Annotated in this window: 52 protein-coding genes and 1 tRNA gene (2 of these 53 only partly in view); 20 read left to right on the top strand and 33 right to left on the bottom strand. The window is 36.8% G+C overall.

Features of this window, described 5'->3' with window-relative positions; all coding sequences use genetic code 11:
* The 3 genes from LB452_RS02310 to LB452_RS02320 all read right to left on the bottom strand — a co-directional run.
* On the bottom strand, positions 1 to 324 hold the 5' end (the start) of the coding sequence (locus LB452_RS02310; protein ID WP_224460105.1) for a TonB-dependent receptor. 2,475 nt of this gene lie to the left of the window's left edge; only the first 324 of its 2,799 coding nucleotides appear in the window; it begins with the start codon at positions 322 to 324; its stop codon lies beyond the left edge, outside the window.
* A 472-nt stretch (positions 325 to 796) separates the two neighbouring features.
* Entirely contained in the window at positions 797 to 1,564 is a 768-nt protein-coding gene (locus LB452_RS02315) for an alpha/beta fold hydrolase (protein WP_224460106.1), read from the bottom strand.
* The gene (locus tag LB452_RS02320) at positions 1,565 to 2,278 is read right to left on the bottom strand and encodes a pyridoxine 5'-phosphate synthase (RefSeq protein WP_224460107.1); all 714 of its coding nucleotides are present in this window, start codon (positions 2,276 to 2,278) and stop codon (positions 1,565 to 1,567) included.
* Between the two features lie 79 nt (positions 2,279 to 2,357).
* Between LB452_RS02320 and LB452_RS02325 the strand changes: the two genes are divergently transcribed.
* The 8 genes from LB452_RS02325 to murI all read left to right on the top strand — a co-directional run bounded on the left by LB452_RS02325 (position 2,358) and on the right by murI (position 10,277).
* Entirely contained in the window at positions 2,358 to 3,014 is a 657-nt protein-coding gene (locus LB452_RS02325; protein WP_224460108.1) for a CBS domain-containing protein, read from the top strand.
* A gap of 3 nt (positions 3,015 to 3,017) precedes the next feature.
* Positions 3,018 to 3,905: an NAD kinase gene (locus LB452_RS02330; RefSeq protein WP_224460109.1), complete on the top strand. Its 888-nt coding sequence runs from the start codon at positions 3,018 to 3,020 to the stop codon at positions 3,903 to 3,905.
* Positions 3,906 to 4,003: 98 nt separating this feature from the next.
* Positions 4,004 to 4,720 (top strand): type IX secretion system protein PorG, encoded by a 717-nt coding sequence (porG, locus tag LB452_RS02335; RefSeq protein WP_224460110.1) that lies wholly within the window; start codon positions 4,004 to 4,006, stop codon positions 4,718 to 4,720.
* Between the two features lie 3 nt (positions 4,721 to 4,723).
* Entirely contained in the window at positions 4,724 to 5,461 is a 738-nt protein-coding gene (locus tag LB452_RS02340; protein WP_224460111.1) for an isoprenyl transferase, read from the top strand.
* Positions 5,397 to 8,054: a BamA/OMP85 family outer membrane protein gene (locus LB452_RS02345; protein ID WP_224460112.1), complete on the top strand. Its 2,658-nt coding sequence runs from the start codon at positions 5,397 to 5,399 to the stop codon at positions 8,052 to 8,054. Before LB452_RS02340 ends, LB452_RS02345 begins: the two co-directional genes overlap by 65 nt.
* 31 nt (positions 8,055 to 8,085) lie before the next feature.
* The gene (locus LB452_RS02350; protein ID WP_224460113.1) at positions 8,086 to 8,889 is read left to right on the top strand and encodes an OmpH family outer membrane protein; all 804 of its coding nucleotides are present in this window, start codon (positions 8,086 to 8,088) and stop codon (positions 8,887 to 8,889) included.
* A gap of 28 nt (positions 8,890 to 8,917) precedes the next feature.
* Complete coding sequence (locus tag LB452_RS02355; protein ID WP_224460114.1) at positions 8,918 to 9,427, top strand: OmpH family outer membrane protein; 510 nt, start codon at positions 8,918 to 8,920, stop codon at positions 9,425 to 9,427.
* Positions 9,428 to 9,488: 61 nt separating this feature from the next.
* Positions 9,489 to 10,277 (top strand): glutamate racemase, encoded by a 789-nt coding sequence (murI, locus tag LB452_RS02360; RefSeq protein ID WP_224460115.1) that lies wholly within the window; start codon positions 9,489 to 9,491, stop codon positions 10,275 to 10,277.
* On the opposite strand, the gene LB452_RS02365 is transcribed toward murI, so the two are convergent.
* The gene (locus LB452_RS02365) at positions 10,274 to 11,269 is read right to left on the bottom strand and encodes a PorP/SprF family type IX secretion system membrane protein (protein WP_323670374.1); all 996 of its coding nucleotides are present in this window, start codon (positions 11,267 to 11,269) and stop codon (positions 10,274 to 10,276) included. The genes murI and LB452_RS02365 overlap by 4 nt on opposite strands.
* Before the next feature lie 230 nt (positions 11,270 to 11,499).
* Here LB452_RS02365 and LB452_RS02370 point away from each other — a divergent pair, with 230 nt between their 5' ends.
* The gene (locus LB452_RS02370; protein WP_224460116.1) at positions 11,500 to 12,411 is read left to right on the top strand and encodes a NifU family protein; all 912 of its coding nucleotides are present in this window, start codon (positions 11,500 to 11,502) and stop codon (positions 12,409 to 12,411) included.
* Here LB452_RS02370 and lpxB read toward each other — a convergent pair.
* Positions 12,408 to 13,520, bottom strand: a complete 1,113-nt coding sequence (lpxB, locus tag LB452_RS02375; RefSeq protein ID WP_224460117.1) for a lipid-A-disaccharide synthase — start codon at positions 13,518 to 13,520, stop codon at positions 12,408 to 12,410. The genes LB452_RS02370 and lpxB overlap by 4 nt on opposite strands.
* A 133-nt stretch (positions 13,521 to 13,653) precedes the next feature.
* Between lpxB and LB452_RS02380 the strand changes: the two genes are divergently transcribed.
* From LB452_RS02380 to LB452_RS02400, 5 genes are all read left to right on the top strand, one after another.
* On the top strand, positions 13,654 to 14,520 hold the full coding sequence (locus LB452_RS02380) for a YicC/YloC family endoribonuclease (protein WP_224460118.1): 867 nt from the start codon (positions 13,654 to 13,656) through the stop codon (positions 14,518 to 14,520).
* Between the two features lie 2 nt (positions 14,521 to 14,522).
* Positions 14,523 to 15,101, top strand: coding sequence for a guanylate kinase (gmk, locus tag LB452_RS02385; RefSeq protein WP_224460119.1), 579 nt, complete (start codon positions 14,523 to 14,525; stop codon positions 15,099 to 15,101).
* On the top strand, positions 15,098 to 15,679 hold the full coding sequence (gene nadD / locus LB452_RS02390) for a nicotinate (nicotinamide) nucleotide adenylyltransferase (RefSeq protein ID WP_224460120.1): 582 nt from the start codon (positions 15,098 to 15,100) through the stop codon (positions 15,677 to 15,679). Before gmk ends, nadD begins: the two co-directional genes overlap by 4 nt.
* 123 nt (positions 15,680 to 15,802) lie before the next feature.
* Positions 15,803 to 16,810, top strand: coding sequence for an NAD(P)H-dependent glycerol-3-phosphate dehydrogenase (locus LB452_RS02395; RefSeq protein WP_224460121.1), 1,008 nt, complete (start codon positions 15,803 to 15,805; stop codon positions 16,808 to 16,810).
* Between the two features lie 12 nt (positions 16,811 to 16,822).
* A complete protein-coding gene (locus LB452_RS02400) occupies positions 16,823 to 17,722 on the top strand; it encodes an EamA family transporter (protein WP_224460122.1) in 900 nt (299 codons plus the stop codon).
* Positions 17,723 to 17,731: 9 nt separating this feature from the next.
* On the opposite strand, the gene LB452_RS02405 is transcribed toward LB452_RS02400, so the two are convergent.
* From LB452_RS02405 to LB452_RS02415, 3 genes are all read right to left on the bottom strand, one after another.
* Complete coding sequence (locus LB452_RS02405; protein ID WP_224460123.1) at positions 17,732 to 18,133, bottom strand: hypothetical protein; 402 nt, start codon at positions 18,131 to 18,133, stop codon at positions 17,732 to 17,734.
* A gap of 6 nt (positions 18,134 to 18,139) precedes the next feature.
* On the bottom strand, positions 18,140 to 19,162 hold the full coding sequence (gene pheS / locus LB452_RS02410) for a phenylalanine--tRNA ligase subunit alpha (RefSeq protein WP_224460124.1): 1,023 nt from the start codon (positions 19,160 to 19,162) through the stop codon (positions 18,140 to 18,142).
* 81 nt (positions 19,163 to 19,243) lie between these two features.
* Positions 19,244 to 19,597 carry a hypothetical protein gene (locus LB452_RS02415; protein ID WP_224460125.1) on the bottom strand — a complete coding sequence of 118 codons (354 nt, stop codon included), beginning with the start codon at positions 19,595 to 19,597 and terminating at the stop codon, positions 19,244 to 19,246.
* A 45-nt stretch (positions 19,598 to 19,642) separates the two neighbouring features.
* On the opposite strand from LB452_RS02415, the gene LB452_RS02420 reads away from it, so the two are divergent.
* The gene (locus LB452_RS02420; protein WP_224460126.1) at positions 19,643 to 20,164 is read left to right on the top strand and encodes a CvpA family protein; all 522 of its coding nucleotides are present in this window, start codon (positions 19,643 to 19,645) and stop codon (positions 20,162 to 20,164) included.
* A gap of 49 nt (positions 20,165 to 20,213) precedes the next feature.
* Here the strand turns inward: LB452_RS02420 and LB452_RS02425 are convergent, their stop codons facing one another.
* The 18 genes from LB452_RS02425 to LB452_RS02510 form a co-directional block, all read right to left on the bottom strand.
* Entirely contained in the window at positions 20,214 to 20,843 is a 630-nt protein-coding gene (locus LB452_RS02425) for a carbonic anhydrase family protein (RefSeq protein ID WP_224460127.1), read from the bottom strand.
* Between the two features lie 2 nt (positions 20,844 to 20,845).
* Positions 20,846 to 22,411 (bottom strand): SulP family inorganic anion transporter, encoded by a 1,566-nt coding sequence (locus LB452_RS02430; protein ID WP_224460128.1) that lies wholly within the window; start codon positions 22,409 to 22,411, stop codon positions 20,846 to 20,848.
* 62 nt (positions 22,412 to 22,473) lie between these two features.
* A complete protein-coding gene (locus LB452_RS02435; protein WP_224460129.1) occupies positions 22,474 to 22,716 on the bottom strand; it encodes a hypothetical protein in 243 nt (80 codons plus the stop codon).
* 108 nt (positions 22,717 to 22,824) lie between these two features.
* Positions 22,825 to 23,574 carry a tetratricopeptide repeat protein gene (locus tag LB452_RS02440; protein WP_224460130.1) on the bottom strand — a complete coding sequence of 250 codons (750 nt, stop codon included), beginning with the start codon at positions 23,572 to 23,574 and terminating at the stop codon, positions 22,825 to 22,827.
* A 1-nt stretch (position 23,575) separates the two neighbouring features.
* On the bottom strand, positions 23,576 to 25,333 hold the full coding sequence (locus LB452_RS02445) for a BatD family protein (protein WP_224460131.1): 1,758 nt from the start codon (positions 25,331 to 25,333) through the stop codon (positions 23,576 to 23,578).
* Position 25,334: 1 nt separating this feature from the next.
* Positions 25,335 to 26,204 (bottom strand): tetratricopeptide repeat protein, encoded by an 870-nt coding sequence (locus tag LB452_RS02450; protein ID WP_224460132.1) that lies wholly within the window; start codon positions 26,202 to 26,204, stop codon positions 25,335 to 25,337.
* A complete protein-coding gene (locus LB452_RS02455; protein WP_224460133.1) occupies positions 26,179 to 27,228 on the bottom strand; it encodes a vWA domain-containing protein in 1,050 nt (349 codons plus the stop codon). Before LB452_RS02455 ends, LB452_RS02450 begins: the two co-directional genes overlap by 26 nt.
* Positions 27,229 to 28,227 (bottom strand): vWA domain-containing protein, encoded by a 999-nt coding sequence (locus tag LB452_RS02460; RefSeq protein ID WP_407692600.1) that lies wholly within the window; start codon positions 28,225 to 28,227, stop codon positions 27,229 to 27,231. It abuts the gene before it with no gap.
* Positions 28,227 to 29,816, bottom strand: coding sequence for a hypothetical protein (locus LB452_RS02465; RefSeq protein ID WP_407692601.1), 1,590 nt, complete (start codon positions 29,814 to 29,816; stop codon positions 28,227 to 28,229). Before LB452_RS02465 ends, LB452_RS02460 begins: the two co-directional genes overlap by 1 nt.
* A 57-nt stretch (positions 29,817 to 29,873) precedes the next feature.
* Complete coding sequence (locus LB452_RS02470; protein WP_224460136.1) at positions 29,874 to 30,737, bottom strand: DUF58 domain-containing protein; 864 nt, start codon at positions 30,735 to 30,737, stop codon at positions 29,874 to 29,876.
* Between the two features lie 97 nt (positions 30,738 to 30,834).
* Positions 30,835 to 31,839 (bottom strand): AAA family ATPase, encoded by a 1,005-nt coding sequence (locus LB452_RS02475; RefSeq protein WP_224453206.1) that lies wholly within the window; start codon positions 31,837 to 31,839, stop codon positions 30,835 to 30,837.
* A 146-nt stretch (positions 31,840 to 31,985) separates the two neighbouring features.
* A complete protein-coding gene (locus tag LB452_RS02480) occupies positions 31,986 to 33,194 on the bottom strand; it encodes a murein hydrolase activator EnvC family protein (protein ID WP_224460137.1) in 1,209 nt (402 codons plus the stop codon).
* Entirely contained in the window at positions 33,194 to 33,964 is a 771-nt protein-coding gene (locus LB452_RS02485; protein WP_224460138.1) for a DUF4292 domain-containing protein, read from the bottom strand. The genes LB452_RS02480 and LB452_RS02485 overlap by 1 nt, the downstream gene beginning before the upstream one ends.
* Positions 33,964 to 35,328, bottom strand: coding sequence for a tetratricopeptide repeat protein (locus LB452_RS02490; protein WP_224460139.1), 1,365 nt, complete (start codon positions 35,326 to 35,328; stop codon positions 33,964 to 33,966). The genes LB452_RS02485 and LB452_RS02490 overlap by 1 nt, the downstream gene beginning before the upstream one ends.
* A gap of 6 nt (positions 35,329 to 35,334) precedes the next feature.
* Positions 35,335 to 36,348, bottom strand: coding sequence for a sugar phosphate nucleotidyltransferase (locus LB452_RS02495; RefSeq protein ID WP_224460140.1), 1,014 nt, complete (start codon positions 36,346 to 36,348; stop codon positions 35,335 to 35,337).
* A gap of 79 nt (positions 36,349 to 36,427) precedes the next feature.
* Positions 36,428 to 37,072 (bottom strand): hypothetical protein, encoded by a 645-nt coding sequence (locus LB452_RS02500; RefSeq protein ID WP_224460141.1) that lies wholly within the window; start codon positions 37,070 to 37,072, stop codon positions 36,428 to 36,430.
* 10 nt (positions 37,073 to 37,082) lie between these two features.
* The gene (gene dut / locus LB452_RS02505; protein WP_224460142.1) at positions 37,083 to 37,517 is read right to left on the bottom strand and encodes a dUTP diphosphatase; all 435 of its coding nucleotides are present in this window, start codon (positions 37,515 to 37,517) and stop codon (positions 37,083 to 37,085) included.
* 3 nt (positions 37,518 to 37,520) lie between these two features.
* Positions 37,521 to 38,975 carry a lipopolysaccharide biosynthesis protein gene (locus LB452_RS02510; RefSeq protein WP_224460143.1) on the bottom strand — a complete coding sequence of 485 codons (1,455 nt, stop codon included), beginning with the start codon at positions 38,973 to 38,975 and terminating at the stop codon, positions 37,521 to 37,523.
* Between the two features lie 255 nt (positions 38,976 to 39,230).
* On the opposite strand from LB452_RS02510, the gene LB452_RS02515 reads away from it, so the two are divergent.
* Positions 39,231 to 43,733 carry an AAA family ATPase gene (locus LB452_RS02515; RefSeq protein ID WP_224460144.1) on the top strand — a complete coding sequence of 1,501 codons (4,503 nt, stop codon included), beginning with the start codon at positions 39,231 to 39,233 and terminating at the stop codon, positions 43,731 to 43,733.
* A 227-nt stretch (positions 43,734 to 43,960) separates the two neighbouring features.
* Here the strand turns inward: LB452_RS02515 and LB452_RS02520 are convergent, their stop codons facing one another.
* Complete coding sequence (locus LB452_RS02520; protein WP_224460145.1) at positions 43,961 to 45,385, bottom strand: DUF5689 domain-containing protein; 1,425 nt, start codon at positions 45,383 to 45,385, stop codon at positions 43,961 to 43,963.
* Between the two features lie 18 nt (positions 45,386 to 45,403).
* Positions 45,404 to 48,277 (bottom strand): TonB-dependent receptor, encoded by a 2,874-nt coding sequence (locus LB452_RS02525; RefSeq protein WP_224460146.1) that lies wholly within the window; start codon positions 48,275 to 48,277, stop codon positions 45,404 to 45,406.
* 124 nt (positions 48,278 to 48,401) lie between these two features.
* On the opposite strand from LB452_RS02525, the gene LB452_RS02530 reads away from it, so the two are divergent.
* From LB452_RS02530 to LB452_RS02540, 3 genes are all read left to right on the top strand, one after another.
* Complete coding sequence (locus LB452_RS02530) at positions 48,402 to 49,523, top strand: endonuclease/exonuclease/phosphatase family protein (protein WP_224460147.1); 1,122 nt, start codon at positions 48,402 to 48,404, stop codon at positions 49,521 to 49,523.
* 63 nt (positions 49,524 to 49,586) lie between these two features.
* The gene (locus LB452_RS02535) at positions 49,587 to 49,811 is read left to right on the top strand and encodes a hypothetical protein (RefSeq protein WP_224460148.1); all 225 of its coding nucleotides are present in this window, start codon (positions 49,587 to 49,589) and stop codon (positions 49,809 to 49,811) included.
* A gap of 2 nt (positions 49,812 to 49,813) precedes the next feature.
* Positions 49,814 to 49,885: transfer RNA gene (locus LB452_RS02540), tRNA-Arg, on the top strand.
* A 21-nt stretch (positions 49,886 to 49,906) separates the two neighbouring features.
* Here the strand turns inward: LB452_RS02540 and LB452_RS02545 are convergent.
* From LB452_RS02545 to LB452_RS02555, 3 genes are all read right to left on the bottom strand, one after another.
* Complete coding sequence (locus LB452_RS02545; protein WP_224460149.1) at positions 49,907 to 52,540, bottom strand: carboxypeptidase-like regulatory domain-containing protein; 2,634 nt, start codon at positions 52,538 to 52,540, stop codon at positions 49,907 to 49,909.
* A gap of 35 nt (positions 52,541 to 52,575) precedes the next feature.
* Positions 52,576 to 53,364, bottom strand: coding sequence for a GLPGLI family protein (locus tag LB452_RS02550; RefSeq protein WP_224460150.1), 789 nt, complete (start codon positions 53,362 to 53,364; stop codon positions 52,576 to 52,578).
* A 70-nt stretch (positions 53,365 to 53,434) separates the two neighbouring features.
* Positions 53,435 to 53,884: a nucleoside deaminase gene (locus LB452_RS02555; RefSeq protein WP_224460151.1), complete on the bottom strand. Its 450-nt coding sequence runs from the start codon at positions 53,882 to 53,884 to the stop codon at positions 53,435 to 53,437.
* 138 nt (positions 53,885 to 54,022) lie between these two features.
* On the opposite strand from LB452_RS02555, the gene LB452_RS02560 reads away from it, so the two are divergent.
* Positions 54,023 to 55,831 carry a 1-deoxy-D-xylulose-5-phosphate synthase gene (locus LB452_RS02560; protein WP_224460152.1) on the top strand — a complete coding sequence of 603 codons (1,809 nt, stop codon included), beginning with the start codon at positions 54,023 to 54,025 and terminating at the stop codon, positions 55,829 to 55,831.
* Here LB452_RS02560 and LB452_RS02565 read toward each other — a convergent pair.
* Entirely contained in the window at positions 55,828 to 56,556 is a 729-nt protein-coding gene (locus tag LB452_RS02565; protein WP_224460153.1) for a metallophosphoesterase family protein, read from the bottom strand. The genes LB452_RS02560 and LB452_RS02565 overlap by 4 nt on opposite strands.
* A gap of 1 nt (position 56,557) precedes the next feature.
* On the bottom strand, positions 56,558 to 57,671 hold the 3' portion of the coding sequence (locus LB452_RS02570) for an ATP-binding protein (protein ID WP_224460154.1). The gene runs 26 nt beyond the window's last position; the window shows 1,114 of its 1,140 coding nt (coding positions 27–1,140); its start codon lies beyond the right edge, outside the window; it ends in the stop codon at positions 56,558 to 56,560.

The raw sequence follows: 57,671 nt of genomic DNA on the forward strand, positions 1-57,671 counted from the left end.
TCTTGAAGCTGAAATAACAACTTCATCGAGCTGACTGCTCAATTCTAACTCCACCTCAATCGTTTGAGTTTTACTAGAAATATTTACCGTTGAGTTTTCAAATCCCGTAAAAGAAATTACAATATCAAAAGGAGGGATCCGATCTGTTTTTAATTCAAATTTACCATCAAAATTCGAAGTTGTTCCTTCATCAGAACCCATTACTATCACATTAGCACCGGGCAAAGGAATTCCTGAATTATCTTTTACTGTTCCTGTAATTACAGTTTGAGAAAAAGAGGACAAACAAAACATCAAGAAAAGAAAAGAGAATACTTTTTTCATAATTATATTTTAAAATTCGTTAAAGCGAATCTAAATAATTAAAATTTAATTCGCCAAATTTAATTTGATAAAAAAATAATTTATGTCCAAAATTTTTATTGATCTACTATTTTATTTGTCAAATAATTCCTTTTGTGATTATCTACAAATTGTTTTTTGACTTTTGAAAGAATTAGATGCTTTGAATATCAAGCTGAATTGATCTTGTCTATTAACAAACTCATATTTCATTGGCAGTTGACATTGAATAAGTACTCAGATGTTTTGACAATTTGTATTGGATGTTCTTGAACAAGAAAAATGACGTATACTCTATTCAGTTAATTCATTGAATAAGATATTTCTCACTTTTTATTACTTTGAAAATAAACCTTGAACTATGAAGATAAAAAACTCCTCAATTCCTAAAAACAACTTACCAGGAATAGATGAGTCAACAAATTGAATTTGTAAGATTTATTTTTTTAAAAGTTTAAGACTTAAGATATTTTAAGCTCATCTTGAAGAACTCTTCTCTTTTCTCTGCATGAATCCAATGTCCAGCACTTTCAATGGATTTAATTTCAAAATTATTAAAATGAGCACTTATATCCGATTCGTCGCTAGTTGTGATATAATTGGATTTGCCTCCTTTAATAAATAAAATTTCACCCGTGTATTTTGCATTTTGAGGAAGTCCTTTGCCTACTTCTTCAATATTTTGACTCAATGCTTTTAGATTCAATCTTAAGTTAAGTTCATCCTGAGTTTTCCAGTACAGATTCTTTAGAAGAAACTGCCTGATAGGTTTTTCTGAAATATAGTTGGACAAAAGCTCGTCAGCATCAGATCTTGAAGTGAGTTTCGCTTCAGAAATTTTGGTTAAGCCTTCTAATATTTGTTGATGATGGGGAGCATAGTATTTTGGAGCTATATCTACAATAATGAGTTTATCAACTTGTTCGGGGAAAAGGGTTGCAAACCTCATTGCTGTTTTACCGCCCATAGAGTGGCCGATAATTGAAGCAGACTCAATGCTTTTTCCTTTTAAATACTGCTTTAAATCTTCAGCCAAAAGATCGTAACTGAAAGCATCGTCATGAGGACTCCTTCCGTGATTCCTTTGGTCGACAAGATGCACTTCAAATCCTTCTTTAGCATAAGAATTGGCAAGTGTTTTCCAATTGTCACCCATACCCAAAAACCCATGCAGGATAATAAGAGGTTGACCTTCGCCTTTTACTTTGGAATGCAATTTCATTTAGCTTAATTTTTTAAGGTAGGCTTTCACAACTGGCTCTAAACCATCGTAAAGCGCTTCAGAGATAAGAGCATGACCAATAGACACTTCATCTAAAAATGGAATCTTTTCAGCAAAATATTTAATGTTATCCAGAGATAAATCATGTCCTGCATTAATACCTAAACCCAAACGTTTTGCTTCTTCGGCACATTCTACATAAGGCTTTACGGCTTGCTCTTTATTCTGTGTGAATCCTTGAGCATAAGCTTCAGTATAAAGTTCAATACGGTCTGTCCCAACCTCTGCTGCACCCTGTACCATAGCAACATCTGGATCTACAAAAATAGATGTTCTTATTCCGTGAGCTTTGAATTTTGCAATCACTGTTTTCAAGAATTCTTTATGCTCGACAGTGTCCCAACCTGCATTGGACGTCAAAACGTCTACAGCATCGGGAACCAATGTGACTTGTGCAGGTTTAGTTTCAAGAACGAGATCAATAAACTTTGGATTGGGATTGCCTTCAATATTAAACTCTGTAGTAAGAACTTTGGTTAATTCTCTCACGTCTGTGTAACGAATATGACGCTCGTCCGGTCTGGGGTGGACTGTAATTCCTTGAGCTCCAAAAGACTCCAGACGCTTTGCGGCTTCAACTACATTGGGAGTATTCCCTCCTCTTGCATTTCTTAAGGTTGCGATTTTATTAATGTTAACACTTAATCTTATCATTGTTAGTTTTTAGACAAAAATACAATCAAAAGAAAGACTTTGCTTGTATTTTATGTATTTTGCAAGAAAACATGACCTTATGATTTGGCAGAATTTTATAGACCAAACTTTAAAACCTATACAGGTTTCAGACACGATTTCAGATATTAAATTAGCTTTTAAAGCTTCAAAGTTTAATCACCTGCCTGTTTTCAAAAAAGGAGTTTTTAAAGGAAGTGTAAATGTTAGTGACCTTTTGGAACTAGAGCAAACCTCTATGCTTTCAGAATTCAAATATTTAGTAGAAGTATTTTATGCAGAAAGTCATAAAACCACCTTAGATCTTATTCATGAATTCGCCAATCATCAAACCAACTTGTTGCCAATATTGGACACTGACAAAAACTACATAGGGGTTGTAAAGCTCGAAGATGTGTTGGATCTTTTTGGCGAAACTCCCTTTGTAGCCAATGAAGGCGAGGTCATGATCTTAAGAAAGGAAAGAACTAAATTTGCCTTTAGTGAAGTTGCCCAGCTTATTGAAACTTTGAATGCCAGAGTTTCCGGGATGTATGTCAGTAAACTTACAGAAGAATATGTTGAAGTTACCGTGAAAGTAGAACATCAAGGCATTAATGAAATCTTACAAACTTTCCGTAGGTATGAATACCAAATCGCAAGTGAGCATCCTGAAGACTTATTTGCTGAAGATTTGAAAGAACATTCAGATTATCTCAATAAATATCTTGATATATAAATCATGGTAAAATCTGTCGCAATTTTCGGCCAGTCATTCTATCCTGAAACTGAAAAGTATCTCATACAGCTTCTAGAAGTTTTAGAGAAAAATCAGATCGATATTACTATAGAAGAGGATTACTACAGAATGTTGGTTGAAGAAAAACCAGTAAGGAATTTAGAAAAATATTCCACTTTCGAAACTTTAGACAAATCTGTAGATTTATTTTTTACTATTGGTGGTGACGGAACCATTTTATCTGCGACAAAATTTGTAAAAAACCTAGATATACCTATTGTAGGTATTAATACCGGGAGGCTCGGGTTTTTAGCAACAATTCATAAAGACGAAATTAAAAAGAGTATTGAAGAAATACTTTCTGGGAATTATAAGGTTTCTGAGCGCTCACTATTAGAGGTGAATCTTGAAACCAAAGAAAAAATTCTAGGTAATTTTCCGTTTGCGCTCAATGATGTAGCCATTAGCAGAAAAGAAACCACGTCAATGATCACTATTGAAACCTGGCTTAATGGTGAATTTTTAAATTCATATTGGTCTGACGGGATCATAATTTCTACTCCTACGGGCTCTACCGGTTACTCCTTAAGTTGCGGAGGACCTATTGTCACTCCACAAACCAAAAGTTTCATTATAACGCCTATTGCGCCCCACAACCTAAACGCCAGACCTCTGATTATACAGGATGACTTAGAAATAAAATTGAAAATTTCCGGGAGGGAAGATCAATATTTGATTTCTCTAGACTCAAGACTGGCTAGTCTAGAGAAAAACACTATAGTCCGTATAAAAAAAGCAGATTTCAAAATCAAACTCGTCTGGCTAGAAAATGACAGCTTTATTACTACACTTCGGAAAAAGCTATTGTGGGGACAAGATAAGCGGAACTAAAGCAATAAATTCCATTCAAAAGTGTTTTTAGAGACAAAAGAATAAAAACACAAGTCATTGAATCCGTTATTTTTATATTTGCAAACTTTTGGAACTCTATGAGATATATCCTGTTAAGCATTTATTTATGTTTCAGTATCAGCTTGACTAAAGCACAAACCTATGAAGCAGGGTTGGTCATTGGAGGTACAAATTTTGTAGGAGATGTAGGTTCATCCTCTTTCACTCGTCCTGAAGATTACTTTAGTCAGGATAAAGTTTCTTATGGAGCTATTTTAAAATGGAACCGAAGTCCAAGACATGCCTTCCGCTTTACCATAATGAGGATGAATACGTTTGGTAATGACCTTAGATCGGACGAACCAAAAAAGCTAGCTCGAGGATATGCTTTTGAAACTGATATTACTGAATTGTCTTTGGGCCTTGAATTTAATTTTTTTGAATGGGATCTTCATGAACTGAAAAGACCTCTTTTTACTCCATATATCTACTCAGGACCGACCTATTTTTTCACCAACGATTTTTATTTAGATCCGGCAACCAACGAACTTACAGAAGGAGAATCAACCTCTAATTTTGCAATACCTTTGGTATTTGGAGTAAAAGGAACCTTAAGCAGGCATTGGATATTGGCAGCAGAGTTTGGGGCCAGATATACCTTTACAGATAATTTGGATGGAAGTGCACCAGATGAAATAGTTAGTCCTCCAATTTATCCTACCTTTGGAAATTCAAATATGAACGATTGGTACATGTTTACAGGAATAACGCTTACTTACACCTTTGGTCGTAAGCCTTGTTACTGCAATTTTTAGTGAATGGATTATAAATCAAATATAATAGTAGAACGATTGCCAAAACACATCGCCATCATTATGGATGGCAATGGACGTTGGGCAAAGAAACAAGGCTTAATGCGAGTCCGAGGTCACGAAAAAGGGACTAAAGCCGTGAGAGAAACGGTTGAAAGTTGTGCAGAGTTAGGTATTCAAAATTTAACTCTTTACGCATTTTCTACAGAAAACTGGAACCGACCAAAACTTGAAGTTCAAACCCTCATGAAACTTCTTGTATCCTCTTTAAAGGAGGAAATCAAAACTTTGCAAGAGAACAAAATAAAGCTTCAAGCCATAGGCTGTATAACTAATTTACCTTCTAAGGCTAGGAAAGAGCTCAATGAGGTTATTGATAAAACCGCGCATAATGATCACATGACTCTCACACTTGCTTTGAGTTATGGCTCTAGAGAAGAACTTACCCAAGCTGTGAAGTTGATTAGTGAAAAGGTAAAAAATAACATAATAGATTTAGAAAGTATTGATGAATCTACAATAAATAAGCATCTTTACACCCAAAATTTACCAGACGTAGATATGATGATTCGCACGAGCGGTGAGCAGCGGATCAGTAATTTTTTACTCTGGCAAATGGCCTACGCAGAATTATATTTTACAGATGTTCTTTGGCCAGATTTCAGAAAAGATAACCTTTTTGAAGCAATTTACGAATATCAAAAAAGAGAAAGAAGATTTGGAAAAACAAGTGAACAACTCTAAGTGCTCCATATTGTTTGCTAGAACAACACGATACATATCCGTTCTGGCCATTATATTATTTAGCGTAATTATAAACGCTCAGAATTCACCTTTAGAATCTGCCGGCAAGAAATATACTCTTGGAGAAATAGAAGTCATTGGTTCTTCGAGCTATAACGAGCAAACTGTAATCGCTTTTACAGGTCTTAAAAAAGGAGATGAAATTTATATTCCTGGTGATAAGATAAGTAAGGTGTTGAAGAAGCTTTGGGATCTTGGCTTGTTTAGCGATATCAACTTCTATCTGAAAAATGTAGATGGTGATACTGCGGATCTGCAACTTGAAATTGTTGAGGTTCCAAAATTAAATGACGTCAAAATAAGAGGTGTAAAAAAGCGTAAACGCTCTGAAATTGTAAAAGACAATAAATTACAGAAAAACACAAAGGTCACAGAGAATTTTATAGTCAATCTGCGCAATAACCTCGAGGATAAATATAAAGAAAAAGGCTTTCTGAACGCTAAAGCAAAAATCACTACAACCCCTGTTGTAGATACCACATCCACAGATAACCTAGTGGATATGACCGTGAATATTGAACAGGGAGACAAGGTAAAAATAAGCTCTATCAATATAGAAGGTAATGAGCAATTTTCAGATTGGAAGGTAAAACGAATGATGAAGAAGACTAAGGAAAAGTTTTTCTTAAGATTCTGGAAACGTTCCAAGTTCATTGAAGATGAATATGAAGCGGATAAAGAAAGAATCATCAAAAAGTTCAAGGAAAAAGGCTATCGTGATGCGAGAGTTGTAAGTGACTCCGTGGTCGTGAATTCTGATACAGACATAGCTGTTAATATTGAAGTGAAGGAAGGAGACCGGTATTATTTTGGAAATATTGAATTTCTAGGAAATTCTGCTTACACTGACGCCCAGCTAAATCAATTAATGGGAATTCGTAAAGGTGATCCTTACAATGGTACCATTCTACAAAATAAGATTGCAAATAATGAAAAACCAGATGCTGATGATCTAACAAACTTGTATCAAAACAATGGATATTTGTTCTCGAACATCACTCCAGTCGAAACAAGAATATACAACGATACCATTGACTTTGAAATAAGGATTAACGAAGGGAAGATTGCTTATTTCAATGAAATTTTGGTCACTGGAAACGACAAAACCAATGATAATGTCATCTTCCGAAATTTAAGAACGCGTCCAGGACAACAATATAGCAAGCAGGATGTCATGAACACCATTCGTGAGCTTGGGCAACTTGGATTCTTTAATGCTGAAAATTTAGAGCCTAAGTTTGAAAGCGTGGATCCACAGTCGGGAACTTTAGACTTACATTACATTGTAGAGGAACAAGGCAGTAGCCAGATAGAACTACAAGGTGGTTATGGTGGTGGTGGTTTCATTGGAACGCTTGGTTTAAGGTTCAATAACTTCTCTATTAAAAATCTTTTCAATAAAGAGGCTTACAAACCTGTACCTATGGGAGACGGACAATCACTTTCGCTGAGGGCTCAGGCAAGTATCGCTTTCCAAAATTATAGCTTGTCGTTCGTTGAGCCTTGGCTTGGTGGTAAAAAACCGGTACAACTCTCGGTGTCTTTATCTCAAACCATTCAGTTTTTATTTAATCCGTTAACGAGAAGAGCAGATAACGACAGAAGTTTTACTATTTCTGGAATAAATGTAGGTTTTGCAAAACGTCTGAGAGAACCGGATCAAAACTTTACTTTGTCCACCAGTGTAGGTTATCAAAATTTTCAGTTGAACAACTACAACATAGGATTATTCAATTTTCCAAATGGATTTTCAAATAACCTATCTTTTACTGTAGGACTCAACAGAAACAATACGTTTACCAACCCAATTTTCCCAATGGGTGGTTCTGAGTTTGACTTTTCTGTCAAATTCACTTTACCTTACTCTGCATTCAACGATGTAGATTATGGACAACTTAGAGCTGAAAGAGATGAAGCTCTTGCAACGAATGATAATGAAGCCCTAGCAAGAATTGATCAGCAGAGATTTAATTGGCTGGAATTTTATAAAGTTAAGTTTAGTGGGGACTGGTACAATAATCTGTTTGATAAATTAGTTTTAAGAACACGATTTGAATACGGTTTCCTTGGAGCTTATAACAATGACAGAGGTATCCCTCCATTTGAGCGTTTCTTCTTGGGAGGTGATGGCCTTGCAGGTTTTGCTCTGGATGGTCGTGAAATTGTGGCTTTGAGAGGTTATCCTAACCAATCTATATTGCCAAGAACAAGAACTGTTGGCGGAGAAGAAAGTTTCAACGACGGTGCTTCCATCTATAACAAATACACAATGGAATTGAGATACCCTATCACTTTAAAGCCAACGGCATCCATTTATGGTCTTGCCTTTTTGGAAGGTGGTGCTACGTTCGATCAGTTTAAAGATTTTACGCCATTTGAAATGAGTCGTTCTGCTGGTGCAGGTTTACGAATTTTCATGCCTGCTTTTGGTCTTTTAGGTATTGACTTTGGATATGGATTTGACCCAATACCAGGATCGAACACCGGTGCAAATGGATGGGAAACGCATTTTATTATTGGGCAACAATTTTAAAAGATGGCACAGTTTTTAATACATTAGAGATATGAAGTTTTTGAAATACCTTTTATTCTTAAGTATATTTTCTTTCTCCATGTCTGGTCAAGGTGGCTTGAAAATAGCTTATGTTGATATGGATTACGTATTGGAAAAACTTCCAGAATATAAGCAAGCTTCAAATCAACTGGACATGAAAGCTCAGCAATGGAGAACTGAGATTGAAGGCAAGCAAAATGAAATCAATAAACTAAAAGCTGAACTCGAAAATGAAAGACCTCTTCTTACTTCTGAACTTATTCAGGACATGGAAGATGAAATCAGTTTTTTAGAAAATAAATTACTTGAGTACCGCAACAAACGCTTTGGCGTTTCTGGCGATTTTATTGTTCAGAAAAGACAATTAATTCAACCCATTCAAGATCAGGTTTTTAATGCCATTCAAGAAATTGGAGATAGTAGAGATTATGATTTTATTTTTGAAAACTCTGCAGATGCTTTACTTTTGTTTTCAGCTAGGAGACATGATTTAAGTGAAGTCATTTTAAAACTGATCAACAGGAATTCCAGAGGTGCAGGTGCAGAAACTGCAGATGTAATAGAAGAGCTAGAGGACTATAAATCTGTTGAGAAGGCAGAAGAAGACGAAATTAAAAAAGAAGAACAGGCGCTTAAAGAAGAGGAGCGTAAAAGCGAAAGAGAAGCTCTTATTGATGAACGCCAAAGAAAAAGAGATTCCTTAAGAGATGCTAGACAACGTGAGTTTGAAAAACGAAGAGCTAGAATATTAAAAGAACGAGAAGAAAGACAAAGAGAAAGAGACTCTATAAAAAACGCAAGAGAAAATAATTAATTATAATCACTAAACTAAAAATTAAGAAATGAGAACATTAAAAACAATTGTAATAGCCTTGGTATTGTCTTTTGGATTGATGGCAAGCACAAATGCACAGTCTAAAATTGCACACATTAACTCTCAGGAATTTGTTCAAAACTTACCAAGCTACAAATCTGCAATGTCAGAACTCGATCAACGCGAGAAAACTTACCGTAAGGAGATAGACGACTTGCTAAAAGAAGCGCAAAAAACTAATGAGCGTTACCAAAGAGAAGCAAGTACTAAAACTGAAGAAGAGAATCAAAAAAGAGCTATGGAGCTTCAGGAAATGCAACAGTCTATTCAGGAGTACAGACAAACTGCCTCTGAGGACCTTCAGAAAAAACAGGAGGAATTGATGAGACCTGTTCTTGAGAGAGCAAGAGAAGTCATTCAGAATGTGGCTAGAGAAAAGGGATACGATTATGTATTGGATTCTTCACTAGGTTCTGGCGTATTGATGGCAGATGGTTACGACTTGATGCAGGACGCTAAAGTTGCTATAGGAGAGTAATTCAATTTACTTTATAATTCATACAAAAAGACCATCTTTGTGATGGTCTTTTTATTTTAATATGTCTCAACAACCCATTATTTTATTTGATTCTGGCGTAGGAGGAACTTCTATTCTAAAGGAATTAGTAGAGCTTTTACCCCAAGAAAATTTCATCTATCTGGCCGATAGTAAAAATGCTCCCTACGGAGAACGAACAACCCGAGACATCATAAATCTGAGTGTAAAAAACACAGAGCTTGCATTGAGCATGCAGGCAAAACTAATTGTGGTCGCCTGCAATACAGCTACTACCAATGCCATCTCTCACTTAAGATTAAATTATCAACTCCCTTTCATAGGAATAGAACCCGCTATAAAACCTGCAGCCCTACATTCTGAAGTCAGAAGAATCGGAGTATTGGCTACCAAAGGAACTTTAAGTAGCGAGCTGTTTAAACAAACCTCAGAAGCCTTTACACAGGGAATAGATGTTATTGAAGTCATTGGAAAGGGTATTGTTGAAGCTGTTGAAGGAGGCTGGACTAAAGATGAAAAGTTTATAAAACAATTGGAAAAACAATTACAGCCTTTTATACACCAAAGTATTGATTACCTGGTTTTAGGCTGCACTCATTTCCCATACATCATCCCTCAACTAAAACATCTTCTACCTTCTCATGTTAAAATTATTGATTCTGGTAGAGCAGTCGCAAAACAGACTGAAGCCGTGTTGAGAAAAAACAAGCTTAAAACCTCTTCAAAAACAGAAGGACAAGTTCAGGTGTATACCAATGCAGATAATGTTTATCATGTTAAGGAGCTCGTCAAAGAAATTCACAATGTGGAAGTAAAACAGATGGATTTTTAATAGTTTACTGCTGGACAAACACAGGTTTGGCGTTTTCTGTTTTCTCCAAAATCGTAACCAATAGTGATCTGGTGAAAACCAGAAGTTGAGATAACTTCAGAAAATGCCTGATGAGAATAGGTGTAAGCCACCATGAACCGATTGTAATTGAACCCAACAAATGGCGAAATATATTGTAAGTTTTGTGATTCTGCTTGATTTCCTGGTGCTGTAAAATCGATACCGTCCAGAGCTCTTCTATATGAAACTCCACCCCAAACCTGGCCTACATTAAGTTGATAGTAAGCTTTTGCGTTTATATCCACATTAGACTGATTTATCGCTTCTCTATGCTGGAAAAACAGGGAAGGTTCAAAAATCCACCGAGACTGAAGGGACGAAATAGTGTAGCCTACTGAAGCCAAATATTGACGCTGATTTTCAGACTCAAATACTTCAGAAAAGACCCTTCGCTGTTGAGGGAGAATGTTTTTCAAGGTGAGGTGTGCAAAAAAATCTAAAAAGAAATAAGAAACTCCAAAGTCAACATTAAAAATTGTTTCAGACTGTTGAGAACCATCAATTGCTGGATCTGGAGTTCCTATTAAATTGAGACCCCTTTGGTCCAGGCGGTCCTGAACCACACCAGCACTCAAACCAAAAGAAAGTTGATTGATGTCTGCAGTAGACCTTGAAAACATGAGATGGTAAGCAAAGGTAGCGTAAGCGGCTTGTTGCGAAAATCGACCATTGGAATCGTTATAAAATATACCACCTAAACCCACTTTATCGTTTATTCTTCCATTTACACTCATGGTTTGTAAGCTCGGAGCATCATCAACATCAAACCATTGTTGCCTTGCCGTAAGTCTTATCTTATTAAAATTAGAGGCCCCTGCCATTGATGGATGGACCAAATAATAATTGTCCGTCAGATAATCGGAATATATTGGCAAACTCAAGTTTTGAGAATATGCAACATTAGGAGTCATTGCAACAATTAATAAAAAAATTGCTGCAGATAATTTTTGAAGTAGAAATGAGAAATTTATCAAGTTCAAAAATGATTTTCTAGAAGATGATCTAATAACCAAATATATATTTTATTGTTCTTCATCTATAATATTTGCTTTCAATCCTAAAAAGTTTAAAACTTCACAATTAGATAGTTTTAACTGCTAATAGAAACTAAATTAGATCAATTCGAAACTATTGTTTTGTAATTTTGTAGAAAATTAGGATTATGTCAAATTATACAGTAGAAATAAAGCCAACCAACAAGCCTTCCATACTAAAGTTTGAGTTCAATGAATTTCTGACTAAGCAAAAAGGCTACGAATATCATAATATTGAAGAGGCCATCAAGTCACCTATAGCTTCGCAACTGTTTTACCTTCCATTTGTAAAGACCGTTTACATTTCTCAAAATTTTATTGCTATTGAGAAATTCAATATTGTTGAATGGGAAGACGTACAAGATGAAGTCGCAGAACAGCTATTAAAGCACCTCAATGAAGGTGGAGAAATAGTTAAGGAAGAAGAAGCAGAGTCTACCAAAAAAGTTCCGGTTACGGTTTATGCCGAAAGCACACCAAATCCTTCGGTGATGAAGTTTGTAGCCAACAAAAAACTAGTATTGGAATCTGCAGAATTCAAAACAATTGATGATGCCGACCGTTCCCCTTTGGCCCAGAAATTATTTCACTTCCCCTTCGTAAAAGAGGTGTTTATGGATGAGAATTACATTTCCATCAACAAATACGACATGGCCGAGTGGGACATGATCACTAATGAGCTCCGAGGGTTTATAAAAGATTATATTGAAGAAGGCGGAACCATTTTAAAAACTGGATCTGTTTCAAAAGAGAAATCTGAAGAATCTTCTTCACCAAAAATTGACACTTCCAACCTGGACGACGTATCTAAAGAAATCGTTCAGATTTTAGAAGAATATGTAAAACCAGCTGTAGCGAGTGATGGTGGGAATATCGTATTTAAGTCTTACAACAAAGAATCCAAAGACGTAGAAGTCATCCTGCAAGGCGCTTGTAGTGGATGCCCTTCCTCGACAATCACTTTGAAAAACGGAATTGAAACCATGCTTAAGGAAATGCTTCAAGGTAAAATCAATAATGTTGTGGCTTTTAACGGCTAGTCAAAACTATTTACAATCAACTCGGCGGTTCGGCGACTTGCGCCTACACCGCCGAGTTTAGTTTTTAACTCTTTATAATCGCTTAACATTTTTTCTCTGCCTTTTGAGTCGAGTATTTTATCCAATTCTAATTTGAGTTGTTTTGATGTCAATTCAGTTTGAATCAATTCTTTCACCACTTCCCGATTCATAATCAAGTTCACAAGTGAGATATAATCCAATTTCACAATTTGTTTAGCGATCCAGTAAGAAATCAGGTTTCCTTTGTAGCAAACTACTTCCGGCACTTCAAACAAGGCTGTCTCGAGGGTCGCTGTCCCCGAAGTCACCAATGCCGCATGAGATTTGCTCAATAAATTATAGGTGTCATTAGTAATGAATTTTACTTCGGAATTTGATACTACTGACTTATAAAATTCTTCATCTTGGCTTGGTGCTCCTGCGATGATAAATTGATACTTCGGGTAATCGCGAACTACTGAAAGCATTACTGAAAGCATTACAGATATCTCCTGTTTGCGGCTTCCTGGAAGCAAAGCGATAATTGGTTTATCGTCCAGGTCGTGCTTATTTTTAAACTCTTCAAAACTGATTTCCTTACGCTTTTCAATTTGATCTAAAAGCGGATGTCCTACAAAGTGGACATCAAAATCATGCTTTCCTTCATAAAATTCTTTTTCAAAAGGAAGAATGACATACATGTGGTCTACGTCTCTTTTGATGTCTTTAATCCTACTTTCTTTCCAGGCCCAAATTTGAGGGGACACATAGTAATGTGTCGCAATACCTTGCTGCTTTGCCCATTTTGCAATCCTCATGTTAAAGCCAGGATAGTCGACAAAAATGATAGCATCGGGCTGATTTTTAGAAATATCAGCTTTACAGAGCTTGATGTTGCTTAGTATGGTTTTCAAGTTCGTGATCACTTCCCAGAAACCCATAAAAGCCAAATCTCGATAATGTTTTACCAATATCCCTCCTACTTCAGCCATAAGGTCGCCTCCCCAGAATCTAAATTCTGCAGAACTATCTTTTTCCAGTAAAGCTTGCATCAAATTTGAGGCGTGAAGGTCACCTGAAGCTTCACCAGCTATAATATAATATTTCATCAAGTTTTGTAATAAGATCGATTAACGAAATTACAATAAAATAAGCAGTAGACCTTAAGCTAAGGGTCAAGTTCATACTTGAGTTCCTGTGGGATTTGCTACATTTGCAAAATCTTTTTAAGACAAAGAATTTATGATTCAATCCATGACCGGTTACGGTAAAAGCAAGCTGGAAGAAACTGGCAAAACATTTACCGTTGAGATAAAATCTCTCAACAGCAAAAGCTTAGATGCCAACGTAAGAATTCCCTCAGAATTTAGAGAACTGGAGCTCCCCATCAGAAATAAGCTTTCTCAAAGCCTGGGCCGAGGAAAAGTTGATTTTTCTCTTCAGGTTGAAAAACATGATGAGGAAAGTACAGCTAGAATCAATACTAAGGTCGTTGAAAATTATCTGAAACAACTTAAAACGCTTCCAGTATCGACCTTGAAAGACGACAGTCGCCTACTTCAAATCGCAATGACATTACCAAATGCTTTGAGTTCAGAGAAAAATGAATTGGAAAAGGAGGATTCTAAAGCGGTTTACCAGGTTTTGGACCTGGCTTTGGAGCAAATCAACACCTTTAGAACTGATGAGGGGAAAGTCTTGAAAGAAGATTTCGAACTCAGAATTCAAAATCTTACTGAATTACTTTCAGAAGTAAAATCGATAGACCCGGAACGTATCGAGCACGTAAAAACGAGATTGAGAAAGGGCATCGAAGACCTTAAGGAAAAAATTGACGAAAACCGATTTGAGCAAGAATTGATTTACTATATCGAAAAATACGACATTACCGAGGAGAAGACGAGACTCGATAATCACTTATCGTATTTCTTAAAAGCTCTGAATTCTTCTGATTCCAATGGTAAAAAACTCAATTTCATTTGCCAGGAAATCGGCAGAGAAATCAATACCATAGGAAGTAAATCCAACTTTGCTCCAATGCAAAAAACCGTGGTGCAAATGAAGGATGAACTTGAGAAGATAAAAGAACAACTGCTTAACGTACTTTAAGTATGGATGATAAAAAACAAGGAAAGCTTATTGTGTTTTCTGCTCCTTCAGGTTCTGGAAAAACAACTATAGTAAGACATCTGTTAGCACAAGAGGATTTGGGTCTGGAGTTCTCTATCTCAGCAACCTCACGATCTCCAAGAGAAAATGAAGTGGATGGTGAGGATTATTATTTCATGGACTTGAAAGAGTTCAAATCCCACATCAAAAATGATGATTTTCTGGAATGGGAAGAAGTCTATAGGGATAATTTCTATGGCACCTTAAATTCTGAAGTGGAACGTATTTGGGCAATGGGAAAGCACGTCGTTTTTGATATTGACGTTGTTGGAGGCCTTGACATTAAGCGAATTTATCCTGAACAAACACTTGCTGTTTTTGTGGAACCGCCAAGTATTGAAGAACTCAAAATCAGACTTAAAAAGAGAAAGACAGAGTCAGATGATCGTATCGCCATGAGAGTTGCTAAAGCGTCTATTGAAATGGCAACTGCTCCGCAATTTGACCACATTATCGTGAATGAAGATTTGGACACGGCGCTTGATGAAGCCTATCATTTGGTCAAAGATTTTATTAAATGAAAAAAGTAGGTTTATATTTTGGGACATTCAATCCCTTTCATATTGGGCATTTGATCATAGCCAATCATTTGACTGAACACACAGATTTGGAAGAGGTTTGGCTTGTGATTACTCCTCAAAGCCCTTTTAAAAAGAAAAATAGTCTTTTGGAAAACCATCATAGGTTTGAGCTAGTGTACCGGGCAACCGAGGAGTACGAGAAACTAAAACCATGCGATGTGGAATTCAAATTACCACAGCCCAATTATACTTCCAAGACATTAGCAGAGCTGAGGGATTCGCATCCAGATTTAAGCTTCACATTAATCATGGGGGAAGATAATCTGGTGAATTTTCATAAGTGGAAAAATTATGAAACGATCCTGGAGCATCATGAAATCTATGTTTGCCCCAGAACTACAAAATCTGAAATTCCAGAACAATTTCAAGATCATCCAAAAATATTTGCCACCGATACTCCAATAATGGAAATCTCATCGACACTTATAAGAAAAATGATAAAATCTGGCAAAAATGTAACGCCTTTACTTCAACACAGGGTTTGGGAATATATTGATCAGATGAATTTTTACAGATAAAGGAATCACATTAGCAGATTAAAAATTTGTTAATCTGAAATATAATGTATTAATATTTATCAAGTTCAAAGAAAATCAGATAAGCACATGTGTTGTGCAAAAGAAAACTGAAAAACAAAACATATGACAAATCCTAATCCCAATTTTGGTGTCATCGGCAGTGGAAGCTGGGCAACAGCAATTGTTAAAATGCTATGCGAAAATGTACCAGAAGTGAATTGGTATGTAAGAAAACCGGAAGTCATAGCCCATATTGAGAAGGAGCATCATAACCCTAATTACCTCAGTGCTGTTGAGTTTGATCCAAAACAGGTAAGATTGTCCAGCGACATCAACAAAGTCATTCAGGAATCAGACTTTTTAATTTTTGTGGTGCCCTCAGCTTTTTTAAAAAAGGAACTGGACAAAATCACTGTAGATATTTCCGACAAAATCATCTTTAGTGCAATTAAGGGGATTGTACCGGAATCTCAACAATTGGTTGGAGAGCATTTTCATACAGAATACAATATTCCATTTGAGAGAATTGGCGTCATTACTGGCCCCTGTCACGCAGAAGAAGTAGCGCTGGAGCGCTTGTCTTACCTTACCATTGCCTGCGCCAATGAGGACCATGCCACAACACTGGCTCAATTTCTTAGCAGTGATTATATAAAATGCAATGTTTCTGAAGACGTCATAGGAACTGAATATGCCGCTGTACTTAAAAATATTTATGCGATTGCTGCAGGAATCGCACATGGTCTGGGCTACGGAGACAATTTCCAAAGTGTCCTTATGAGTAACGCTATAAGAGAAATGAAACGCTTTATCAAAAAGCGCTACAAGATGAAACGAAACATCAACGATTCTGCTTATTTAGGAGATTTGCTGGTGACTGGTTACTCTGTCTTTAGCCGTAATCGCTATTTTGGAAATATGATCGGTAAAGGCTATACCGTAAAAAGTGCCCAGATGGAAATGAGTATGGTGGCAGAAGGCTACTATGCTACGAATTCCGCTTACGAAATTAGCAAGACCTTTGGAAATAAGAAAGCACGAACCCCGATCATAAATGCGGTTTACAAAGTCTTATACGAAGGAAAGAATCCAAAAAAAATCTTCGAAAAATTAGCTGACAAGCTTAATTAATACAACATCCTAATGAATTCAGTTTTAAAAGGTGGCATCCTGGTTGCTCTGGGTGCTTCATGCTATGGTTTGCTCACAACTTTTGTGAAGCTCGCCTACGATGAGCATTATACCGCTTATGAAGTAACATTTTCACAAATCCTGATTGGTTTTGTAGCTTTGGTTATTTTGAATCTCTTTTTGAAAAAGAAAAAGCCACCCATTACAGATCCAGCTTTGAGGCGTAAGACAATCTTTTATCTTATTCTTGCCGGAAGCTCATTGGGTTTTACAAGTATCTTCTACTATTTAGCAATGCAATATATCACAGTTTCGGTAGGAATTGTGCTATTGATGCAAAGCGTGTGGATAGGTGTGGTTCTGGATAGTATCATCAATAAAATAAAACCCACCAAAATCAAGATCATCTCCGTTATTCTTATTTTGATAGGAACGGTTTTGGCCGCGGATCTACTCATCGAAGAACAAGACGTAGAACTCGCAGGTATAGGTTTCGGTATTCTAGCTGCACTTTCCTACACAGTCACCATTATGACGTCCAACAGTGTGGGAACTCAATATCATCCTATTACCAGGAGCAAATGGATGATGCTTGGTGGACTCATAGTCGTTTCGATCATCACCCTGCCTGAATTAATTGAGTACATGGATTTTGGCATTTTTACACTATGGGGTCCTATTTTGGCTCTATTTGGAACCATTTTACCACCTTTATTCTTTACCGCTGGCATGCCTAAGATAAATGTAGGGCTTGGCGCTATTATCTCTTCAATCGAGCTTCCAGTTGCAGTTTTGATGGGATATTTCGTTTTACATGAAGATCAAAACATCTTCAAATGGATAGGAATTCTTCTGATTTTGTCTTCGATAGTCCTTATGAATTTAAAGAAAGTCAAAAAGGAGCCTTTGTAAGATTTGAGGCTAATCTGCTATAATTCCTTTTGAAGATAATAATGGTAGATTTTTTATGTCTTTGGACTTTAAGCTGTGTTTTGGAAATTTAAAATCCTTGTGCATCAATTTTCCATCGAGAAAATAAGTCACTTGAAAAATATTGTCTACTTCCAACACATCTTCATGAAGAAACTCAAGCTTGGCAAAAGATTTGCCAGGTAAGACTTCTAATTTCTTTCTAAGCACAGAAGTTGTTTTAGTTCTGCTTTCACCTTTAGAGACAATTAAAACCGTTTCAATCGCTTCAGAATTATCATTTACCAGATAAATAGTCCACTCTTCAACTTTGAATATCTTGTTGTATTCAAATGAAGCGACGACATAAACATTTTGTACTTCGGGAATATTTCTTTCTATATCCTTCTTCATTTGAGTTTAAAATGAAGATTTGAATTGCTCCAGAAAACGCACATCGTTTTCATAAAACATACGGATATCTCCTATCTGATAAAGCAGCATTGCTATACGTTCTATACCCATGCCAAAAGCAAAACCGCTGTACTCTTTTGGATCGATGTTACAATTTTTCAAGACATTTGGATCGACCATTCCACAGCCCATGATTTCCAACCAGCCAGTACCCTTGGTAATTCTGTAGTCAGTTTCCGTTTCCAAACCCCAGTAGATATCCACCTCTGCGCTTGGTTCTGTAAACGGAAAATAAGAAGGTCTGAGTCTGATTTTAGACTTTCCAAAAAGCTCTTTGGTGAAGTAAATCAAAGTCTGTTTCAAGTCTTTAAAAGACACATTCTTATCAATGTATAAACCTTCTACCTGATGAAAGATACAGTGAGATCTAGAGGATATATCCTCATTTCTAAACACTCTCCCAGGAGAAATCGTCCTAATAGGAGGTTCGTTATTCTCCATATAACGAACTTGGACGCTAGATGTATGTGTTCTCAACAAAATATCTTTAGGATCGGTTTGAATGAAAAACGTATCCTGCATATCTCTCGCCGGATGGTATTCAGGTAAGTTAAGAGCAGTGAAATTATGCCAGTCATCTTCGATTTCCGGGCCTTCGGATACATTGAAACCAATGTTTGAAAAAATTTCTGTAATTCTATTTTTAACCAGAGATATAGGATGCCTTGCTCCAATTTCCATGGGCTCACCTGGCCTTGTAAGGTCGCCATAAATTCCTTTATCTTCCACTTTTGAAGCGATTTCTCGCTTCAATTGGTCCACTTTTTCCTGGGCAGTAACCTTTAACTCGTTGATCGTTTTACCAAATTCCTTTTTCTGCTCATTAGGAACGTTTTTGAATTCAGCAAAAAACTCATTCAGAATTCCTTTTTTCCCTAGATATTGTATTCTGAATTGTTCAACATCCTCAGCTTTATCAGCTGTAAACTGCTCAACTTCATCTATATATCCTTTTATCTTATCTATCATCGTAATTGGTAAAATGAATTGGTAAATTTAGAAAAAATAGACCGTTTCTTACCTAGAAAACTTATTATTTAAAGTCTTATGCTATTCTATGTAATTGCGTTTAAGAAAATAGCTGACCAATGCTTCCTTCATCAATACTGTTTGTTCTCCGGCTTTAAGAGCAGGCAGTTTTGAAATATTATTAAAATGTGGCCATCCGTCTTCGTCTACAAAATCAAATTCATAGAACCCGTAAGGTTCCAGGACTGTACAAATAGCGATATGCATCAAGTTGACTTTATCGTCTTTTTTGAATTTACCCTGTGGTTGACCAAGTTCTTGTACCCCGACTAAATAGATTATTGCATCTATATCCATTTGTTCGCCATCTGCAAATTGATTGGACAACTTATTCTGAAGGGTTTCCCATCGTGTTTTTAGTAACTCATCTCTCATATTACAAAGGTACTCGCTTTAACCGAATTGCTTATATTTGGCGTTATGAATATGATAGATATTGTCCTGGGGATTTTCCTTTTACTCGGTTTTATAAGGGGTTTTCAAAAGGGATTCATTGTAGAACTTGCAGGAATAGTAGCTTTACTGGCAGGAATCTTTGGAGGTATAAAATACGGCTATTTTGCTGAAGGTTATCTTGAAAATTGGACGGACTGGACTGTCTCTAGTATTGAGATTGCTAGTTTTTTTATCGTGTTTATTGGTATAGTAGTTTTAGTATCAATTCTTGCCAAAATTCTAACTACCATTGTTCATAGCATTGCCCTAGGCTTAATCAATAGAATATTTGGAGCACTGTTTGGCGTTATCAAAATGGGGTTATTCATCTTGATTATTCTTTTAATATTTGATTATATAAATGGTGAAGGTAGATTCATCAGTGGAACCAAACTTCAAGAATCTGTGATTGTCTCTACCATAAGAGAATTAAGTTCAACACTGCTTCCCTCTTTAGAACAATTGCTAAATGAAAGCAAGCTCTTGGAAAACCAACAGGCTAAATAAAAACCCCGGGCTTTCACTCGAGGTTTAAATTCTTCAGAAAAAATAAATTTTAAGACAGCAGTTCTACTTCACCCGTTTGAAGTGAATAGACACCGCCAACTATTTTTATTTCTTCTTTTTCTTCCATACTCTTTAAGATTGAGCTTTTTTCTCTAACTCTGTCCATAGTTAGCTCTACATTTTTTTGAACAACATCATGAACAAATTCCTTATTGGTAGAATCTCTTTTCCCGTCAGTTTCTACTGCCTCAACTGCTGGTTTTAAATTTTTAAGAAGATGTGTTATATTCCCTAATTCAACACCATCACAGGCTGCACTCACAGCACCACAACTCTCATGACCAAGTACAAAGACAAGTTTACTACCCGCTACTTTACAGGCATACTCCATGCTTCCCAAAATGTCAGTATTTTCAAAATTTCCAGCAACTCGTGCTACAAAAACATCACCAATGCCCTGATCAAAAACAGTTTCTACAGGCACACGACTGTCTACACATGATAAAATAATAGCTTTTGGGTATTGTCCACCTGTGGCACTTACTTTCATTGCATTGTAATCTCTTGAATGAAATTCATCTGAAGTGAATCTTTTATTTCCTTCTAGAAGGTCTTTTAAAACTCTATCTGGCGTTAATGCTTCCTGCTCTTGTTTCGTTATAATTTTATTTAAACCCATAATTAGTAGTTTGATTTTAAATTGAAGAATTTTTTATAGCTAGGAGGATTTTTAAATTCTCCCAACTCTGAAATAATGGTAATATCTATGTTTCTGTTCTTTGCCTTGATAGAAAAATCATTTAAGATTTCTAAAATGTCATAATCTATAAATTTAGATTTTCTAATGTCAATTTTTAAATCCGAATCAGACTCTATAGTATTTAAGGAGTTCAGTATAGCGCCTTTATTGAAAAAAGTTACTTCTTCAGCTAAAGTCATTTCAACAATTTTGCCATCGCCTTCTTTATCTTCCTGATGTAAAAAATGAGAGTTTTTTAAACTGTTGTATAAAACCGTAATCAAGCCTGAAGCCAATCCCAAACCAATACCTATAAGTAAATCTGTAAATACAATTCCCAAAACAGTAATGATAAAAGGGATAAACTGAGATTTACCTATTTTAAACATTTCTATAAATAAAGCAGGTTTGGCTAACTTATAACCTACAATAAACAGAACAGCTGCCAATACAGCCAACGGTATAAGATTGAGCAAATCTGGGATAAAAACAACCGCTAAAAGCAACCAGACGGCATGTAAAATTGCTGACATTTTTGTGCGACCGCCAGATTGAATATTTGCAGAACTTCTTACGATGACCTGAGTTATCGGCAACCCACCGATAAAACCAGAAATCATATTTCCTGTACCTTGAGCAAATAACTCACGGTTAGTTGGAGTTACGCGCTTTCTTGGGTCGAGTTTGTCAGTTGCTTCTACGCTCAGAAGGGTTTCCAAACTTGCAACAACAGCAATTGTAAAACCAATAACCCATACTTCTGAACTTCCAATGATTGAAAAGTCAGGAAATGTAAATTGATTTATAAAATCTGTAAAGTTTTCAGGTACCGGGACAACAACTAAATTGCTATCTGATACTCCCAATAAACTAGCATCATCGATAAAAAGTTTATAAGACACCCCTACGATCACAGCTACTAAGGGCCCTGGGATAATTTTAAATATCTGATGTTTTTTTTCCAAAACATTCGACCAGAATAACATGATCGCTATACTTACTATGGTGATGGTTAATGTTCCATAAGAAAGGGTTTCCCAAGCTAAGATAATGTTCTCAACCATTGCTTTTAGGTTGTAATCAAAGAACTCAAAATCATCAGGCAAGCCAAATGCAATAGAGAATTGTTTCAAAAATATAATGATACCAATACCAGCCAGCATACCTTTAATGACGGAAGATGGAAAGTAGTAGCCGATAACTCCTGCTTTTAGAAAACCCAAAATGATTTGTAAAGCTCCACCGATAACTACAGCTACTAAAAAGTATTCGTAATTTCCTAGACTGGAAATAGCACTTAATACAATAACCGCGAGTCCGGCAGCAGGACCACTCACTCCTAATGGTGATCCACTAATAGATCCTACAACGATACCACCTATGATTCCTGCTATTACCCCCGAAAAGAGTGGTGCTCCACTCGCTAACGCAATACCAAGGCATAATGGTAAAGCGACAAAAAACACAACTACACTGGCCGGTAGATCTTTATTTAAATGTTTGAACATAATTGAATTGATACGGTACTTCTATTTTAGAAGCTTGAATTTTTAAATTGAAATCGAAATAATTAACTGAAGTAATTCAATTTAAAATCCGGGGGAGGAGAAACTATTTTTTGATAAACACTTTTATAATGAGATATAAATTGTGAAAATGAATCTAAAAAATAAAAGTCTTGAGAGAAAACTACATGACTTGATTCATCAGCGATGATCTCACCAAAAGAAATGCTGCTTTTTTCTGAATTTTCTTCTTCATTTAAGTTGATAAAAAAAGAAACATCACTATCTGCACCCGGTTGTATTAACATAATTGTGGGTGTAATCAAAAGATTAGCAAATGAAATAATAAGTATAAAAAGTTTTAATCTCATATATTAAACAAATATATGGATTAGTTAAAGAGTGGTTGTTGATTTTTATAATTTTTTAAAGGATGAGGTTTTTACCCAACCTTTGGATCCATCGGGGAGTTCTATCTGGGTATACTCTCTAAATGTTGATCCCAAGCTGACTTTCGTACCTTGATTCAATTCAAAATTGATATCACTTCTAGGATTTGGCTCTACATAAGCAGGTAATTGATTTTCGAAAATAATAGCATAGGATTGTTCTTCCTGTAGCTCATTCTGAAAACGGCCAAAAAGTAAACTTGCAACAGTTAATACAACAAGAAGTATGGCAACCGAGAAATTCCTTCGTTTTCCCTTAGTTGTGGTACTTCTGAAATAAAGGACAATAAATAATCCAAAAATCACTGACAAAATTATACTTAACCATGCCCAGGAGTTCAATGTCATTGCATGGGTAATATTAAAGATAAGAGAATTAAGATTAGACTCTGGAATATCTTCAATTTTATCTATGGTTTGTGTATTTGCTATTTCAAGATTTTCCTGGATGTCCTGGTCCGATGGGTTGTACTGAAGCGCTTTTTCGTAATGATAAATAGCATTGGCTAAATCATTCTGCTTAAAATAAGCATTACCCAGGTTAAAATACAATTCGGCAGAGACAAATCCATCTGTTAAAACACTGTCATACAACTCCACTGCCTGTTCAAACTCATCGTCTGCATAAGCCGAATTTGCTCTCTCAAAAGTATCTTCTCCCTGAGCCAATACAGAACAACTGAATAAGACTATTAATAAGTAATTATAAAACTTCATCTTAAACTTCTTTATCAATTTCAGAAATAACTTTCGCGGCTTTGTCAAAATCGTTTTTCATGTCTTCGGTGACTGATGGTGTATATCTGGCAAGTTCGCAACTTTCAAGAATTTTCAAAAAGCTTTTTGTTGTTTCCTGAGAAACTCCTTTTGTAGAGAGTAGTTCCTGGATTTTATCTTTTTGCATATCTAAAGTCTGAATCTTCAGTCTTGCCTTCATGTAATTATGAAGCGCTCTCTCTAAAGATTCATAAAAAGCTTTTGAATCACCAATATTCTTTTTCGCTTCAGACAAATAGCGTTTAACCAATTTATTTGCGCGTTTAAGTTGTGCTTGATTTTGATCAATCTCTCTATTTTTCACCTTGCCAAAAATCAGCATCAATGGAATACTTAAAAATGGTATGAAAAACAGAGTCCAATACAATGGAGACTGGAAGAATTGAGTTTCATTTTTTTCCTTCAAGTTGGTTTTTAATTTGATGTAATTGAAATTACTTTTAGAAGAAATAATATTTTGAGGTCTATTGGAGTCGCTACCTGAAGCTACCTGGCTTTCTTCTGGTCGTTGCGGACCAGAATTTACCTGAATGGTAATTGGAGTAGATTTCAAGGTTTCGTAAGATTCTGTATTTGGATTGAAATATGAAAAGGAAGTAGGCTGAATCACATATTCTCCCTTAAACTCAGGAATTACCGTATATTTTTCTGAAATACTTCCTCGCATTCCAAGGCTAGTCGTTCTCACATTTTCATTTCGTTCTGGCTCGTATACTTCAAAAGATGAAGGTGATTGGATTTTTGGTAAGTTGAATAACTTTAAGTTACCTTTTCCGCTGACTTCTGAAGTTAACTCAAGTGACGTTTGAGCATCGAGTTCTTTTTTATTGGCTTTCAATTTAAAATCAAATTCACCAACTGCACCAGAAAAACCCTCAGGCTTATTTTCTTCCGGTAAAGGCTTTACATCTATGGTTTTGGTGTTGGCAGAAAAGTTTTTTTCCACTACATCATACATACGTCTGCCAAAAAAATCTCTTTTATCTGTTGGCACCTCTACAGAGACAGCCAAGGATAAGGGTTCAATTTTAAGTTCACCAGTTTTCTGAGGATAAAGAACCGTTTTGCGAAGTTCTACATAGCGATAAGGTTGACCGCCAAATTCACCTTCTTTTAATTCAAGCTGATCTATATTGATATTTTGACTCCAGAATCCTTCAAACTTTGGATCATCCAAAGGCCTCCAATTTCTAATATTTACTGTTGGACTCAAAAACAGTTTGTAGACCACATAAATTCCTTCATTCAAATAAGGCTTAGATTTGCTTACTTCTGCGATTAAATGAATGCCACTTCCTGCTTCTGCAACAGCTCTTGATTGATTGGGCGTATCGACCGCTGCTGTGACTTCTACCTCAATTGGTGAAGTTTTATACACTTGCCCCTCTACAGTAATTTCTGCCTGACCAATAGTTATTTTTCCGCGTTTTTCTGGCTGAAAGAAGTAAGTATATGTTTTTATAAACGTACTTTTTCCATTTTCATAATGCTGTGAGTAAAATTGGTTAGGCCCACCGATTTTATTCAAACCGTCAAAACTTGGAGGCCTGAAATTATCACCATTAGCATCTATTTTAAATTCAACTTTTAAGCGTTCGTTGATACCTAATTTCGACCTACTTGCTTCAGCTGTAAACGAAACTTGAGCCAATGAAGTTAGGCTATATAAGAAAACCAATAAAATTGTAATCTGTTTCATTTTACCAGTCTTTGCCTGTTTTAGATTTTTGACCTTTAGCCTTTTGTGCATTCAATTTTTCCTGAACGTCTTTTTCCTGATTTTCAATAGCTTCTAGCAGACGCTGAATTTGCTCTGGAGAGATTTGTCCCTTTTGGTTTTGAGGCTGCTGAGGCTGCTCTTTCTCCTTATCTCCTCCATCACCTTCCTTCTCCTTCTCTTGCTTGTCTTTATTGCCTTCATCATCTTTTTGATCGTCCTCACTTTCATTTTCATCTCCTTTGTCCTCATCCTGATCTTTGTTTTGATCATCTTTATCCTTGTCCTCGTTTTCTCCCTTGTCTTTGTTGTCTTTGCTTTCGTCTTCGTTTTTATCCTGGTTTTTGTCTTTATTATCGTCACCACCTTTGTTGTCGTCATTCTTCTCGTCTTTCAATTTGGACTTAGCATAAGCCAAATTGTAACGAGTTTCTTCATCTGTAGGATCATTTCTCAAAGCGTCTTTATAAGCATCAATTGCCATTTGGTATTGTTTTTCTTCCATAAGAACATTACCTAGGTTGTGATAGCTTTTATGCTTTAAAGATTTATTTTCTGTGCTTTCAATAGATTCAACGAGTCTCAGTCTTGCAGATTCTAGCTCATTGTTCTTAATGTAAAGATTCCCGAAATTATAACTGATATCTGAGTTGTTTTTATCTATGGCTTTTGCTTTTCTGATTTTGGCTTCAGAAAGAGGGAAGCTAAGATCGCTTGATTCAGCTTCAGCTAATAAAGTTTTAGCTTCCTTGGGCGCATTCAAAGAACTTTGAGACTGCGTCGAAATCGCAGTAAGTAAACTTATTGCGATAAATAAAAATATAGTCTTAGTCTTCATCTTTCGTTCTCTCATTAAATAAATTTAATCGTTTAATCCATGCTGTTTTTCTTTCCAGCAAGAGTATATCGAAAAGTACCAAAAATATACCAAACCCTAAAAACCATTGATATTTACTCTTAAAATCAGCAAATTGTTTAGCTTCAAATTCTGTTTTTTCAATCTTTTGCAATTCGTCAAGTATCTCGTCTACTGCTTCAGAGGTACTAGTCCCGTCAATATAACTACCGTTTCCTATTTTTGCAATTTTTCGCAAAGTCTCCGTATCTTTTTTGGTGATCACCGTTTCACCGGCATCATTTTTCAAATAAGATTGTATCCTTCCATTTTCTTTAATGGGAATTGGATCTCCGCGCTCAGTTCCTACTCCTATCGTATAAATTCTTATTCCTTCTTCTGCGGCTTGCTCTGCCATACTTTCAGCGTTACCGTCATGATCTTCACCTTCAGACAATATCACCAGGACTTTATTGGTCTGGTCATCATCATTGTAATATGACCTTGCCAAATCCAGGGCCTGAGAAATAGCAGTTCCCTGACTAGAAACCATCTCGGTGTTCATGCTTTGCAGGAATGTTTTTGTACTCGCATAATCTGTAGTAATGGGAACCTGAGGAAAAGCACTTCCCGCATAACCTACGAGTCCAACACGGTCTGAGGTCAAATTATTTATAATTTCAGTAATAATACGTTTAGACTTTTCAAGTCTATTTGGAGCAATGTCTTCTGCCAGCATACTTTTGGAAACATCCAAGGCAAAGACAATATCAACACCTTCACGCTTTACTGTTTCCAGCTTTGTACCGAGTTTTGGATTGACAAGTGCCATGACAAAACAGGCAAAGGCTAAAGTAAGCACAATGAATTTCAAGTTTGACTTAAAGCTGGACTGCTCTGGTGCTAATTTCTTGAACAGCCTGATCTCGGCAAATCTCTTTTGCGTTTTCTTTTTCCAATACACATAACTTAGAAACATGAGCAGTAAGACTGGCAAGACCAGAAAACCCCAAAAATAAATATGTTCTTCTATTATAAACATTTATACAAAACTTCTAAAAAATGTGTGTTTCAATAAAAATTCCAGGAATAACAAAGCTCCAGCAATGATCAAGAAAAATCTGTACTTCTCATCATAATTATAGAACTTAAATTCTTCAATTTCTGTTTTTTCCAAGGCATCAATTTCTTCATAGATGGCTTGAAATTTTTCGTTGTCTGTCGCTCTAAAGTATTTTCCACCAGTGCTTTCTGCTATGGTTTTCATCAAGGCTTCGTCAATTTTCACCTCCACATTTCTATATTCAAACTGTCCGTTAGGTTTTATTCCTACTGGAGATAAGGCCATTCCATTACTCCCAACGCCAATTGTGTAGGTTTTTATGTCATACTCTGTTGCCAGTTGTGTTGCGGTAATAGGATCTATAAAACCTGCGTTGTTTTCTCCATCTGTCAATAAGATGATGACCTTGCTTTCTGCTTTGCTGTCTTTCAGTTTATTTACAGAAGTAGCAAGCCCCATACCTATGGCTGTTCCGCCCTCAATGTTTTGTGTGTAATCAAGATCGTTTAACGCATTTATGATAATTGACTTGTCACTTGTAAGTGGAGTTTTGGTATAACTTTCTCCTGCATAGATGACGAGACCTATTCTATCATTTGGTCTGCCGTTTACAAAGTTGTTTGCTACTTTTTTCAAAGCTTCCAGACGGTTTGGTTCCAGGTCTCTGGCAAGCATACTTGCAGAAATATCCACAGCCATGATGATATCAATACCTTCTGTTTTTTTCACTTTGGTAGTTACATCAACTGTCCTTGGTCTCGCCATGGCGATGGTTAAAAAGACAAGAGCCAGCATCTTAAGAATAAACAATAGAGGGCGAAGCTGTGCTAAAGTACTTTTAGTAAATCCCTGTGTGCTGGAAATTTTGAGAGTAGCGGTTTGTTGCTGACGCTTTTTAAAATACCAGAACACTGCCAACGGAATAGACAGTAGTAACCAAAACCAGTTTGGATTTTCAAACGTGAAGTTTTCAAAAATCATTGACCTAAGTTTTTAAATTCCACTGCATTTAGTATTCTATTGGAAATCTTCTCACCAAACTCATCATCCCGATCATAAAAAATAATGACTTGCTGAAAACCACCTCTTCCAAAATTCACGATCTTGTATTCCTTCTTGATGTCTTTCTTGGTGATAGGATTTTCGATAGAAAAACTTCCAAACACCTTTTTACCTTTTACTCCTCCCAAAGTTTCAAAATCTTCTGATTTTGTAATGATATTATAGGCACCACGCTCTTCAAGATTGCTATAAATTCTATCTACAATCACATCTAAGTCGATGTCCTGAGAGTCTTTAAATCTTACTTTATTCAGTGTCACGTATAGGTTTTGATACAAGGTGCCAAAGCTGTAGGTTTCTTTGTTAGCGACATTCTCTAAAATTTCTTCGGGAAGATCCAACTCTCCTCTTACTAATACATCTGGAGTTGTCATGCTTATCGGCGGCACACCATAATCACTGGTCACCCAATCTCCTTCGAGCAATTCTTTAGACGGATTCCCAACAACTGTGTCCCTCAAGTACTCATAACCTTTTGTAGCCACTACCGCAGACACGGTAACTATTATTAATATGAGTCCAAGTACAATGCCAACGATCCACTTCTGCTTTTTACGTTTTTTGGCCAAGGCTTTTTGGAAAGCTTCGTCTTTCTTTTTCTCCTCTTCCGTAATTTGAGGAATAGAACTTTGGACTTGTTTTAGAAATTTTTCTATTTGCTTTCTGTCTGACTTTAAAGTAATAAGATCTGGTCTGCTATTGGCAAATTTAGCAAGATCAGCACGCTTCAATATCTTTTCGTACTCTAAAATCAGGTCCTCTTTGAGCGCTAGCTTTTTCTTTTCTTTTTTGAATTTTAATTCAGATATAAGTTCGTTGGTCGTGAATTCCAAAGCGCGTATCTCCAATTTTTCTTCTAAATACCGTCTCGTGATATAAGTGAGTTCAGATATGTACTCCTTAAAGTTTCTGTTTTCCAGGACTGATGATTTATCAAGCTCCTTTAGAGAGATCATTGCCTGTTCGTAAGGAGGAATTCTGCGTTTGGCCTCATCTCTTTTTTTCTTCAGTTTAAAAACTAAGAAGGCAATTCCTGCTAAAATCAAGAGCGTAATCAAAGTCCACCAGAACCAGGATGGCAAAGCAAAAGGTTTGTCAACACCTATTGAAGGTTTGATGGGATACAGTTTTTGCTTCGTAGTATCCAATACGACATCGTTAACTCTCACCTTTAACGTATCCGTATAAAAGGCTTTTTCATTGATTTTGACCAACTGTGGAGGAACAGAATAAGTGCCAGAATCAAACTGAGTTAACTTATAAAGCTTAGTAAGAGTGAAGGTCTTGGCTTGAGGGTTTAGAGTATCAATTTTATAGTCTTCCACCATTTCCAAGGGCACAAAGGTTTGGTCTTTTGGAAATACGACCAGGTCCTCTTCATTGACCTCATCTACTTTGATAAGATAATCTATTTGTTCGCCAATCTGAATGGTATCCTTGTCGGTTTCGAAACTTACCTCCTGAGCATGGCTGATGCTACAAACCAAAAGCAACATCAAAATCATTACTGATTTTGATTTTAAACTATCGATTGTAAAAAGTCGTTTTCTACTCATATATAATTATCTGGATTTGAAATATCCAAGAAGTTTAATAACATAATTCTGATCCACACGGGTACTCAAAAATCCTAAACCACTCAACTTGAAAGCTCTCTGAAAATAATCTACTCTATCCCTGTAATACTTTGTATATCCTTTTCTGGTTGATTTACTCGAGGTATTCACCCACATGGCTTTACCGGATTCTGCATCTTTCATTTGTACCATTCCGAGATTGGGTAATTCCTCCTCCCGCTCATCATAAATCCTAATGCCTGTGACATCATGCTTTTGTCCTAGTATTTTTAGAGTATGTTCATATTCATCTGTCAAGAAATCTGAGAGTACAAATACAATCGCCTTCTTCTTCATCATATCAATGAGGTATTTAAAGGCTTTGGAAAGATTGGTTGTTTTGTTTGAGGGCTCAAATTCTATGAGCTCTCGAATAATTCTCAACACGTGCATCCTCCCTTTTTTTGGTGGAATATACAGTTCTATTTGGTCTGAAAATAGCATAAGACCAATCTTATCGTTATTTTTGGTTGCAGAAAAAGCAAGCGTCGCAGCCATTTCTGTAATGATATCTTTTTTGAAAGTTTCCCGGGTTCCAAAGGCTGTCGATTCCGATATATCTACAAGAAGCATCATCGTTAATTCCCGTTCTTCTTCGAATACCTTCACGAATGGCTCATTATACCTCGCAGTAACATTCCAATCTATAGATCTTACATCATCACCAAATTGGTAAGCACGCACTTCACTAAAGGTCATTCCCCGACCTTTGAATGTGGAATGGTATTCTCCACCAAACACGTGGTCACTCAACCGACGTGTTTTGATTTCAATTTTTCTTACCTTTTTTAAAAGAGATTTGGTATCCATGCAGTGTGATTACTTTTTGTTTGATTTAGAATTCAATCAAATAAGTATAATTTCTAGAATCTTATAATCGTGTTCTGAACACATTCAGAAGGAAATATTAAGGTACCTCAACTTCGTTTATGATTTTACTTATCAAATCTTCCGATTTGATGTTTTCTGCTTCAGCTTCGTAGGTAATTCCAACTCTGTGTCTTAAGACATCGTAAACTACTGCTCTCACATCCTCTGGAATCACATAGCCTCTTCTTTTGATGAAAGCGTAGCACTTGGCTGCAATCGCCAGATTGATACTTCCCCTTGGTGAAGCTCCAAAACTGATAAGCGGCTTGATTTCGGCAAGCTTATATTTTTCAGGATAACGTGTAGCAAAAATAATATCCAGAATATATTTTTCTATTTTTTCATCCATATAGACCTCCCTAACCGCACTTTGAGCACGAAGAATCTGGTCTGTAGAAACCACAGGATTTACTTTCCCAAAACTGTTGTTCAGGTTAGCTCTCATCACTAATTGTTCATCCTGAAGATTTGGATAATCAATCACTGTTTTCAGCATAAATCTATCGACTTGCGCTTCTGGCAGAGGATAAGTTCCTTCTTGCTCGACCGGGTTTTGGGTTGCCATAACTAAAAATGGCTTATCAAGTATAAAGGTTTCATCTCCAATAGTGACTTGCTTTTCCTGCATGGCTTCCAGCAATGCTGACTGTACTTTTGCCGGAGCACGGTTGATCTCGTCGGTCAACACAAAATTGGCAAAAATAGGCCCTTTTTTGATGTTGAAACTATTTTCCTTCATATTGTATATCATCGTTCCTACAACATCTGCTGGTAATAAATCGGGAGTAAACTGAATCCTGCTGAAGCTACCTTGTACAGCTTTGGAGAGCGTGTTGATGGCAAGCGTTTTTGCCAGACCTGGAACCCCTTCCAGAAGAATATGCCCCTGACCAAGAAGGCCAATCAATAATCGTTCTACCATATGCTTTTGCCCCACAATGACCTTATTCATTTCGTTGGTAAGCAGGTCTACAAACGCACTTTCCTTTTCTATCTTTTCGTTAATGGAGGCAATGTCTACATTAGCTTGATCTTGTTCCATATTCTTGTTCTTATAGTGTTATAACCTATTCTTATATGTGCACGCAAATTGAAAATTTAATCTATTTTCTGTTGTTAATTCTTGGTTAAAAATCAGCTATTTACGATAAGCTTATGATTAACCGGATAATGGAAAGATTTCTATAATTACATTTTGTAAATCCATTGCTCTGGATTTAGCTTATTGGTGTTTTTAAATAGCTGGAAAATAAGAGTTGTTTTACCTGATGAGGAATTGATTCCCACTTCACCGATTTCTTCGCCCCTGTTTATTTTATCTCCAGACTTCACAAAAACTTTTTGCAAATTGTTATAAACGGATAAGTAATCTCCATGACGTATCATCACAACCACGTTCGCCCCTGGAATTTTACTGACCTGGCTAACTTCTCCGTCAAAAATAGCACGGGCTTTACCGTTCTTTTCAGTATCTATTCTCACGCCGTTACTCATCACCTTAATGGTTTTCACAATAGGATGCGGACGCTCACCAAAACGCATAGAAACAACTCCAGACTTGACAGGCCATGGAAGTTTACCTTTGTTTTGAGCAAAATCTTTGGCCAAAGCTTGTGCTTCAGGGGATAACTTAAAAGTTGCTTTGGAGTCTGAGCCCACTTTTTTATTTTCTTTGGCAATGGCCTCTCGAATTAACCGATCGATTTCCCGATCTATCCTGCTTACTTCCTGTTGTTTTTGCTTAAGCTCCTGAGCGTATTTTTTCTTCTGTTTGTTGATGCTAACAAGCAATTGCTCAAGATTATTTTTATCACTTACCAGACTGGATTTTGTTTTACGATTTTGTGCGAGTATTTTTTCCTGATCTCGGCGCTGTTCAAATAAAGTGGAATTTAATTCCTGGAGAGTTTTAGTTTGTTGCATTACCTCTTCACCCTGCTTTTTTCTGTACTGGGCAAATTGTTTCATGTATTGAATTCGCTTATAAGCTTGCAAAAAAGATTCTGAAGAAAACAAAAACATGATTCTGCTTTTACTGGATTTACTTCTGTAAGACTTTTGGATCATCTTCTCATAGTCGGTCTTCAGCTGTTCCAGTTCATTTCTAAGTCTGTCTATTTTATTGGCATTGGTATTGATTTCTCTGGTCAGTAAATTGGCTTCCTGATTGTTTACCTGAATCAATCGTTCGGTTGCTTTAATTCTTTTCTGAAGATCTTCATACTCACCCAATGCAGATTTCCCCTTAGATTCTGTGGTTTTGATGATACTATTTATCTCATCGATTTCCTGCTGAATTTCCTGTCGCTTAGCTTCAAGCTCTTCTCTTGTTTGAGACATGCCCGTTAAGCTAAAGCTTAGCATTACAATTAAAAGTATGTACTGAAAGTTTTTCATTAAAGTTCTAAACGTTCGTAGTTACTGGGTATTGTAAAGGGAAAACTTAGCTCTTCACCAAAAATGACTGAGCGGTAATCGATATCTATAAGGACCACTTCGTCGTCTTTTTTGGCCGTCATTAATAATTTGGAAGGGAACTTTTTTTGATCTACAGATTGAAATTTGAAGTAATCCACCTTCAGGCTTTCATTTTTGACGTTGACCAGAGACTGAGATTTCATTTCAAATTTCCCGCTATCGATGATTGCAGAGAAGGCTAAAATAGATTTAATATTCTGTAAGAACACATAAGCATTATCATCAAAAAGCATTTGATTCCTTTTAAGTTCATACATTGGTCTTCCAATCAATAAGTTCTGGAGATTCTCAAAGTTGACTTCTACACCAAGAAATTCTTTAGCCATCGAAAAGTCCCCATCAAAATAAGTTCTGTTTATTTTTTCGTAATACTGAAATCGGTCTGGAGTAATATAAACTTTGGCTACCGGCAGCAATCCCATCACTTTGGCACTCATCCATATCGCCTTGTCTTTTTCTATCCTGTAAGTTATGCTGATGGATTGTGAGCTGCTTTCAGTTTCATATCCCGCTTTTATTTTACCATTAACGGTTTTAAATTCAGCAAGATTGTTTTCAAAAGATCTTATGACAGCTCTGGCAGATTTTTCCTTCAAATCTTCTCCAGCTCCAGCTTTGGAAGATTTACAACCCGTCAAGGATATAAAGATGATTAAAATAAGACTTATACTTTTTAAACTTTTCTGCATCAATTGGAGATTGTTATTAGTTTTTGCTTGTAAACATTTGCCTTTTCCTGATTTCCCAAAGCAAGATAGGATTCTTTCAATGCACTGTAAACTTTTTGCTTTAGTGCTTCATCGTCAAAAATATAATCCAAAGCAGTTTCCAAAAATTTAACGGCCTGATTATGATCTCCCAGCTGTCCCAAAGCAAAGCCTTTTATATAATACAACAAAGGCTGAGAAGGAAAACTTTCCAGAGCATTTTCACTTGTTTTCACTGCGTCTTGGTATTTATTCAATTCCAACTCAAGTTCAAGGATATTCTTAATCAACTTAAAATCATTGGGCTTATTGCGCAAGGCTGACTTATAGTTCTCCAAGGCTTTGTCCTTGTCTCTGGATTTATAAAATTCTCCCAGCTCCGCTTTGCTGGAAGAATTTTTTTCTGAAGACAATGCAGAATCCAAAACACTCACAAAAGCGTCCTGAGCTTCTGGATTTTGCATAGCCAAAGCCTTAAACGTATTAATGACTTTCACCTTATCCTCTTCTTCAAGGGTGAGGCTTTCCACCACCTTTTTACTATAAATTTTAGCTTCAGAGATGTTTCTGTTGACAAGATAAGCCAAGGCCATTTCAACGTAAAGCTGAGGATCATTAACTGAATACTGTTCCAATTCTTTACCGATTTCAATAGCTTTTTTAGGTAAATTGTTTAGTCTATAAAGCTCCATCAACAAAGTTGCTGCTCTTGTATCTTGTTTAGAATTCTGAAATCGTGTTTTGAAAAATTCAACACCTTCATCTAGCATTGAACCTTCTTTGTAAATAATCATTCTGAATTCGTCCCGAAATTCAACAATGCCTTTCACCGCATCATAGTTGTCTAAAGCTTTTAAAGCTAACTTGTATTCTTTGCGAATTAAATGAAGATTGGCTAATTCCTGATAATAGACTGGATCAGTCTTAGAAATAAATTCTGCTTCAGTAATAGCTCCATCATAGCGTTTCTGCATATTAAAGACATAAAACAGCTGTTTGTGAATATTCACATCGTTCTGATATTTGGGATCTTCCATGGTTTTCTTGAGAAAATCCTCAGCTTCTTTATAATCTTTTAGATCTATATAATTTTTGGCTAGCTCATAGAAAACTGCTGTATTTTCTGGTTGTAGTTCCAGGCATTTTTCCAGTTCTTCAATAGCTTTTTCTGGATTTTCTACTGCTCTTTGAGCGATCGCTTTAAAGAACACCTCCTGAAATTCGTCTGTGTTATTACCAAGCTCATCAATGTTGATGTCTTCGGTTAGGTTGTCTTTGTCCTGAGCATAACCAAACAGACTTATCGCAAAACAACAAACAAAAAAAAGACGAATGCTTTGAGACATATTTTTTTATTCTAAAACGGAATAATCACCAATACTCAATGAGGTGAAGTTACCGTTAAATTTAGCGAAATTCCCAATCATGGCTTTGTCTAATTTGGCATTGGTGATTTCAGCATTTTCTTGTATCAAGGAGTTTTTAATGGAGCAATTATCCACAACCGTGCCATCTCCAATAGAAACGTTGGGTCCGATTTTAGCATTTTTCAAAAACACATTTTCTCCAATAAAGCAAGGTTCTATAATTTCAGAATCTTCAATTTTGACAGTAGAAGAAATCAACTTCTCTTTATTGTCTTCATGAATGAATTTCAGCATTCTTGAATTTGTTTCAACGGTGACATGCTTGTTGCCACAATCCATCCATTCATCCACTTTCCCTGGCTTAAAGATAGCGCCATTGGCTCTCATTTTTTTGATCCCATCATTGATTTGGTATTCACCACCATGCATGATATTTTCTTCGATGACTTTCTCTAGCTGAGTTTTCAGCACAGAAACATCTTTGAAGTAGTAAATCCCTATCACCGCCAAATCTGAAACAAATTCTTTAGGTTTCTCCACCAGTTCGGTAATGTGTCCTTTATCATTGAGATTCACCACACCAAAGGCTTCAGGATTATCTACCTGTTTCACCCACATCACGGCATCAGCATCTTTATCCAATTTAAAGTCAGCTTTGAACAAAGTATCAGCATAAGCGATCACCGCCGGACCTTGCAAGGATCGTTTAGCGCACATTATGGCATGACCTGTACCCAAAGGCTTATCCTGATAATAAATTGACGACTTGGCACCAAGTCCTTTCGCAATATCTTTCAGCTTTGCTTCAATTTCCGCCCCAAAATCTTCAGAAATGATAAAAGCGATTTCGTCGATTTTTTCTTCCAATACGTTAGCAATGCCTTCAACAAGACGTTGAACTATAGGTTTTCCAGCAATTGGAATAAGTGGTTTAGGAATGGTGAGTGTATGTGGTCTAAGTCTTGAGCCTCTTCCGGCCATGGGAACTATTATCTTCATGTATATTAAATTTAGTAATCAATGATTTATTTTAATAGGTACTTTATGTGATGTCTTCTGTAAACTTTATTAAATTGTTTCAATAATTTCTTGCGCTTAAGTAGCCTTCAGCTCTTGCGTACTTGTAGTGTTCTGGAATATCCTCAGGAATATTTCCTTGTATCAGCCAATTGATATCCAAACCTGTGGAAATACACATTTTCATCAGCCGTGGATTATCTTCAATGAGCAAACCTAAATCTTTCAAGTGGTCTTCAAACTCTATGAAATAATCCTGATCCAGTTTTTCAATGAGGATCAAAATTCTATAGACTCTGGCAACAAGCGCAACGCCAAGTTTTGAAAATTGACGAGAAGAACCAGTATTGATGATATTTTTGTTGTTATGTTTTAGCACTTCTTTCATGAGCAGGAGGTTCAAGCTGGCTTCACCGAACTTATCTTTGGTCACCTTCACATGTTCGGTAATTTCTCCACTCAGGTACCGAATGTCCATGTTCAAATATCCCAAAGAGTAAAATCTATCGCTAAAATGTTTGACTTTTTCTTCAACTTTTTGCTCCATCTCTGCCCGTTGATCTTCAACTGTCGAAGGGCTAATAAGTTCGAATTCCAAACGTTTAGACAGAATTTTATCTTTTTTCAGCAAACGAAAAAGCAGCTTATCTTTCTCCTTATCGGGAAGACAGCTCAAAGCTTCTTTAAATTCCTTGCTGAAGGTCATTTGGATTCAATTAGTTGTTTCCCGTACTCCCAAATCCGCCTTCACCTCTATCGGTTTCAGAAAGCACTTCAACTTCCTGGAAATTGGCTTGCTCGTGTTTGGCAAACACCAATTGCGCGATGCGGTCGCCTGGATTTATACTGAATTTGTCTTTAGACAAATTGATGAGGATGACTCCCACTTCGCCTCTGTAATCTGCGTCGATAGTGCCTGGAGAATTAAGAACCGTAATTCCTTTTTTGAGAGCCAGACCGCTTCTTGGTCTTACCTGAGCTTCTACTCCAGCCGGCAATTCCAGGAATAATCCTGTTTTGACCAAGCAACGCTCCAGACTTTCCAGATGGATGGCAACGTCAATATTGGCTTTAAGATCTACACCAGCAGAAAGTTTGGTTTCGTAAGTTGGAAGTTCAAATGCTGAACGGTTAATGATGTTTAATTTCATGAATTAGTTACTTTTTATAAGCCTGAAAATCTCTTTCTTTTCAGAGATAAATACACTGAAACAGAAAATTAAAATAAGTGATACTCCTACAACATAATTTTCTCTGAAATAGTAAAACGAAATTAGAGAAAATAGAACGGATATAGATAAGTAAATTAGCATTTTACCATATTTATAGGGAATCGCGTAATGCTTTTGTCCAAGAAAAAAGGAGATCAACATCATGCTGCCGTAAGCAACAAGTGTTGCAATGGCCGAACCTACATAACCAATAGTCGGGATGAGCCAAATATTGATCCCTATAGTGAATATAGCTCCCAGTGAGGAAATGTAAGCGCCGTACTGGGTTTTATCAGTGACTTTGTACCACACGGAGAGATTGTGATAAATCCCTAAAAACAAGTTGGCAAGCAGGATAATCGGCACAATTTTCATCGCCTCCCAGTAGCTTTCATTTTGGATGAAAAGCACTTTGAAAAGATCTGCAAATACAATCACGACCAATAGAATAACAGTACCGATAATGACAAAGTATTTGGTAATCATGGCATAAGCCGTTTTTGGATTTTTACTGGAGGCATGGCTAAAAAAGAACGGCTCAATCCCCAAGCGAAACGCGGTTGCAAATAACGTCATGAACATGCCTAATTTGTAACAGGCTGAGTAAATTCCAACTTGTTCTTTAGCGATGTTTTCTGGCAGCATACGTTCCAAAAACAAACGGTCGATGACTTCATTAATTGAAAAAGCAACTCCAGCTACCAAAACCGGCAGCGCGTACTTCATCATGGATTTCCAGAGTTTCCAATCAAATTGAAATTGAATTTTAGAATAAAATGGAATAAGTAACAAAAGCGTAATTGCACTGGCTATAATCAAGGAAATGAAGATATAACTGACTTCAAAATTCGGGATGTAAATGGATTTAAAGAAATCACTTGATTCTGCTAGGTCTTTTAGATATAACAAGAAAAAAACGTTTAACCCAAGATTGATTGCCACATTCAGAGTTTTTATAATAGCAAATTTTACAGGCTTACTGTTGGCGCGTAGCCATGAAAAAGGAATAATCGCCAGCGCGTCTAAAGCTAAAATCCAAATGATCAATTTAAGATTTTGTGTGCTTATCCTTGTAAAACTTTGGATTTCAGAAATGGATAAGTAAGCTAAAATGACAAACACTAAAGTGGTTGTTATAATGGACCAGGTCGATGTATAAACAACCTGAGATTTATCCTTTTCTTTATTATAAAACCTGAAAAAAGCAGTCTCCATTCCGTAAGCCAGAATGACATTAAAAATCACAAAATAGGAAAAGATAATCGAGTAATCTCCAAAGGAGGTATTCTCCAAAACTCCCGTGTAAAGCGGCACCAAGATCACTGAAAGCATTCTAGGGATCACCGTAGCCACTCCATAGATGAAGGTGTTCTGAAAAAGCTTTTTGTAGATACTCACTAGTTAATTTTGATCTTTCAAATGTAGTAAAATATGAGGTTAAATAAAGTGACCGCTCGATCGCTTACTTTGAGCTGATATCGAGGGGTTTTTATAATTTATAAAAACCGACACTTATTCAAATACAGCAGTATTGATGTCTTTTGTTTCCTAAAAAAGTTAAGGTTATTCCAATGCATAGCCGGACTTAGTTAGACGCTTACGATCTTTATATCTTTCAGTTTTTAAATTTCAAAACAGAAAGCATCTTACTGAATGAAGATAAAAAACGCCCATCAAAATAACCTCAAGAATATAAATTTAGAGATTCCAGAGAATCAACTTATTGTAGTCACTGGCTTGTCTGGATCTGGAAAATCTTCACTGGCGATGAATGTGATTGCCAATGAAGGCTATCGCTATTTCCTGGAAAGTTTGCCAGCTTATAACCAACAAAACGGGCAAGCGATCCCAACCGCTGAAGTAGATGACATTCAGGATTTGCCGCCGGTCATCAAAGTAGAACAATCCAAACGCTTCCAATCCATCAACACTACTTTTGGAACGCTGTCTGAATTGACTTCAGTTTTCAGAATTCTGTTTGCCCGCTATTCTGCTGAAGAAACCATGAGTAAGTCGTTCTTTTCCTTCAATCATCCGAAAGGCGCCTGTGAAGTTTGCCGTGGAATCGGAGAAGAAGAATACATCGATCTGGATAAAGTGATCGGTGACGAGAACAAAACGCTGAGAGAAGGCGCTATCACGACCACCTTACCTAACGGCTACATTGTGTATTCACAAATCACCGTGGAAGAATTGAATAAAGTTTGCAGAGCTCACGGTTTTCATGTGGATATTCCCTGGAAAGAACTTTCAGAAGAACAACAGGACGTAGTATTGAATGGGAGTGATCGTCTTAAAGTGTTTTATGGTAAACACGGCTTAGAATCTCGCCTGCGCTGGCAAGGCATCAAAGCCAAGCCTCGGGAAGAAGGCTATTACAAAGGCATGTTGCCGATTATGCAAAACATCTTGAGAGTAGACCGAAACCCAAATATTTTGAAATTTGCGAGTTCCAGAGTTTGTCCAAGTTGTAATGGTGGTCGCATTAAAGCGGAGCATTTGAAGCATAAATGGAAAGGACAAAACTTTCAAGCCTGGCTGGATTTGTCTTTAGATGATTTATACCACCAATTGAATCAGTTGAAACTTTCATCTGGTGAACAACAATTGGTAGACAAAATAATTATTCAGTTGTTGGACCTGATCCGATTGGGCATGGGTGACTATCGACTCAGTACGCCGAGCATGGACATTTCCTCTGGGGATGGACAACGCATCAAACTTATTAATCAGGTAAATTCGAAGTTACAGGGCATTTTATATATTTTTGACGAACCTTCTATAGGTCTTTCGGCCGATTATCAGAATTACTTACTGCATATCTTGGATCGGTTGATCCAACGGGGAAACACGGTTATGGTGGTGGAACATGATTTAGATTTTATACAAGCCGCCGACTGGATCATTGAATTAGGACCTGAAGCAGGAGTAAATGGTGGTGACGTCATTTTTAATGGTTCCAGAGAGAAATTCTTGAAGACTGAAGATCTAAACAGTCCAACTCTAGCTGCCCTGCAGTCAAATAAAATTCCAATAGCTGATGCTTCAGAAAAACCATCTAAAAAAGTAACGGCTGATGATTTTCAACCCCAGGCCAATGCGCTAACGGTCATCAGTCGGAAAACGCCAGAGTTAATTAAACGCATTTCTGATTTTTGCGAACACCAAAATTTCAATCTTCTCACGGTCACTGACCAGCCTATTGGCAAAACACCACGGAGTAATCCAGCAACTTATACAGGCTTGGCCGATAAAATTCGGGATCTACTGGGTAAAACAACCGAGGCAAAATCTTCAAATCTTAGCAAGAGTGCCTTTTCATTCAATAATAGAAAAGGGCGTTGCGAGACTTGCGAAGGCGCTGGAGTTATCACCCTTTCCATGAGTGTGATGGGAAACATCAATCAGGTTTGTCCAACTTGTAATGGAAAGCGTTTTAAGCCAGAAGTACTAAATGTGAATTGGAATGGAAAGAATATTTCAGAAATCTATAATCTTAGTATTGAAGAGGCCTTTGACTTCTTTTCTGGTGAAAAAAAAATCACCGACATCCTGTCGTTGATGATTCAGCTGGGTTTAGATTACATCAAATTAGGTCAACCTTCCAATACATTATCTGGAGGAGAAGCCCAGAGGATTAAGCTCACCAAGCACTTTGCCAAGAGATCCAAACAAACACTTTTGGTCTTGGAAGAGCCCAGCATTGGCTTACACCATCAGAATGTGATTCAATTACTTGAAGCACTCAATCAGCTGAAATATCAAACTGCAGGCATTCTTTGTTTTGAAAATCACCAGCTGTTTCAGAAGAAGTGTGATGTTTGGGTTGACAATGCTTTGAAGGTCAAATTTATTGAATTGAAATCTGAAAAACCTCAGCAGCGGGATTCAATTTCCATACGTGGAGCTCGAACGCATTCTCTAAAGGATTTAGCCCTGAATTTACCGAAGCATCAGCTTTCTGTGGTGACAGGCATTTCAGGCTCAGGGAAATCTTCATTGGTTATTGACACTTTACACGGTTTTGGCCTTCAGGAAATGACCAAACAGTTTTCGGCGTATCAGCAATCCAGAGTGGGTGTGAATTTTCAGTTTGACGTGAATCATATTGAAGGACTAACTCCCAGCATTTGCATCACAAGAAAGCAAAAAAACTATTCTCAGCGATCGGATATTGCCAAGCAAACGGGAATTGACAAAATCCTGAGGTTTGCTTTTTCCAGAAAAGCTCAATACGAAGGTGAAGACTTATCGGCTAGTCATTTTTCCAAAAACCACGAATTAGGAAAATGCAGCGTTTGCCAGGGTATTGGAGAGGAATTGCTTCCAGACCTGAACAAGCTTGTGCTGGATAAAAATAAAAGCATTGTTGGTGGATTATTTGCTCACAATAAAGCCATCGGCTATTATGGCGATCCTGCCGGGCAACATATGGCGATTTTAAAAAGCGTGGGGAATGCATACGATTTTACACTACAAACCCCTTTTAAGGAGTTAACTGAAAAACAAAAAGAAGTTTTATTGTACGGAACTGGAGATCAAGTTTGGGAAGCCAACTGGGTTTATCAGACCAAAACACGCGAGGGAACACAAGCTTTGGAAATGACATGGGATGGTCTTTTCAGTTACTTGAAAGAGGAATATTACAAGACTCGCAAAAATAAGAATATAAGTCAGTTGACGGCTTTATTTTCCTACAACCAATGCAGCAATTGCGAGGGAAGCGGATTGAAACCTGAGCGTTTGAAATTTAAACTTGCTGGCGAGTCGATTCACGAAATTAAATCGATGAATTTTAAAAGTTTAGAAAAGTGGCTGTCCAAAAATGCAAAGACCACAAGTATAGATGGAAAACTACTTTCTAAAATTGAAACGTACATCACAAACACCATTACCAGGGCAAAAGAATTGCACATTGATCACCTGGAACTCAGCCGAAAATCGCCAACACTCTCAGGAGGTGAAAATCAGCGTATCGCTTTGATCAAACAACTGAACAGTCCGTTGAAAGGCATTACCTATTTGTTGGACGAACCTTCTGCTGGACTGTCGCAGGATAATATCCCCGACCTCATCCAAATTCTGAAAGAACTAATTCAAAAAGGAAATACGGTGATTGTGATCGAGCACGATAAATCCATCATTCAGGCTGCAGATCATGTTGTTGAGATCGGTCCTAAGGCTGGAAAATTGGGAGGTTATATCACTTTTCAGGGCGATGCGAAAGGTTTCTTGGAACAACCGAATTGCCATCCTTTTTTGAATGCTGCGAGCAAAAAAGTGCAATTGAAACCTGGCAAAAGTCATATAGAGATTCAAAAGCTTGCCAAACATACTTTAGTAAAAGACAAGTTGAAAGTACCTATTGGTGGAATTACAGGTATCACTGGTAAATCTGGTGTGGGGAAAACCACTTTGGTCAAAGAAATATTGATTCCAAGTATAAAAATGGGTCAGCCAGTGAATTGCTCAAATATCGACTTTCCTGGAACTTATGCAGGAGCGCATTATTTTGAACCTAAAAAGCTTAGAACCCATGCCAGCACTTTATTGGTGTCTTATCTGGATATTCTGAAAGACATCAGTAAGGTTTTTGCCAGCGAAACAAAATTAAATGCAAAAGATTTTTCTTACAAAACGAAAAAGAGCCAATGCCCAAATTGCAAGGGAAAAGGTTTTGTAGAAACCAGTTTGGATCTTACCGCTAATGCTATTGAAACTTGCGAAGTCTGTGAAGGTAAGCGTTACCGAAAAGAAATTTTAGACTTTAAAGTGAATTCCAAACACATTGCTGATATTCTAAAAATGACAATTTCAGAACTAAAAAAATGGTTTTCTGATTTTAAAATCTCTAAAAAGACCCTTGATTTCATCGAAAGTCTTGAAGACATTGGCTTGTCACATTTAAGTTTAGAACAGACTGTGCAGTCACTTTCATCTGGAGAGAAACAACGCCTGTTACTTTTAAATTGGTTACAAGATGCCCCTAAAAATGAGCTGTTTATTTTAGATGAACCTAGCACAGGTCTTCATTACGCAGATATTGATTTGCTCTATACTATTTTAGAAAGACTGAGTTTAGATAATGACATTTTGGTGATAGAACACAATCCGTATCTGCTGGAAAAAATAGGTGTTGGTTTAGTTTTGGAGTAAACTTCGGATTTCTTATAAAAGTAAGTTTAGGGTGAACGGTATTAAAAAACAGACCTTAAGATTCTTTCTCTTAAGGTCTGTTTTTTATAATTGTTACAATTTTTTAGATGTACTAGATACCCAGATGTCACGCCAATTATATCTATTAGCGCTAAGCAATGTATTGTTGAGCTTTTAAGTTAACGGTAACTAATTCAGAATAAAACCTTTATAAAAAATCATACTGATTATTCAACGTTAATAAAAATATCATCCAGCTCGTAGGTGCCGTCTTGACTTTGCTGTCCACTACCAATGTATTTGAAAGCGATGTGTCCATTGCCTTCAAAACAAGACATATCTACGAGCTTTGAACTTACCCAATCTCCAAAGAACTGACTGTTTGAAACAATTACAGCGTCTTCTATTACACCCCAGTCTGCCGTCGTAATTCCTTCTTCAGTTCCGTTCCAATTTGTGGAATACAGCACTTGCATCACGCTATCGTCTGAAAAACTGTTTGAAGTTTTGAACTCTAAAGTCACTTTAGAACTGTCAACTACTGGTATTTCCGGAGAAATTAACCAAGAAATTGTACTTGCATCACCAGAGTTGAAAGAGCCAACTCTAACTGAAATTCCTAAAGATTGGTTTGTCCCATTATCTACAAATGCTTCCCAAGCTTCGGAACCAGCTTCAATATAATTGGTCCAACCAGGAATATTTACAGGAGAATTGATATTTTGATCTTCAAAATTGACGTTAATAAATTCACTGTTGGCTGGCGTAGAGGCTAACCCACAAGAAAACACAATCGGATCGCAACGTTCGCCCGTCATATCAACATCTTCAGGTGAATTGATGTAAAATGTAAAGAACTCACCGAAGAAATCTCTTGTCACAACCCCTTTGAGAGATCCAGATCCTGGAGGTAAGCTTAGGGTTTTAAAATCTGCAAAGGTGCTTGTACTAAAAATAAGTTCATTGGAACTTGCGCAACTTTCCAAAATTCGTTCTCCGTCAAAACTATCACCGGTCTCTGATGCATAACTTGCTGAGCCGTTTTCTGAAAAGTAAATTTTTGAAAATTGAACGTCTGTAAGTTCCACATAGGTATTCACATCTGAAAATTCCAATTCCGAAAGTTGCCTTTGAACAGGAACAATATCAGCAACAAGGGTGTCTCTAATAATTGATTCGTCAACAAAAGCTTCTGGAATTCTTGCAATATCGGTACCATCTGCAATACCTAATCTTGGCTCATTGCCTTCTCTTTGTCCTACCGATAGGCCGTCTAGTTTTATATAAACTTTTCTTCCAAAATCAAATTTTGTGAATAGTGGATTGACATCTACTTGTATCGCCACGCCATAAGTTGGATTTTCTGGTTTATCCTGGACTATTAATTCTCTGAAGAAGTTCCCAGACTCATCATTGGAAATAACGTAAGCTTCTACTACATTATCTGTATCATTAAATGTAAACGGACCGTTATCATTCTGCTCCAAAATACCTTCTAATACAGAAAGACTCACGATATTCCCTTCAATATCAGGAGGAGTCTGTTCAAATTGTGGCGCGTTAAAATCATCATCTTCAACACAGGAAGATGTTGATAATATCATTCCTAAACCAAGGAATAGAAAAAGTAAATTGTGATTAAAAATTTTCATCTTAATAGTTTTATTTTTTTAAAATCTTATGTAAGCACTTAAATAATATGTAGTTCCAAACCCAAAGAAATAGCGGTTGCCAAACAATGGTCCATTTTCTCTATTCAGATCTTCACCTCGACTCCTGAAATTACTAGTTCTGGATTGTTCAAATCCACCAGTTTTATATTCCTTATCTAGTACGTTGTTGATCACTCCAAAAAATCCGATGAAATAATCTCCAACTCTCCAAGATTTTCCCCCAATTACATTGATAAGCATATAGTCATCAAAACGTTCCTGTTTCAGGATATCTCTGGCCATTGCTTCATCATAGTCGTTGTAAACAATACCATCTGTATCTAAAGAGAAATTATCTGATCTTAGTAAGCCACTTGGACTTATATAAGAATGTGAAAAGAAATTTGAGGTTAGTCCTACGTTCCAATATTCAGGATCTCTGTATTCAAAACCAAGTTGAAAAACACGTTCGGGTCCTCCTGGAACTCTTACGTTTTTCATGTCAGTTTTTCCATCTCCAAACTTTAACTTCATGTCAGGGAAATTTTGACTTGTTAAGTAAATATCCGGATTACTATCATAGATGTAATGACCAAAAGAGCCTGCAGCTTTTAACTTCAGTGTTGGTAAAACTTGAGCTTCAACGCCAAATTCAACTCCATAATGCAGTCTATCAATACCCGTCATCACTTCTTGTACAAAGGCATTATTTTGATTGTTTGCAGAGGGCAAACCTGTGAGTTCTTCAGAATAATAAAACCCTACATTAGTTTCATCTTGAAAGCCAGTATAAAATCCTGTTACTCGACCACTTAGAATTGGCGATTTATAAATATAACTCAGATCTGCAGATTGAATTTTCACCTCTGTAATTCCATCTACAACATCTCCATTTTGTCTGGCATTGCTATAGGAATTTCTTATTGTTGGTGCATTTTGAAAGTAAGCTGCATTCATTGTAAAAACATGACGCCCAGACAATCTATAAGTTGCACCTGTTTTGAACGCATAAGTTGAGAAATCCAATTCCTCCCCGGGCCCAAAAGAACGATCTCCTGGGAAAAACCCATTTTCGTAAAACCCTGTACGCTGATACTTTGTTTTACCAAAACTAAGTCCTGTATAAAAATCTATACTTCTATATTGAAATTGAGATTGTAAAAACCCATCAAAAACTTCAGCATCAACTTTATAATTATATTTATAGCGATCACCTTCCTGGACAGTTCGATTTGGATTTCTGCGATCTGCTTGAGCCAACTCCGAACCTAAACCTGTAAGTAGAGCAGTCTCTTCAGCAAAGAAATCAACATCCAAATAACGCTCTCCACCAAGAAGATCTTCCATTTGGGCGAAATTCTCGCTTTCTAACTTTCTGTAGTTAAGCCTACCATTTATGGTGATATTGTCTTTTAATTTATAGTCCAAGATGGTGTTTGCCATGAACATGTTATCCTCCACTCTGTCAGATTGCAGAGCATAGGTTGAGTTTCCTCCTCTATTTTGATTTAAGTTGTTAGCAAAGTAAAGGTCGTTCCATTGAAACTGTCCATCTTGTTGAAACTTTCTTTGAGCTAAAAAGGCGTTTTGATAATCTATTGGCGTTGGATTGGATTCTCTCAGATAATAACTAGGTAAATTTTGATAATAAATCGGAGAAGGATTTCTTGCACCTCCCAAAAAAGCTTGTTCTCCTGTATTAGGGTCTATTAAGAGTCGTGTTCCTCCATTGTCTATTCTTGTTGTAGAAAAGAAACCAAATTGGTAACCAATATTTGTATTTAATGAAAGTTTATCGCTAATGTCCCAGTAGTGATTTAACATAAACACGGGTTCCTCAGTTTTACGAATTCTCGAATTTCTTTGTACCCCATTCAAAAGGCCCCAGTTTGGGTTATATTCTATCCCTTTTAGATCCACAGCTTCCTGAGTTACTGCAGTTCCCATGCCTCTTCGATTTGGAGCATAGAAACCTGTAAAATTTAAGCTATGCTTATCGCTGATTCTTTTTTCAACAGACAGCGAAATCGAATTGGCATCGTATAACGTTCCTTCTCTAAAACCTTCTTCACCAAATCGTCTCGAAAGCAAAAGCGAGTAAGACCAGCCACCATCGAGCAAGCCAGAATTGTAACTCCCCATAACCCTACCTTCATAACTTCTGTTGGAACTTGCATAAGAAACTCTACCTCCTTTTCGCATTTTGGACGCTCTCATAATAATATTTGAGACTCCAGCTACATCACCAATGGTATAATCATTTGCAGTAGTACTCATAGAAAACACACGATTTCTCTGAACGTCATTTAAACCTCCCCAGTTGGCCCAATTGGGTCTACCCGAGAATTGCTTGTTCATTTCCAAACCGTTAATCAGTACTTTACCATTAGCATTATCAAGACCTCTGGGGTTAAAAAATGCAGCACTAAAATCAAAAGCAGCTGCTCGTAAGTAGGTATCCTGAGAGGAAGCTAAAAGTCCAGAAATGTTAAACGATGAAGCGTCATCTCCATCGAGTTCGTCTTCAGACAGGGAAATTGTTCCTATTTGCCTGTTTTCTTCGCTAAAATCTATTTCCAAAAAAAGATTACCCAGATCAAGGATTTTCCCTTCTTCAATAATTATTGGATAACGTTTGGATTCGTAATTGTTTCTACTCACTCCTAAAATTTGTTCACCTAACGGTAAGTTTTGATTAGCAAAAGAAAATCTACCTCTTGCATCTGTAAAAACTTCAATCCCGGAATCTTCAATTGTAATTTTAGTATCTGGCAATGGCTCTTCGGTATCTATGTCTGAAATCAAACCGATGACATTAGTTTGTTGAGCATGAACTCCATAACTACCGAGTATTAGCAAAAATGCGAAAGCTAATCGTTGACAACTTATCATATCACTCTGTATTATCTTAATGTTAACATAAAACTGTTAATGCATTACAAATATATTTTAAATCTAGATTAATGGTATTTTTGTAATTGAAAAACATCAAACTTTACAGAAAATTAATATTAAAATGAATTCATCCTTCAAAATTCAGTTGTACCTGATAGCCTTTTTGTTTTTATTGACAAGCTGTGGATCGGTTGAAAAGAATACGACCAATTCCAAAGAGACAGATGAATTTCTGGTAAATACTATAGCTTTTTATAACCTGGAAAATTTGTTTGACACTGAAGACGATCCAGATAAGTTTGATGAAGCATCACCTATAATGGAAATTGCTGAAGGTGAACGAGAGGCTATTTACAAGGAGAAAGTTGCAAATATGGCCAAAGTAATTGCAGACATAGGTTCTGAAGTCACTGGAATGCCTCCTGCAGTAATTGGGGTTTGTGAAATTGAAAACTTTAAAGTCCTACAAGATGTTGTGAATGATAAAAAGCTATCTCCTTTTGATTATGGTATCATTCATTATAATTCACCTGATGCCAGAAGTATTGATGTGGCTTTACTATATCAAAAAAGAGTATTTCGTCCAATTCACTCAAAAGCTCATGAACTAGTTTTATACAATGATTCTGACAGAAATAAAAGAAAGTATACTAGAGATCAACTTTATGTAAAAGGCAAATTGGATGGTGAGGAAATGCATTTTATAGTTAACCACTGGCCTTCCAGAAGCGGTGGTGAGAAGAAGAGCAGACCTGGTAGAGTAAGTGCTGCAAAGCTGACCAAGAAAATAAAAGACTCCATACAAATGCAAGAGCCTTATGCTAAAATCATGATCATGGGCGACTTCAACGATGGACCTTATAATGAAAGCATTAAAGAAGTTCTTGAAGCCAAAGAACACGCTGAGGATGTTGGTCTTACCGGAGTTTACAATCCATTCGAGAAACTTCACAAAAGAGGAGTAGGGACCATAGCCTGGAGAGACACCTGGGATTTATTTGATATGATCTTGGTGACCAAACCTCTTATTAATAAAAAAGATTACAATAGCTACACACTTTATCAAGCCAATATCTTTAATCCATACTATCTTCAAAATCCAAAAGGACGCTACAAAGGTTATCCTTACCGATCTTTTGCAGATGGTGGGTTTACGGGCGGCTACAGTGACCACTTCCCTGTTTATCTGTATCTTATCAAGAAAAAGGAAAGCTCTGGAGTTAATGTCGCTACTGATAAGTAAATAAGTTTTTTTGATAAAATTTTCACACAAGTCCAGAATCAATCCATTACTTTTAAACAAAAAATGAAAAATTCAGGTATACCTTTATTGATTCTGACTACTTTAATTTTAATACTAGTTACTATATTCGCGGCTTTAGATTTGTCTTTTTCGTGGGTATTTTACCTCACCGTTTTAGGGCAAGCTATTTTGGTTTTTGCGGTTTATAAGGTTCTGACCGACGATTATGAAACTGAAAAAACCTTTCATAACTGGTATGAAGATCGGCCTAAGAATGAAGATGAATAAAAGGCTCCGTAGTTCAATGGATAGAACAAAAGTTTCCTAAACTTTAGATCTAAGTTCGATTCTTAGCGGAGCTACTACTGGTTTAGGTGTTGAACTTAAAACCTAAACTTCATATAACCTACAAAAAACCTGGGGACAGCTCTATACACCAAATCTCCTCTTTGAAAGTTCGTGATGGAACTAAAGGTATAATTCTTTGTATTGAATATATTCTGAGCATCGATTCCAAATACATAAGATTTTTGCTTCGGTCGATATTCTAAATTAAAGCTACTGGTTTGATAAACTTCAGAATTCACATCATAAATTTCATTCTTGAAATTCCCGAAAAGCCTATCGTAGAGTTTCAGAACAGTTTCTAGTTTAGCATTGTAAATGTTGTTAGTATTAGAAGAATTTCCAATACCTCCAGAATTTGAATTTACACTTCCAGAAAATTTAAAGTTTAACATTCCATCCCAATACGTTGTCCCACGAAAATAGTAATTATCACCCTCATTAGTCACTTCAAATAATTCATCATTCAGAATAAACGGATTTTCAAAACTGGTTTTAGTATACCCCAGCTTCAATGTGGCATCTATAAGCTTCAGAAATGTCGTAAATCCAAGTCTTGCTGTGAGTAGACTTCCATCAGGTATAAATTGACGCTGTGATAAATTGAGTCTTTCACTTAGCAGATTATCGGCAGATAACTGTTGTTCATAATCTGAATAAGATACACCAGCCTCAATAAGAATTCGTTTTTTGGGTCTTGAAAAGATATAATTAAACGAATATTGGTTTCTAGTCATTTGCTCAAGCCTATTGACACCCAAAACTAAACTTCTATAATCTTGAACGATAAAATTCTGGTTAAGGTCGGTTAAACTTGGAAGTTCATTAATTCGTTTGTAACGCAAAGAAAAACTGCCAACTTTTGTTTTTCTAAGACGTAGAGCAACATTAGGGTTAAAAAACAAGAAACTTCTGGAATCCACATGGGTTCTCATGTTCACATGAGATAATTCTACATCCGCTTCAGCTATCAATCGATCGGGAATAAAGTCATACTTGGTTTTAAAATTCACAAAGGATTTGAATCTTGCTTCTGAATTTGATCCCGATAGGCTATCGATTTCAGAAGTACCGAAGTCATTTTCCAGGTCTAAAGCACCGTAATTAAACTCTCGATCTTGATTTAAAACCCCTAGTTTTACAGCAAAACTGAGTTCATTGAACTGAAAAATGGAACTTCCTTTAAGACCTTGATATACCGTATTGTCTTTTATTTCGGTTTGAAGTTGACTTGAATTTTGTTCTTCAGAAATAGTATTTGGTGAAATATCAAACGTCTGCCGATCTTCATTATAACCCGTAAACCCGTAAAAGCTTAGCGCTCCGTTCTTGATTTTCTTAGTGAGATGAACATTGGTTGATAAGCTTAAGTTGCGCTCATCCAAGACCTGAGCAATGCTTTCATAAGCATTAAAAAGCAACTCATGATTCACATCAGAATTGGTCCCTGATATATCGGTTTGAAACGTGATGAAATGGTCTTCATCTATAGAATGTTTAATTTCAAAATCGTTCTTTAAATTTAAATTTCGGGTGTTAAATGCATTATCTTCCTGAAAATCAATATCACCGTCTGGCAGAAAATAAGAAATCCTATTCCTATAATCACTGTTGAGCTGATCTGTGTTGACAAACAGGGAGTTCCTAAGTTTACTGTCCCCCCAGATGCTTTTATTCGCTAAAAGGTTATTGGAAAGACTTTGGTTCTCGATATAAAATTTGTCGTCGATTAATATAGAACTTGGTCTCAAGTTCAGAAACGAATCTTGATCTAAACTGAAGTTTTCATCAAAATCATTAAACCCCATTTGCTGATACACATAATTATCTAACTGTTCTCCAGCAGGCTTGCCTATGGAATTGAGGTTTCCTAAATCCAGAAACTTAATTTCAGGCCGGATGAGGCCAAGATTAAGATCCGCTTCATAGCGACTGTCATTTCCTAATCCAGCTTTTGCAGCTCCAAGCCAAATAGATTTGGCTTTGTCTTTTAGCTTTAAGTTGAGCACCACGGTTTCACTATCCAGGAATTGTTTCAACACTGGATTTTCGCTATAGTTGTTGATGACCTCCACTTTACTTAAGACATCGGCATCCAGATTTTTGGAAATCACTTTGTAATTTCTGTCGGCAAGATCATCTCCTTCTATGAGTATTTTTTGAATATCCTTGCCTTGGGCTTTGATGTTGCCATCCTCATCTATTTCTATGCCCGGCAAATTTTTTAAAACATCTTCTACGGTTTGCTCGGTTTCGTCTGCAAAAGCAGATACCCGATAAGCGACCGTATCTCTATTGACTTTGATTTTTTCTTCAGTTTCCAGAACGACTGTATTGAGTTGCTCTACTTTAGGTGTGAGTTCAAAATCTTGGTTGATAGTAGACTTAGTATTGGAAATCATGATTTCCTGAGATTCATAACCAAAACTACTCACTTTAATAGAAAGTGAATCTGCCTCTGAATCTACTGCTAGTTCATACCTCCCATTTTCTGTAGAATAAGTGTAGCCTAAAATGCTTTTGGAAGATGTACTTACAACGATACTAGACCCTTCAAGCGGTAAGTTAGTTTCCTTTTCTAGGATTTGACCTTTTATTTTAAACTCTTGAGCCTGAACTAAAAACGTAAAAAATAGGCATAAAAGAAGTAGGATGAAACGAAAGATTTTCAAATAATTTGATTTTGATTAAAACTATGCCGCTAATATTATTCCTTAATTTCATAGACTTCTATATAACTATCTGTTTTCAATACGTTTGATTCTGAACCAGATACTCCCATGTTTTCTGCTATCATTCTGCCTCCCATTCTGGCATCAAGAAAGGCTTTGATTTGCCTCTCTTTGAGTTCTTCAAATGAAATCCAGGAAGAGTTTGGATTGTTTATAGGTTTCAGGAGGTAAGACTTTTCAGTTGGGTACTCTATGTTTTTAAAATACCAGTAGATTTCTTTATCAGTATCATAAGCTTCCAAGATTAAACCTGGTAAGCCTACTAACTTCCATGGGCCGTAGGGCAGAGGAATTTCTGATGTAAACCAAGCGGTATAATCTCGCCCTCTAAAATGAGCGGTTGCCTTTTGGACTTCATAGGTTCCAATTTTTTTTGTTTCATCTGTGATGTCCCATGATATATCTATGGTCGTATCCTTGACATATCGAAATCCTAAATCACGAGAATTTAAAACCTTTTCTTTAGGGTTGTAATAATACTGAAAGCCTTCAGGATTGGTCACTACAGTAATATAATATCCATTCTCTGAACTATTAAAATATGAATTTTGCTCGCGAATATGTCCTCCTTCTAAGGAATCTTTTCTTGTTACATATAAAGAATTATCCTTATCAAACACTAGCATGGATTTATAATCAGGACCAACTGGACCACCCATCATCATACTCTGGACTTCCCCGTAGTTTACGATGCCTGTTTGGGCATTTATGTTATGACAGAACAACATTGCACTTGAAACTAAAAGTAGAATTAAAGCTTTCATAAAAATAGATCTTTGATAAAGCTAATAATAAACTAAATACATAGTTTAATTATTTTAGAATTTAACACAATCAATTCAAATTCCGCTTTTGGATAAAAAACGTCTTAAGTAATTTAGACGCTTCTTCCTGAAGTATTCCAGACTCTACTTTGGTTTTGGGATGCAGTTTTGTGTTCATGGCTCGGTAACCTCGGACTTCATCTTCAGCAGCAAAGACCAAACGCGATAACTGGCTCCAGTACAAGGCCCCGGCACACATCTGGCAGGGTTCCAAGGTGACGTACATCGTGCAGTCTCTTAAGTATTTTCCTCCGATAAAGTTAGCTGCGGAGGTGATGGCCTGCATTTCGGCATGTGCCGTGACATCTACTAGAAGTTCGGTGAGATTATGGCTTCTGGCGATGATTTGATTTTTATGCGTGATGATGGCACCTACAGGAACTTCGCCTTTTTCCAAAGCCAAATGGGCTTCTTCCAGGGCTTTTTTCATAAAATACGTATCGTCAAAAGGAGTTAGCATAGTCAAAAATAGGATTTCTATGTCAGAACTATTCTGGTTTTCAAAAAATAACCACAAAGTCACAGAGAACACAAAGAAAAATCCTACTACCTAACACCTAATACCTAAAAACTCACAGACTATTGCTAACTTTGTGTCATGAGTACAGTTTTACTTTCCAATATCAATTCTCCTGAAGACTTACGCCGATTATCACCAGATCAACTGCATCAAGTTGCCAAAGATCTTAGAGAGTTTATCATCGACATAGTCTCTACCAAAGAAGGGCATTTGGGGGCCAGTTTGGGCGTTGTGGAACTCACGATTGCTTTGCATTATTCTTTTGATACACCTAATGATCTTTTGGTATGGGATGTGGGACATCAGGCTTATGGACATAAAATTCTCACTGGTCGACGCGAGGTGTTTGAAACCAACCGTAAGCTCAACGGCATTTCAGGCTTTCCCAAACGTGAGGAAAGCATCTACGATACTTTTGGAGTGGGTCACAGTTCCACCTCCATTTCAGCTGCTTTGGGCATGGCCATTTCATCTCAGTTGAAAGGTGACTTCCATAAACAACACATCGCTGTGATTGGCGATGCGTCGATTGCTTCAGGAATGGCTTTTGAAGGGTTGAATCACGCTGGCGTCACCAACGCCAATCTTTTGGTGATCTTAAATGATAACGCCATCGGAATCGACCCTAGCGTTGGAGCCCTCAAAACGTATTTAACTAAAGCTAAAATCGGTCAAAAACCATCACAGGATAATATTATTGAAGCGCTAAACTTTCATTATGAAGGTCCCATTGACGGACATGATTTACCTAAACTTTTAAAAGCTTTTGAAAATCTTAAAAACATAAAAGGTCCTAAGCTTCTTCACGTTATCACCAAAAAAGGCAAAGGTCTGAAACAAGCTGAAGACGATCAGGTGAAGTACCACGCCCCTGGAAAATTTGACAAAACCACTGGTGAAGTTTTGCCCAAAAACAATGAACATTTACCCGCTAAATTTCAGGATGTGTTTGGATTAACGTTATTAGAATTGGCTAAAAAGAACGATTCTATAGTCGGTATTACTCCAGCTATGCCCACAGGAAGTTCGCTCAAATACATGATGGAAGCCTTTCCCGATCGGGCATTTGATGTCGGAATAGCCGAGCAGCATGCGGTCGCGCTTGCTGCCGGGATGGCTACTCAAGGGCATAAAGTTTTTTGTGCGATCTACTCTACCTTTTTACAGCGGGCTTACGATCAGGTGATACACGACGTGGCAATACAAAATTTACCTGTTGTTTTTTGTATTGATAGAGCCGGCTTAGTTGGCAATGATGGCGCTACTCATCACGGGGTGTTTGATTTGGCATATCTGCGCTGTATTCCCAATTTGATCATTGCAGCACCAGCTGATGCTATTGAACTACGCCAACTATTGTACACAGCTTCTTTAGGCCTGGATCATCCCATCGCGATTCGCTATCCGAGAGGACGTGGAGAAATTTTAGACTGGAAAGTCGATTTTAAACCTTTACAAGTTGGTAAAGGCCGTAAGCTTCAGGGGGGAAAAGATTTGGCTGTTTTAAGTTTAGGAAGTATAGCGAACAATGTTTCTAAAAGCATTGAAACCATCGGTAGCAAACCTGCCCGACTAAATCATGAAGGCGAGTTCAGCATAGCTCACTTCGATCTGCGGTTTTTAAAACCTCTGGATCATGAGTTGCTGAAGGAAATTTTTAAAACCTTCGATCAGATTATCACTATTGAGGATGGAGTAGTGAAGGGCGGATTTGGTGATGCCATCTTGGAATATGCTCAAACCTGTAACTACAAAGGAAAAATCCATAAATTAGGAATCCCCGACCAGTTTATAGAGCATGGTGATACCAATGAGCTTCATGAACTTGCTGGCATTTCTACTAAAAAAATTAAAGAAAAAATTCTTTTTATTCTGAACCAATCTTAATTTCTTCCCTGCTCATCAGGATATAGCTCATGTACCGGATCGCTCTGCCAAAAGTCTTTGGTGTCTACATCCAAAGCAGTGACAGGACCTTTAAAAGCTGCTCCTGTGTCTATGTTCCACACATTGGCTAAATTGACAGGCTCAGTTCTATTAATGCGTGTGGTCGGCGTGTGACCGATATAGATCTCTTTGAACAACTTTAGGCGATCGGGATAAAAACCATCATCGGGTTGTATAGAGGAATCCATGGCCAAAACCATTTCCCAAAGCGTTCTATCCCAATACACCGTATTGGAGTGAAATTCTGAAGCTGGACCGTGCATGTTGGCAAATCCCGCATGAACAAATAATCGATTCTTTTCATCGACGTAATAGTTCGTGAGATTTTCTAAGAAAAGTCGGTGTAAATCTTTAAGAATGGAGTTTACATTTTGGTAGGCTTTCAATGTGCTTTCGCCACCATGTTCGAGCCACTTAGGATTAGATTTTGCGGTTCGGAACCAACCTAAAACCAAATCGTCGTGATTCCCTCTTATAAAAACACAATCCTGTTTTTCTTTCAACTGTATCAAATGCGAAAGTAAATCTGGCGTTTCACTCCAACCGTCAACATAGTCACCCAGAAATATCAATTTATCATCTTTGGTCACATCAGCCCGATTTAAAACCTGCTCTAAAGCTTTAAAACCTCCGTGTATATCTCCTATAACTATCGTTCTACTCATTCTAATTGTATTTTATTTTTCGTAATATTCTCATGTTGTCTTTTAAACGATCATAAGCTTTTTTCTGAATACTTTTCAGCAAGGGTTTAGCCTCTTCAAGCTTTTCCAAAGACGAATCAAACCCGTTGAGATAAGCTATAAGATATATGGTTGACATATTGACTAGCTCACTCTTTTCTGCTGAATTTAATACTGACTTATTCATAAGTTTTTTCAGTAAACTATCGTTATGGTTAAGAAAATGCCTCAATGTCTTTTGGTTGAATTGTGGGGGTTCAAATATCAATTCAGATTCAATATCGTAATGCATATTGTCCTTAAACTGAATGGAAACCTTTTCTAAGGGATAGTACTTAAACTTATCCTGAAGTCCTAATTGTACGTATTCTAAAATTTCAAATTTATCATCGTCGTATTGAATTTCAACCTCGTCCAAATCTGAATAAAACAACTTGACCTGTTCATTGATCAACTGGATATTCACTCTGGAATAGAAGGTTTTCTCACCAACAGATTTTGGCTTTGCGGCCCAGCACAGCACGAAATATTCTTTGAAGACTTTATATTTAGGGTAAAAGTCTTTACTTTTTAAAATGAAATCGTGAAAGCCATCTAAAGTTAAATCAATATTATTCTGAGAATTTTGCTCTATGGCAGCAACGATTTCAGAATTGATGTCTTTGATTTCTATATCAAACACTTTAGGCTTACTGATGCTTCCTTCGCGCATAAAAACCGTTCCTCCCCAGTATTTCCAAATGTTCTTTCTCAAGGCACAAATACTATTGTCTTTCTTCGGCCGTATAGAAACCAGACCAACTACTTTATCGTCTGGTAAATGCGGAAACTGAATATTTTCATAAGAGACAATAGGCGGATTCTCCAGATAGGCATTGACTAGATTCTGAATCTTGCTATCATCAAAAAAATCGACTCCAACGATGCTATTGCTTTCGTCCTCAATACCAATGACAATATAGGAGTTGCTGATGGGGTTGGTGTTGGAAAGCGAGCAGATGTGCTTAAGGAATTTAGCCTTGCCTTCTCTGGTACCAATGTCAACTTTGAGTTTTTTATCGTAAAAACTATTCTCCCCGCTGTGGGCAAGTAAGTTT

Source organism: Psychroflexus longus (assembly GCF_020164595.1).
GTDB lineage: Bacteria > Bacteroidota > Bacteroidia > Flavobacteriales > Flavobacteriaceae > Psychroflexus > Psychroflexus longus.

What these genes read in the sequence shown, in the direction of transcription:
- LB452_RS02340 (WP_224460111.1), top strand. Translation starts at nt 4,724, where the DNA reads ATGGATTATAAATCAAATATAATAGTAGAACGATTGCCAAAACACATC.
- LB452_RS02440 (WP_224460130.1), bottom strand. Translation starts at nt 23,574, where the DNA reads ATGAAGTTTTATAATTACTTATTAATAGTCTTATTCAGTTGTTCTGTA.
- LB452_RS02315 (WP_224460106.1), bottom strand. Translation starts at nt 1,564, where the DNA reads ATGAAATTGCATTCCAAAGTAAAAGGCGAAGGTCAACCTCTTATTATC.
- LB452_RS02520 (WP_224460145.1), bottom strand. Translation starts at nt 45,385, where the DNA reads ATGAAAATTTTTAATCACAATTTACTTTTTCTATTCCTTGGTTTAGGA.
- LB452_RS02450 (WP_224460132.1), bottom strand. Translation starts at nt 26,204, where the DNA reads ATGAGAGAACGAAAGATGAAGACTAAGACTATATTTTTATTTATCGCA.
- LB452_RS02490 (WP_224460139.1), bottom strand. Translation starts at nt 35,328, where the DNA reads ATGTCTCAAAGCATTCGTCTTTTTTTTGTTTGTTGTTTTGCGATAAGT.
- LB452_RS02370 (WP_224460116.1), top strand. Translation starts at nt 11,500, where the DNA reads ATGTCAAATTATACAGTAGAAATAAAGCCAACCAACAAGCCTTCCATA.
- LB452_RS02395 (WP_224460121.1), top strand. Translation starts at nt 15,803, where the DNA reads ATGACAAATCCTAATCCCAATTTTGGTGTCATCGGCAGTGGAAGCTGG.
- pheS (WP_224460124.1), bottom strand. Translation starts at nt 19,162, where the DNA reads ATGATAGATAAGATAAAAGGATATATAGATGAAGTTGAGCAGTTTACA.
- LB452_RS02400 (WP_224460122.1), top strand. Translation starts at nt 16,823, where the DNA reads ATGAATTCAGTTTTAAAAGGTGGCATCCTGGTTGCTCTGGGTGCTTCA.
- LB452_RS02430 (WP_224460128.1), bottom strand. Translation starts at nt 22,411, where the DNA reads ATGTTCAAACATTTAAATAAAGATCTACCGGCCAGTGTAGTTGTGTTT.
- LB452_RS02470 (WP_224460136.1), bottom strand. Translation starts at nt 30,737, where the DNA reads ATGGATACCAAATCTCTTTTAAAAAAGGTAAGAAAAATTGAAATCAAA.
- LB452_RS02455 (WP_224460133.1), bottom strand. Translation starts at nt 27,228, where the DNA reads ATGTTTATAATAGAAGAACATATTTATTTTTGGGGTTTTCTGGTCTTG.
- LB452_RS02355 (WP_224460114.1), top strand. Translation starts at nt 8,918, where the DNA reads ATGAGAACATTAAAAACAATTGTAATAGCCTTGGTATTGTCTTTTGGA.
- LB452_RS02325 (WP_224460108.1), top strand. Translation starts at nt 2,358, where the DNA reads ATGATTTGGCAGAATTTTATAGACCAAACTTTAAAACCTATACAGGTT.
- LB452_RS02535 (WP_224460148.1), top strand. Translation starts at nt 49,587, where the DNA reads ATGAAAAATTCAGGTATACCTTTATTGATTCTGACTACTTTAATTTTA.
- LB452_RS02495 (WP_224460140.1), bottom strand. Translation starts at nt 36,348, where the DNA reads ATGAAGATAATAGTTCCCATGGCCGGAAGAGGCTCAAGACTTAGACCA.
- LB452_RS02435 (WP_224460129.1), bottom strand. Translation starts at nt 22,716, where the DNA reads ATGTTAATACAACCGGGTGCAGATAGTGATGTTTCTTTTTTTATCAAC.
- LB452_RS02555 (WP_224460151.1), bottom strand. Translation starts at nt 53,884, where the DNA reads ATGCTAACTCCTTTTGACGATACGTATTTTATGAAAAAAGCCCTGGAA.
- murI (WP_224460115.1), top strand. Translation starts at nt 9,489, where the DNA reads ATGTCTCAACAACCCATTATTTTATTTGATTCTGGCGTAGGAGGAACT.
- LB452_RS02530 (WP_224460147.1), top strand. Translation starts at nt 48,402, where the DNA reads ATGAATTCATCCTTCAAAATTCAGTTGTACCTGATAGCCTTTTTGTTT.
- LB452_RS02475 (WP_224453206.1), bottom strand. Translation starts at nt 31,839, where the DNA reads ATGGAACAAGATCAAGCTAATGTAGACATTGCCTCCATTAACGAAAAG.
- lpxB (WP_224460117.1), bottom strand. Translation starts at nt 13,520, where the DNA reads ATGAAATATTATATTATAGCTGGTGAAGCTTCAGGTGACCTTCACGCC.
- LB452_RS02445 (WP_224460131.1), bottom strand. Translation starts at nt 25,333, where the DNA reads ATGAAACAGATTACAATTTTATTGGTTTTCTTATATAGCCTAACTTCA.
- LB452_RS02480 (WP_224460137.1), bottom strand. Translation starts at nt 33,194, where the DNA reads ATGAAAAACTTTCAGTACATACTTTTAATTGTAATGCTAAGCTTTAGC.
- LB452_RS02525 (WP_224460146.1), bottom strand. Translation starts at nt 48,277, where the DNA reads ATGATAAGTTGTCAACGATTAGCTTTCGCATTTTTGCTAATACTCGGT.
- LB452_RS02420 (WP_224460126.1), top strand. Translation starts at nt 19,643, where the DNA reads ATGAATATGATAGATATTGTCCTGGGGATTTTCCTTTTACTCGGTTTT.
- LB452_RS02485 (WP_224460138.1), bottom strand. Translation starts at nt 33,964, where the DNA reads ATGCAGAAAAGTTTAAAAAGTATAAGTCTTATTTTAATCATCTTTATA.
- LB452_RS02380 (WP_224460118.1), top strand. Translation starts at nt 13,654, where the DNA reads ATGATTCAATCCATGACCGGTTACGGTAAAAGCAAGCTGGAAGAAACT.
- LB452_RS02550 (WP_224460150.1), bottom strand. Translation starts at nt 53,364, where the DNA reads ATGAAAGCTTTAATTCTACTTTTAGTTTCAAGTGCAATGTTGTTCTGT.
- LB452_RS02330 (WP_224460109.1), top strand. Translation starts at nt 3,018, where the DNA reads ATGGTAAAATCTGTCGCAATTTTCGGCCAGTCATTCTATCCTGAAACT.
- gmk (WP_224460119.1), top strand. Translation starts at nt 14,523, where the DNA reads ATGGATGATAAAAAACAAGGAAAGCTTATTGTGTTTTCTGCTCCTTCA.
- dut (WP_224460142.1), bottom strand. Translation starts at nt 37,517, where the DNA reads ATGAAATTAAACATCATTAACCGTTCAGCATTTGAACTTCCAACTTAC.
- LB452_RS02425 (WP_224460127.1), bottom strand. Translation starts at nt 20,843, where the DNA reads ATGGGTTTAAATAAAATTATAACGAAACAAGAGCAGGAAGCATTAACG.
- LB452_RS02415 (WP_224460125.1), bottom strand. Translation starts at nt 19,597, where the DNA reads ATGAGAGATGAGTTACTAAAAACACGATGGGAAACCCTTCAGAATAAG.
- LB452_RS02350 (WP_224460113.1), top strand. Translation starts at nt 8,086, where the DNA reads ATGAAGTTTTTGAAATACCTTTTATTCTTAAGTATATTTTCTTTCTCC.
- nadD (WP_224460120.1), top strand. Translation starts at nt 15,098, where the DNA reads ATGAAAAAAGTAGGTTTATATTTTGGGACATTCAATCCCTTTCATATT.
- porG (WP_224460110.1), top strand. Translation starts at nt 4,004, where the DNA reads ATGAGATATATCCTGTTAAGCATTTATTTATGTTTCAGTATCAGCTTG.
- LB452_RS02465 (WP_407692601.1), bottom strand. Translation starts at nt 29,816, where the DNA reads ATGATTTTGATGTTGCTTTTGGTTTGTAGCATCAGCCATGCTCAGGAG.
- LB452_RS02320 (WP_224460107.1), bottom strand. Translation starts at nt 2,278, where the DNA reads ATGATAAGATTAAGTGTTAACATTAATAAAATCGCAACCTTAAGAAAT.
- LB452_RS02565 (WP_224460153.1), bottom strand. Translation starts at nt 56,556, where the DNA reads ATGAGTAGAACGATAGTTATAGGAGATATACACGGAGGTTTTAAAGCT.
- LB452_RS02500 (WP_224460141.1), bottom strand. Translation starts at nt 37,072, where the DNA reads ATGACCTTCAGCAAGGAATTTAAAGAAGCTTTGAGCTGTCTTCCCGAT.
- LB452_RS02560 (WP_224460152.1), top strand. Translation starts at nt 54,023, where the DNA reads ATGAGTACAGTTTTACTTTCCAATATCAATTCTCCTGAAGACTTACGC.
- LB452_RS02405 (WP_224460123.1), bottom strand. Translation starts at nt 18,133, where the DNA reads ATGAAGAAGGATATAGAAAGAAATATTCCCGAAGTACAAAATGTTTAT.
- LB452_RS02515 (WP_224460144.1), top strand. Translation starts at nt 39,231, where the DNA reads ATGAAGATAAAAAACGCCCATCAAAATAACCTCAAGAATATAAATTTA.